This window comes from Pseudoalteromonas sp. NCCP-2140 (assembly GCF_023708065.1).
Taxonomy (GTDB): domain Bacteria; phylum Pseudomonadota; class Gammaproteobacteria; order Enterobacterales; family Alteromonadaceae; genus Pseudoalteromonas.
In genome coordinates this window covers 173,015-230,685 of record NZ_BRCZ01000002.1, presented here as the reverse complement: position 1 = coordinate 230,685, position 57,671 = coordinate 173,015, and the positions used below count along the sequence as shown (strand labels likewise).

The following is a 57,671-nucleotide window of genomic DNA, read 5'->3' as shown; positions in this document are numbered from 1 at the left end:
AGCCACAAGGCGGGCATTTCGGTGAACAGAGCGTGGCGCCCAGTCACCTCTACGAATTTCGTCTAACATCGCACCACGAATACGAATTCCAGCGAAGGTTTCGAAACTAGCACCTTTGCTAGCATCAAAGTTTTTTGACGCTTCAATTAGGCCTATCATGCCTGATTGAATTAAATCATCGAGTTGCACACTGGCAGGTAAACGAGCAATTAGATGGCATGCCACTTTTTTGACTAAAGAGGCATGTTTTTCGACAATCGCATTTAAATTCTGTGCTGATTGATATCCCATCGCTTTATTCACCGATGTTGTCATAGTTAGCCGTTTACTAGTTTTTCAATAAAAAATTCTAAATGGCCAGACGGTTGATTAGGGATCGGCCACTTAACTGCTTTTGTTGCTAATGTTTTAAACGCCACCGCTGCCGGAGAGTTCGGGAATAATTCAACAATCACCTTTTGACGTCGCGTAGATTTACGCATGTTCTCGTCATAAGGAATGGTTGCTACCAACTCCATTGAAACATCTAAAAAACGATCCGTTACTTTTGAAAGTTTAGCAAATAATTCTTGCCCTTCACGCAAACTGCGCACCATATTGGCAACAATTTTAAATTTATATACGCCATGCTCACGGCTAAGCACTTTAATTAGTGCGTAAGCATCAGTAATTGAGGTAGGTTCATCGCATACAACCACAACAACGTCTTGGGCTGCACGAGAAAAGCTTAATACCATGTCAGAAATACCTGCGGCGGTATCAACAATTAATATATCAAACTCGGTGTTTAACTCGCTAAAAGCGCGAATAAGCCCTGCATGCTCAGATGGCGTTAATTCAACCATACTTTGTGAACCAGACGTCGCTGGTACAATTTTGATGCCCGCAGGGCCTTCAACAAGAATTTCGTCAAGCTCACACTCGCCTGACAAAACATGAGATAAATTACGTTCAACACGAAGGCCAAGCATTACGTCACAGTTTGCCAAACCTAAATCGGCATCTAATACTAATACACGATTTCCTTGCTGACCTAATGCGATTGCGGTATTGAGTGAAACGTTGGTTTTACCCACTCCACCTTTACCGCCAGTAACAGCGATAACTTTAACGCCACTATTATTATTTTGATTCATTTTGCGCAGGCCGCTTGCTTGATCTAATACTGTGTTAATCATACATCCCTACTGTGTTCGACGCTACTGCTTGACGTCTTGAATGTTGTGCTTTTGCTCGTTTTAAATACAATTGTTCAGCTTTTTTCACTAGTTTTTCAGCATTCGCTACGCGAATATCCTCAGGAACGCGCTGACCGTTAGTAAGATACCCTATTGGCAGGCGATTTTGAATCGCTATGCTAATAATCTCACCTAAACTTAAAGATTCATCCAATTTAGTGAAGATACAGCCACTTAGGTGAACCTTTTTAAAGTGTCTTACGGTTTCTTGCAACACATTTATCTGTGCTGTAGCACTTAATACTAAATAACTACGAATATCAACACGCTGATTACGCATTAGGGTATTTAACTGCTCAGTTAAACGTAAATCACGTTGGCTCATACCCGCTGTGTCTATTAATACTAGACGCTTATTACGTAAATGGTATAACACTTCAGCTAATTCATTCGCATCTTTTACCTGCTTAACACCACAGCCAATAATACGACCATAAGTAGCCAATTGTTCGTAGGCACCAATTCTGTAGGTATCAGTGGTGATCAACGCCACTTTATCAGCACCATATTTTTGTGCACCCAGTGCAGCTAATTTTGCAACTGTGGTTGTTTTACCAACGCCTGTTGGACCCACTAATGCGAATACACCACCTTGACGCAGGATTTCGTTATTCGTTGTATGCATTTGGTTTTCAACCATTTGCAGAAGTGCTTGCCACGCTTGTTGACGTGATACATCGTCAGGAATGAAACACGCCATTTGCTCAGCAACATCACGTTCAATGCCCATACCTGCTAAGCGGTCAATCATACATGCACGAGTCGGATCGCGGCGCGCCATATCTTGTTGCATTAGGCCAGATACTTGGTGTTCAAGTAATTGACGAATCGCATTCATTTCTTCGCGCATGGTCGTCATTTCTGATTGATTCGCAGGTGCTGAGTTTTTGTGCTCGGCTAGTGAATCTAAATCATCAAAACCAGAATCTAAGTCGTCATCAAAACCTAAGCTATGTGCTTGAGTTTGTACACGAGGTGCTGCTTGCTGTTGATAACGAGGAGCTTGCTTATATTCAGGCTGTTGCTGCTCAAAGCTTGGCTCTTTTGGTTGATAGTGTTCACTCGTATCAATACCAGATTGACTAAACATTGACGCAAGCTCTGGCGAACGAGGGCGTGGGGCTTGACGCTCAAGTAACGCTTGTAGGCTATCAGCAACTTTCGCTTGCGGCTCAGGTTTAGCACGCATTGGCTCAGGTTTAACAAAGTTATGCTGTGGAGCAGGTGCTGATTGTGCCACGGCTGGTTTAGCTTCGGCTTTCGGGGCTGCTTTGTCGTAATCAACAGCTGCAACGATTTCAACGCCGTTAGCAAGCTTTTTGTTCGACATAATAACCGCATCAACACCTAGTTCATCTTTCACTTCTTTCAGTGCTGTGCGCATATCTTTAGCAAAAAAACGTTTAATTTTCATGGTTCAACCCCTTTACTATCCTATTGTTGGCCTACTGAGCTGACAATCTTAATCTGTCTTTCGTCTGGTACCTCTTGGTAAGACATCACCCTTAAACCTGGGATGGTGTACTTAACGAAGCGAGATAACACAGTTCTTAACATTCCTGACGTTAACAGTATCGAAGGTTCACCGGCCATTTCTTGGTTTTGATGCGCTTCATTCAATGATTGTTGAAGTCGCTCTGCAAGGCTTGGCTCTATTCCGGCACCTTCGTCACCTGCATTCTGAAGTGACTGATGCAACATCTGTTCCAACTCAGGCGCCAAGGTTATGACAGGGATCTCAGAAGACATACCAACAGCGTCTTGAACGATTAGTCTGCGCAGTGAAATTCGCACTGCAGCCGTTAGTACATCTGGGTCTTGGCTACGTGGGCCATACTCAACAAGGGTTTGAACAATCGAGCGCATATCGCGAATTGCCACCCCTTCATTGAGTAAGTTTTGTAGCACTTTTACGATAGTAGTAAGTGGTAATACGTCAGGAACCAGCCCTTCAACAAGACGTGGATGACTCTTCGCTAACATATCTAGTAAGTTTTGTACTTCTTCATGACCAAGTAGTAAAGCAGCACTGTTAGTGAGTAACTGGCTGATATGAGTTGCAACCACAGTTGCAGAATCAACCACGGTATAGCCAAGTGATTGTGCTTCATCTTTTTGATCTGGTTTGATCCAAACCGCATCTAATCCAAATGCTGGGTCTTTTGTGGCAACCCCTTTGATTGGGCCAAATACTTGGCCTGGGTTAATCGCTAACTCATCACCATGCTTAAGCTCACCCTCACCGCTTGAAACACCCATCATAGTAATTCTGTAAGCGTTAGGGTCGAGCTCTAAGTTATCGCGAATGTGCACAGGAGGCACCAAGAAGCCAAGTTCTTGAGAAAGTTTCTTACGCACACCTTTAATACGATTTAACAGTTCACCACCTTGAGATTGGTCAACAAGTGGAATTAAGCGATAACCCACTTCTAAACCAATAACATCAACTTGCTGAACATCATCCCAACCCAGTTCTTTTTGTTCTTGTTTGTTGGCAACACCTGTACCTGGTGCACCACCATTTGCTTCTTGCTCTGCTTTTTCGGCTTCTGCTTTGGCTTTTTGTTGTTGTGTGAAATAAGCAAGGTAACCCAGTAATGCACCTAAGCTTAAAAATGCAATATGCGGCATACCCGGCACAAGACCCATGATGATCAAAATACCCGATGCGATATAAAGTGATTTTTCGTTACCTAGCTGTGTCTTAACTTGATCGCCCATGTTGTGCGATTCATTTTGACGGGTAACAACGATTGCGGTACCGATTGACAGTAATAGTGAAGGTAGCTGTGCAACTAGACCATCACCAATTGTTAGCAAAGTGTACACTTCCATCGCACGGCTGAACGATAAATCATGTTGGATCATACCAACAAATAAACCACCAACGATATTAATCACTAGAATAACGATACCCGCTATCGCATCGCCTTTTACGAACTTACTTGCACCATCCATTGAACCATAGAAATCGGCTTCACGAGTAACTTCTTCACGACGTTCACGGGCTTGTTCTGCACTGATGAAACCGGCGTTTAAGTCAGCATCAATCGCCATTTGTTTACCTGGCATTGCATCAAGAGTAAAGCGAGCTGATACTTCAGAAATACGGCCAGCACCTTTGGTGATAACCACAAAGTTAATAATGATTAAAATTAAGAAGACCACTAAACCAACTGCATAGTTACCGCCGATAACCACCGAGCCAAAGGCCTCGATAACTTTACCGGCTGCATCTCCACCGTTATGACCTTCTAGCAATACCACACGGGTACTGGCGACATTCAGTGCTAAGCGCATGATGGTTGCAATTAGTAGAACCGCAGGGAACATACCAAATTCAAGTGGTTTCATGGTGTAAACAGTAACTAGTAACACCACCAGTGCTAACGCGATATTAAACGAAAATAGAATATCTAAAAGAAATGGTGGCAGGGGTAAAATCACCATGCCCAGCGCAGCAAGTACCATTAACGGCGTGCCGATACCCTTCGCATACTCTTTTTTATCTCTGTTAAGTTGTTGTAATACCGCTTTAAATTCCATAATTCAACAATTTCAAAAAATTGACACTACACGGAATTTGCAATAACTATTCCAAGTTACAAATTTACTGTTTAGTATTTGTAGGCATCGGGTATTGGGAGCTTTTTATTGAGTGGTACAGGACGTTTACCGCGCCCTTTTTGGAAGCGTTTTAACTGGAAGACATAAGCCAGAACTTGCGCAACGGCAGTGAATAGCTGATCGGGTATTTGATTGCCCACATCGGTGGTGTGATACAGCGCACGTGTAAGCATTGGTGATTCAACAATTGGCACGTCATTACCCTTGCCCACTTTACGAATTTGCATAGCAAGCTCGTCTACGCCTTTGGCAAGAACAATAGGCGCACCCGCTTTAGCTGTATCGTATTTAAGCGCGACTGAGTAGTGCGTCGGGTTGGTTACGATCACATCGGCATCGGGTACATCTTGCATCATCCGCCTTTGCGACATTTCACGCTGTGTACGGCGAATACGCGCTTTTATTTGCGGATCACCCTCAGAGTTTTTGTATTCGTCTTTCACCTCTTGTAGGGTCATTTTTAACTGTTTATGGTGCTTATGACTCTGATAAGGGGCATCAATTGCAGCAATGAGTATTAAAGTACAGGTTAAGCCTAAGAACATCCAAGAGAGGATTTCGAGTGCATGGATAAAATTTCCGGGCGCGCTTTCAATGCTTAGATGCAGTATTTCATCAAAGAAAGTATTAATTAAGAACACCGCAAAACCTGCAACCACTACAAATTTTAAAATAGACTTAACTAGCTCTACTCCTGCTTGAGGGCCAAGCATACGCTTAATACCTTTAGCCGGCGACATCTTACTAGCCTTTGGTGCTGCCGCTTGCCAACTAAAGTTATAGCCCCCCAGTAAAGTGTTTCCAACAAAAGCGGCTATCACGATGATCAACACAAACATAGCCATAGGGAATAACAACGCATCCGCAACAATTCCCCACACTGAAAACATTTTAGTGGTGTCGTAGGTTTCATTACGATTAAGGCTTAATAAGCGCCCCATCACATTATAAAGCCCTTTGCCAATTTCAGGTCCATAAAGTAATAGTGACACTGCCGAGAAGATAAGTACAAACATGGTGCCTAGCTCTTTAGAACGGGCAACCTGGCCTTTTTTCTTGGCGTCGTCTATTTTCTTCCCGGTGGGTTCTTCGGTTTTTTCTTGACCAGAATCTTCAGCCATGGCGTGCTCCTAAGGTGTACAACCAACAAGGCTGCACATTAACTCAACCATTTTTAACCACTGAAACTCAAATTGAGTCATGAAGTTACCTAGCGTTGCCCAAATAATCACGAGCCCAGCTACTAAGGTAAACGGAAAACCAATCGAAAAAATATTTAACTGTGGTGCCGCACGGGTCATTACACCAAACGACATATTAATAACCAACATAGCTGTCAGTGGCGCTAAAGCAAGCACCAAGGCTGTAGTAAACATCCAGCCGCCCCAAGTAACGATATCCCAGTAATGATCAACCGCCCACCAATTGCCATCAATTGGCAGTACTTCAAAGCTATGAATGACCATTTGAATCATCATTAAATGACCATTAAAAACGAAAAATAGTAAGGTAGCCAGAATCAAATAAAACTGACCTACTGCGGGAACGTTTAAGCCATTTGACGGATCAACAACGGACGCAAAACCAAGACCTGTTTGCATCGCGAGTATTTGCCCTGCAAGGACAAATGTATTAAGTAGTAAGGTTGATGCAAAGCCTATGGCCACACCAATAAGCATTTGTTGAATGACTACGAGAATCATTTCAAACGAAAATAAGTTGTTGAATGTTGCTTGTGGAAGCATAGGTACAGCAACAAAGGTTACAACCACAGCTAAACCAAGCTTAATTCGGGTTGGTACGTTTCTCGCGCCAAGGCCTGCCATGATCATAATCATTGAGCTAATACGCACTAATGGCAGCAAAAAGTCGCTGAGCCATTGAATAATGACCGCAAATGGAAATTCCATTTAGCCTGCTATCTCCGGTATAGACATCACTAAACGGGTAAAATAGTCCATAAGCTCTTGCGTGAACCAATGGCCACCGACAATAAGTGCGCTTATGGTAATTAGCAAACGAGGTAAAAAGCTTAAGGTTTGCTCATTGATTGATGTTGCCGCTTGGAAAACAGCCACTACAAGACCGACTAATAAGCCAGGTACTACGATTGCAGACACTAACTTTATAACTAAAAATAGCGCGTCACTGAGTATATCGACAAAAATTTCTGGTTCCATTTTGTCTCTCCTACCTAATTATGTGTCTTGAATTGCATTGTTACACCCCGAGCCCAAAGCTCTTCGCCAGCGTGCCCATCACAAGGCTCCAACCATCTACTAATACAAACAGCATAATCTTAAACGGCAAAGATACAATCATCGGCGAAAGCATCATCATACCCATGGCCATTAATACGGAGGCCACTACTAAATCAACTATCAGAAAGGGAATGAAAAACATAAAACCAATGATAAAGGCCGTTTGCAATTCGCTGGTAACAAACGCTGGGATCAATACAATCAACGGTGTGTCTTCTGGCGAATCTAATTGCTCATAACCCGCTATTTTCGCAAAGGTCTCTAAATCTTTTATACGAACTTGCGATAGCATAAACGCTTTCATTGGCTCTTTGGCAAGTTCTAATGCTTGCACTGAGGTAACTTGTTCATTCAAGTACGGCTCAATGGCACGCTCATTCACCTGCTGATAAATTGGCGCCATAATAAAAATACTCAAAAACAGTGACATGCCTAACAAAATTTGATTCGATGGTGTTTGTTGTAAGCCTATTGCTTGGCGTAATATCGCCAGAACCACAATAATCCGTGTAAATGAGGTCATCATAATGACCGCCGCTGGAATAAAGCTCAGCGCCGTCATGATCGCTAATACTTGTAGCGTCACTGAGTAATCTTGAGAGCCATCAGGGTTGGTGGTAATGGTCAGTGCTTCTATGCCTTCAGCGTTAACCGACGGCAAAAACAACACACTTGCTAAAATAAGTATCCACTTGATCATAGCGTTAATTCTTTTTATTTGAAGGTGATTGTGGGTTCAGTAACTTTCCAAATTTCTTGGCAAGTTCTGGCAGTTCTTTTTCTTGTAATGGTGTTTCTAGTTTATGCAGGTAGTTAATACTGTGCGGAGTCACACCAATTAAGTGCTGTGCGTTATCAATTTCAATGACCATCAAACGCTCGCGAGAACCTAAAGGCAAACTGCGCACTACTTTAAATTCATCACTATTAGCAAGATTTGGATTTAGTTTTTTAACCAAAAAAGCCAAAGCAATAATAACCACCAGCACTAAAAGCAAAGACATCACCATAGACAGTAAATCTGCCGTCGGTGATGCCGAAGGAAATGCAGTGCTCGACGCACTTGTTAAAGCGACTAAAGCATTCATCGTAACTTTTTAATACGCTCAACTTGGCTGATAACGTCCGTTAAACGAATACCGAACTTATCGTTTACGACAACCACCTCACCATGCGCAATCAGGGTGCCATTAACCAATACATCAAGTGGCTCACCAGCGACTCGGTCTAGTTCTACCACCGAACCTTGGTTAAGCTGTAATAAGTTACGAATGTTGATTTTTGAACGACCCACTTCCATCGAAATAGTAACTGGAATGTCCAAGATGGTATCAAGTTTACGTTTTTCGTCGCCAGACAGCTCATGTCTTTCATCTTTTAACTCATCAAGCTCCGCTACAGCAGCATCACCTGAGCCACCCTCAGCTTCTTCAGCTTCGGCTAGTGCCGCAGCCCATTCGTCCATTGTATCTTGATCATCACTCATTATGTTTAACCTTATAAATCGACTACCAGTCTAAATCTACACCTTCAGATAGATGTAGATCTTCTTCTAGTTCTGCTAATTCTGCATCTGAATCCAGTTTTTTGCCACCTTTTGTGAACACATGTAGTTCTGACTTAACTGATTCAGGGCGTTTAATTTTTTCGCTAATTTGTAGTGCCACATTGTCACGAGAACGACCCATTTTCGCTCTAAAGGTCGGCAGCTCTTCAATAAATACGGTGATATGTTCTGGCATTTCAACAGGGATAATATCACCAGCTTTAAGCTCCATAATCTGTTGTAGCGTTAGATCAACCTCAAGCAATTGAGTCGATAAATCGACCTCAACATCCATGATCTCATCACGTAATGCTTTACTCCAACGTAAGTCAGTGTCTTCGGTGTCTGATTGCACACCGGCATCGAGTAATTCACGGATTGGCTCAAGCATCGAATAAGGTAATGCGATATGGAAATCACCGCCACCACCATCTAGCTCAATATGGAAAGAGCTAATAACAACCACTTCAGTTGGACTTACGATGTTAGCCATCGCTGGGTTAACTTCTGAGTCAAGGTACTCAAAAGACACATCCATTACCGGCGCCCATGCTTCTTTATAATCTTCGAAGATAATTTTAAGCAGCATTTGAACAATACGGCGTTCTGTTGGGGTAAATTCACGGCCTTCTATTTTTGCATGATAGCGGCCATCACCACCAAAAAAGTTATCCACTAAAATGAATACTAATCGGGCTTCCATGGTAATTAGGCCGGTGCCCTTCAACGGACGAAAACGTACCATGTTCAAACTAGTTGGCACGAATAAGGTATGAATATATTCGCCAAATTTAATCATTTGTACGCCGTTAATCGACACCTCAGCGGTGCGGCGCATCATGTTAAATAGGCTAATTCGCATATGACGGGCAAAACGTTCATTCACGATCTCCAAGGTCGGCATACGACCCCGAACAATACGATCTTGTGATGAGAAGTCATACTGTAAGGTATTACTGTCTAAGTCATCACCTTCGTGAATATCTTCCTCTTCGACTTCATCAACGCCATGTAAGAGCGCATCAATTTCGTCTTGAGATAATAAATCGCTCACGCTGACCCCTTATTGCATCACAAAGCCGGTAAATAATACCCGCTCTATCACTTTGCTACCTTCAACATCACTTAATGCTGATTGTACTTTTTCAAGTGCAGCAACACGTACTGACTCTTTACCTTCACTAGTACCTAATTCATCTGCGGTCGTTGTTGAAAGAACGCCAAGTAAGGTACTTTCGATAAGTGGAATATGCTTTTTGGCAGTTTCTTCGTTCACTTCACCGCGAACAAGTAGCTGAACTTTTATTTGTACAATTCGGTCGCGACTAGCACCGGGTACATTAAATACAAATGGGCGTGGCATTGCGACATACAGAGCCGAACCAATCTGTGCAGAGCTAGATGGTGCAGCAGCCTCTGTCACTGTGGTTTCATCTGCTAGGCTTTCTTCAGGGGCATCATCACCCATAAATAAAAAGTAACCCGCAGCAGCACCAGCAATCAACACTACAGCTGCAATGATGATAATCAGCTTCTTTTTGCCTTTACCCGTATCTTCTATTTCTAAATTTGCTTCTTCGGCCATTGTCACTTCCCTCAAAGTTACAGCAAGCTGTTTATCGCGCTGTAACTATTTTATTTCTTATAATAGCAGGACTTATGCATAGTAATCTATTGATGATGAAGATTGTTGTCGAGAAGTTTCTGCGCTTTGTGCTGTTACTTCTGGCTGCTGCTCTTCAGCTTGTTGATTTCCAGCAAGCTGACCTTGCCCAGACTGCTCTTGTTGTTGCTCAGGGTTACCCTGCTGAATACTACTTTCACCAAGTTCAATACCTTGCTGTGCAAGCATTTCTCGTAAACGTGGCATTGATTGCTCTAAAGCTTCTTTAGCCTGCTGATTTTGAACAACAAAATTAATTTGAGCTTGCTCCGCATCGCTACGTATACGAATTTGCATACTGCCCATTTCTGGCGGATCTAAGCGAATTTCAGCTTCTTTATTATTAATATTTAGTAACGCGCTAACTCGCTCTTGAAGCATCTTTGCAGCATCACTTTTTATGATATTAATCGCTTGCATTACACCAGGGTCAACACTTATCGATTTAGATTGAGCCTGTGTTTGCGCAGTTGTTTGTGTATGCATTGTTTGTACGTCTAGTGCTTGCTCATATTGCTGATGAGCCATCTCATAGGCACCTGGTTGTGTTGTTGCATTTGCTTGAGTCGTTAGCTGAGTAAATAATTGAGTTACCCGCGAGCTAACAGTTTCTTGTGTACGTTCTGTATTAATTTTTGTATCAAGCTCTGTGGTAACTTCTTCACTAGCAACTACTTTTGTCACATCGGCTGTAACTTGCGCGGTATTATTTTGTTTCGCTTTATTATTTTCAACATTAACTGTTGCTGCGGTTACTGGCATCGCAGTACTGGCTGTTGCAGGGGCATTAATAGCCTCTGTCAGCACAGTTTGAGCTGCAGCTAACTTTTCGTACTGAGCAGTGCCCGGCGTTAACGTTTGCAGCTGAGTGTTCACTTTGTTTAACAGTGCTTGCTGCTCATCCTTAGTCAGCGCCATGATTTGCTTTTCGACGCCTGTAGGTAATTTGTTATCGAGAGCCTTATTGTCAGCTAATTTAGTATCTTGTTTTGCCTGGCTTTCTTCAGCAATGTCTTGCTCTACAGCAAGTTGTGATACAGGACTCTGTGCAGTTTGCGTTGAAGGCTTACTACGCATCACATCAGTCAATAGCGACTTGATTGTTGCCACCTCATCAGCACCAAGCTTATTATCAGCTTTAAGTTGATTTATTTGTTGCTCAAGTTGCTTTTGTTGCTCAGAGGTTAGCGATAAACCTTTAGCGAACTCACTTACAGCCTGCCCATCGCCACTTTGTACTTTGGCCAGCAAGCTAACGATTGACTTATCTGTTACTGGTTTATCTAAAACTGGTTTTTCTGTTACGGCTTGATCAATTTTGGCAGCTGCGTCAGCTGGTTTATCTGCCATTTTTGCCGTGCCAGCTTCAATGTTTTTAGCAATGCTTTGCTCAGCACTGAAATTTGCTGCCGTTTTGTCAGTGTAGCTTTGTGTTTGTTTTGAATTAACTTCAGCTGTTTTTGTATCTACTTGAGCATCGCTATTTAAATCTGCAACCACCTTATTTAAAACAGTTTTACTTGTCTCATTTGCCCCAAGTTCTTTGCCTTCAGATGTTTTTGTAGCGTCTGAATTCACAGCCTGTTTCTGAGCGCTATTTAACAGAGCGTCTACATCAACTGTGGCTTCTTTGTTGTCAGTTGCTTGTGTTGAACTGGCAAAGTTAGCTACTTGAGGCTTTGTATCAGGTGTATTAACAGCTGAAACACCCTGCTTTTCTTTGTCTGTTAATGGACCATCAACAATCGGAGTCACGCTATCTTTTGGTGGTAAATCGCCAATCGCTTTTAGCTGGCTATCTACCGCTGTCGCAACTTTAGACTTATGTAATAAGCTTGCTATTGAACTGTCGCCTTCAGCGTCGGCTTTTGAATCATCGGTTTGTGCAACGTCTGTCATCGGTGAAGGTATAACAGGTGTAATGGTATCGATTGGGGTTGGTTTTTTATCAACAACTACTGGGCTAAAGTCATTATTTTCAATCAATTTATTAACACGTGTACTCATAGCTTGAGCTGCATTAATTTGCGAAAGCAGTGAGTTTTCTTCATCTTCTACAAGTGCAAGTTCATCGCTTGGCTCTTTAGTTACAGCTTCATTACGAATATCTGGGCTTGTTTTAGATTGCTGCTGTGTAGACGTGGTAGCAGTTGCAACTTTAGCATCAGCAGTTGTGTTTTCATCACCTAATTTGGCATCTGATTTAGGCTCTTCAGAAATACTGATAGCTTTAGTTTCATCAACAGAATGAGTATCTGCATCACTTTTTGTTTGAGGGGTGGTATTTGCTTGCGCGTTTGCCGCTTCACTTGCTTCTGTAAGTGAAGTTAAAAAACTTAAGCCCGATGCTTTGTCGCTAGACTCTGAGTCTTTGCCTGAAAAACCAGTACCTTGCTCAGTTTTAACCTGCAAATTGATATCACTGATCGCCATAATTCACCTAAAACTAAAGAGGCAATTTGCCGCCGCAAGTGCCAAAATTAATGCTACTGGTTAGGTAAATGCAATTAACATGCCTAAAAAAGATAGTATTTTAGAGAAGTGCGTTTTTAAGTTGACGTTGATAAAACTGATTTGAAGCGAACTCATCCAGCATTTTTTGCTCCGCTTTAGCTACTTGCATCGCTTGTTTTTCAGCTTGCTTTTCGATTAATTTCGCCACTGCTTTTGCTTTCACTTGCTGTTTTAACCACAATGCTTTGCGCTGCGTAACAACTTGTTTTGCAGTATTCACTGTGCTTGCTTGCTGGCGTATCGCTTCTTCAATTTTTGCGATAAAGGCATGATATTGACTAAACCCAGCACTAGACAAACCAGAGCGACCTTTCAAATGCAACTGCTGAGAATACTCCATGCGAAAGTTATTCAGCCCTTGCAGTTTTTGTTGATTACTTTGTAAGTGCTGCTGGGCTTTTAAATAATCCATGCGTAAAGATTCTTCTTTATCGCTCTCAAGCTTTAACAATAAATCAAGTTTACTTTGAGCCATTAACCTTGTCCTAATAACTGCGCAAGACCTTGTAGACCATCATCATAACTGATCACATCTTTCATGCCTTGCTGAAGGAATTGATTCACACGTGGCATCATATTAATTGCTTGGTCAAGCATAGGGTCGGTGCCTTTTTGGTACGCACCTAGTGTGATCATATCTTTGTTCTGTTGATACATTGAATACACTTGTTTTAGCACACGAGCTTGTTGCATATGTGCTTCAGATACAACCTGTGGCATAACACGAGAAATCGATTTTTCAATATCAATAGCCGGATAATGACCACTGTCAGCTAAATCTCGAGATAAAACAATGTGGCCATCTAATATAGCACGAGCAGAGTCAGCAATTGGATCTTGCATATCATCCCCTTCACTAAGCACAGTGAAAAACGCGGTGATTGAACCTTGCCCTTCACCACCATTACCGGCACGTTCCACCAGCGCAGGCAGTTTAGCAAATACTGAAGGCGGATACCCCTTAGTCGCAGGAGGCTCGCCAACTGCTAAGGCAATTTCACGTTGCGCCATGGCATAACGGGTAACGGAGTCAAGTAATAACAATACGTTAAGACCTTGATCGCGAAAGTATTCCGCAATGGTCACTGCACTTTCACAGCCTTTTAAACGCATTAATGGTGAAGCATCCGCAGGAGCTGCGACCACCACTGAGCGCTTACGCCCTTCAACACCTAAAATTTCTTCAATGAACTCTTTTACCTCACGACCACGTTCACCCACAAGACCTACCACAATTACATCTGCTTCAGAGCCGCGAGTCATCATACCCAGTAATACTGATTTACCGACACCAGAGCCTGCAAACAGACCCATACGCTGGCCTTGACCTACGGTAATAACGGAGTTGATGGCTCGTACACCTACATCCATAGGCTGACTAATTGGTCGTCTTGCAAGAGGGTTAATTGAGTTTTGCGCAAACTTTAAGTGATGCTCAGCATTAATGGCACCTAAGCCATCAAGTGGCCGACCAAGGCCATCCACTACACGGCCAAGTAAACTCATGCCGACAGGCAACCCAGTTTCATTTAGCTTTGGGATAACTCGGGCACCAGGCAGTACGCCAGAGATGTGATCATTTGGCATCAAGTAAAGTGTTTGGTCATTAAAACCAACGACTTCAGCATCAACAAAGCCGTTAATGGTTTCAATTTTACATTGACTGCCAACAGGTGCTCTAAGCCCTTTTGCTTCTAGCGTTAAACCAACGACACGCGTCAGAATACCGGCAACAGCTGGTTTTGGGGCCTTGATATTTTTTTCATAGCGCTGTAAGCGTTCGCTTAGAGTCATTGATTGAACACTCATAATGAGCCTAAAAAGTATTAGATACCACTGCTATGCAAAAAGTTTTCCAACGTTTCTTTGACGCGGGTTTTTATTGTCATGTCGAGGGATGATTGCGGGGTTTTAATTTCGCAGCCACCACGTTCTAAAGTCGGTTCTGCAACTAACTGCCAATGGTTATCTGCGATAGCTTGTTCGCCATAACTTTCGGTAATTAAAGTAATATCATCAGGATGTAAGTGAATACGTACTTTAGCTTGCTCTTCACCTAACGCATCAATAGCTTGCTTCAAAGCATGTAAAATGACTTCAGGTGAGGTTTTAATTTCTTGGTAAACTAAAACTTCAGTTAACATCACAGCTAACTGCACTAACTGCTTTTCGGCACTTTCATCGACTTTAGATAATGGTTGAGAAAGGCTATCAAGTAAGCTTCTTAAGTTGGTCAGCTGCTCTTCTAAAATTGGCTTTATTTCTTCTTGGCCTTGCTCCTTACCAAGCTCAACACCTTCTTTAAAGCCAGCTTCTTTTCCCTCATGTGCGCCTTTTTCAAAACCATCTATATAGCCTTGCTCATGGCCTTGCTTTAGTCCTTCTTCGTAGGCATCTTGACGGATCTTTTCAAGCTCAGCCATTGTTAGCGACGGAATTTCAGGCTCTTCTGGCTGCTCTTCGGCCTGCTGCTTTTGCTGCTCTTTACGATATAAGTCAGCTAAAGGCGTGCCATACGCCGTTGAGCGTCCAGCGAGTTTTGTTGTATCTTGCGTCACTTCAGGAATTGGCCAGTTTTCCAATAATTCATCAGCAGCTTCACTGGCATGTACTGGGCGTCCTGTATGAAATGAAGACTTACTCATGGCTTACAGGAACTCCTCACCACCACCGCCACCAAGCATAATTTCACCTGAGTCAGCTAAACGACGTGCCGTAGAAAGAATCTCTTTCTGTGCCGCTTCTACTTCACTAATACGAACAGGGCCCATTGCCTCAAGATCATCAGCGAGTAATTCAGCAGCACGTTTTGACATATTGCCCAAAATCTTCTCTTTTAATGCTTCGTCAGTACCTTTAATAGCTTTCATTAATACATCTTGCTGTACTTCACGTAGAATCGCTTGAATACCACGGTCTTCAACATCCATTAAGTTCTCAAAGACAAACATAAGGTCTTGGATTTGCTGTGACATCTCTTCATCGTGTTCACGGATTGAATCCATTAACTGACCTTCAACATTGGTATCTAGGTAGTTCATGATATCAGCAGCCGCTTTCAAGCCACCCATTTTCGCAGCTTGCGCACCAGCTTGACCTGCGAACTGTTTCTCCATAATTTCATTCAACTCTTGCAATGCTGCTGGTTGAACTTCTTCAAGGTTAGCAATACGCATGGTTAAATCTAAGCGCACTTTTTCTGGGAATTGCGACAAGATTTCCGCTGATTGCTCTGGCTCTAAATACGATAAAACAATGGTTTGAATTTGCGGATGCTCGTTGCGAATAATATTCGCCACTTGCTTTGAGTCCATCCACTTCAATGAATCAAGACCTTTCGCCCCTGAGCCCATAACAATTTGGTCAATAAGGCTGGCTGCCTTGTCTTCACCAAGCGCTGCTGTAAGGGCTTTTTTGATAAAGTCTTCAGACTGGAAGCCAATGGTACTGAAGCTTTGAATTTGCTCAATAAACAAATTATGGACTGCGCTAATTTTCGCTTGCGATAAATCATCTAGCGCAGCCATTGCCATACCCACTTTTTGCACTTGCTTTGGCTCTAAGTGCTTAAGGATTTGCGCAGCATCTTCTTCTGATAAGCTCAGCAATAAGATTGCCGCCTTATCAACACCGTCTAATTTATCAACATCAAACGCCGGTGGTAGTTGTTTTTGTTCTTGATCAGTCATCTTCTGTTAACCACGCTTTCACTACTTGAGAAGACAGTTCTGGTTCATTTGCAACCAATGCACGAACTGCTTTGAGTAAATCTTCATCGCCATGTAAGTCTGGCAGCTGTAGTGTACCATCACTTGAGAATCCTACAGCAGCAGAGTCAAAGTCTTTATTTAGCATATCTAGCGTGCTATCACCAATATCTACACCTGCACTTAATGCATCTTCATCGTATTCTTCTAGTGTATCGTCTGGGTAAATTAGACGTTTCAGCATAGGTCTTACTACAAAGACAATCAGTACGATGATAACCAGTGCACCTAATGCTAAGCGTAGCATCTTCATGAACCAATCTTGCTCCCAAAGTGGAACTTCAATCGCTTCACCAGCATCTTCACGAACAAATGGCACTGTAACAACCTCAAGCGCATCACCACGCTGCATATCAAAACCAACACCGCCTTGTAATAAACGACGAATATTTGACAATGCTTCTACAGAGCGAGGAACCATGGTTGTTTCACCATTTTCACCCACCTGCGGTACATAATCAACGGCAACTGAAACACTGATACGACGAATAACACCGGTTTGCTGACGCTTATGCGAAATTGTTGTATCAAGCTCATAGTTACGTGTTGCTTCTTTATGCGAACGACTTGGGTTCGTTGCTGAGCCTGCTCCACCTTGGCCTGCAATTTCTGGAATATTAGAGTTAACTGGCGGCTGATTCGTTAGCGCACCAGGAATGCCCACTGCAAGACCACCGATGTTGTTTTCTTCGAACGTGGTTTCACTGCGCACAGCAGGTAAGTCTGGGTTATAACGTTTTTGTGTTTCTTCGACTGCACTAAAGTCCATGTTTAAATCGACTTGCGCGGTATAGTTACCTAATCCTACAACTGGAATAAGGATGCTATCGATTTTATTTAAGTACTCTTCTTCACGCTTACGTTCAATCTCATACTCTTTACGAGAGCGAGCAGCAAGTGAGTTTTGTGAACCTGAATTAAGTAAGCGACCATTTTGATCGGTAACAGTAACACGCTCTGGCGATAACCCTTGGACTGCTGAGGCAACAATATCAACTACTGAGTCAACTTCTTCACCGTCAAGTGTACGACCGCGTTTTAAGGTAAGCACTACCGTCGCTGAAGGTTGTTTTTCACGACGGGCAAATACGTTTTCTTTTGGAATAGCTAAAAGTACTTTGGCGCGAGTAACATTTTTTAGCTCTTCGATGGTACGTGCAAGCTGTTGCTCACGACCATGTTTTAAACGTTCACGTTCAAGGCGCTGGCTAACACCAAACCCCATGTCTTGCATGATGATGTCAGTACCTGAGCTTGGCGCTTGCTCTAGGCCTTCACGAGCCATCAATAATTTAATGTTTTGGTATTCACCTTCTTCAACAGAGATGACGTTACCATCAAGTTCGTAATCAATCTTTTGAGCGTCTAAAAAGTCCAGCGTTTGAATAAGCTCTTCCGTTGGCATTTTGCCAAGCGGACGCATATCTGGTTGACGAGCCCAAATAATAATAAAAATTGCGATAGCCAAACAGATTGCCAAAGCGATCACTAAAGTAACCTGGCGTAAAACATCTACACCGTTTAAGGCACTTAGGTAGCCTGACTTTTGCTCTTGTTGATCATCAGTATCGGTTGAGTCGATACCGCCGCCTGCTAAGGCTAGATCAGTTGATTGATTAGATTGCGCCACAATAATTCTCCACTACCTAGTTACACAGGCATGTTCATGATTTCTTTATAAGCTTCAACAAGTTTATTTCGAACTTGCACCGTAGCTTCAAAAGCGACTGATGATTTTTGCGAAGCAATCATTACGTCTGCTAAAGAAACACTGCGGTCGCCCATTTCCATTGCTGTTACTTTTTGCTTAGCGTCTTGTTGTAAGCCATTCACTGTATCAAGTGCATTGGTAAGTAAATCACCAAACTGTGCCGACGATGTTGGCTGAGTTTGTGTTGGTAAATTATTAATTGAGTTACTACGGCCTACTTCTGAAGCCATAGCTTGCATTTCTTGAAATAATGCGCTGTTTTGAACTTTCATAATACTCTCTGACAATGCAGTTTACTTATGCACTGATAAAGCACAAACCGTGCCACAAAATAAAACCAACAAATTCAATAGTTTGAATCATTAATTTTGCATGTCAGAGTTTTGACAGCAAACAAGCTCACAAAAATGTGAGCTTGTTTGAGTAACTTTTTGGAAGGAGTTTATGCAGGTAAGGCTATACCCAAGTCTCGCATTTGCGCCAGTTTATAACGTAACGTGCGCGGACTAATACCTAAGGTTTCTGCAACCTCTTTGCGCTTACCATTACAGCGCGCTAAGGTTTCTAAAATAATACGATGCTCTTTGTCTTTCAGCTCGTCTTTGTAATTACCTTGCTCACTCACTTGTGGCACGGTATCTAAAATAACTTCAACAGGCTGTTCTTGATATACCGGTGCGTTGTGTGGCGGCGTAGCGACTGGCTTGATATCAACCGTAAGCAACTCTTCAATAAAGATATCATCTTGATGAATACTATTCCCATCGCATAATATCAACGCCCGTTGCATAACGTTATCAAGCTCTCGTACATTACCTGGCCAAGCATGCGATAGCAGCTTTTGTTTCGCACCCTCACTTAATTGAGCTATAGGCTCTTTACTTTTCAGGCAATGACGCTCTATTAAATGCTCAGCCAATACAATAATGTCGCCAGGACGCTCGGCTAATGGTTTCCACATTAACGGGAATACATTTAAGCGATAATATAAATCTTCTCTAAATAGATTTTCGCTCACCGCTTCTTTCAAATCTCGGTTACTTGTAGCTAGAACGCGAACATCAAGCTCTATGGTTTTACGACCGCCTAAGCGCTCTACTTCGCGCTCTTGAAGTACACGCAGTAATTTAGCTTGTAAGCCTAAATCCATCTCAGTAATTTCATCAAGTAAGATGGTACCACCTTGAGCTTGCTCAAATTTACCCGGACAGGCTTGAATCGCGCCGGTAAACGCCCCTTTTTCGTAACCGAATAAGGTTGCTTCAAGCATGTTTTCAGGAATAGCAGCGCAGTTAATAGCCACAAAGGGGGCATCGCTACGATTTGATTTATCGTGGATAAAACGAGCCAACACTTCTTTACCCGAGCCACTTGGGCCGAGTACCATGACACTGGCATCTGAACGGGCAACTTTGCTCGCAAGCTCCAATAGCTTAATACTTGATGGATCGGCAACGATTGGGCCATCGGTTTCTTTTTCCTTTTCAGGCAAATAACGACTCACCATGTTAAGAAGAACTTCTGGAGCAAACGGCTTTGCCATGTAATCAATCGCGCCTAAACGCATTGCTTCTACAGCATCATCAATAGTGGCATAGGCCGTCATCATTAATACCGGCAGCTCAGGATAATTAAGTTTAATGCTACGTAGTAGGTCAAGGCCGCTCATAGCGCCCATTTGCACATCACTAACAACCAATGAATAGCTATTTTGCTTAAGCAAGATCATCGCTTGTTCAGCGCTATCTGCAGCAACGCAATCAATACCCGACATTTCAAGGGTATCAATCAGTGCTTCTCGTAAGCCTGCGTCGTCTTCAACGACTAAAATAGAGTTAGTATTCATTTTGCCTCCGCTGACATTGGTTCTGCACTAATTGGCAAGATCAAACTAAAACATGCTCCCCCATGAGCATTATTAGTCACTTCAACCCGTCCTTGGTGCGCATTGGCGACTGAACTTACAACAGCAAGTCCAAGCCCCGTGCCTTGGCTTTTGGTAGTGTAAAAAGGTTCGAATAATTTGTTGGCATGACGTAAATCAACACCTGGGCCATTATCACTGACACTGATACGAACACAGTTTTCGCTAGTTTCGTCACGTTCGGCACTCAGGGTTACCACAGCCTCAGAGCCAATAATTTGAATACTATTGTGGATCAGGTTTTGAATAGCACTCGCCAGAGCCGTTTTATTACCCATAATTTCAATATCAGGTTCTGGTAAGTTCACGCTAAGTTCACTGTTATTTTGTGCAACCATAGCATCAGCACCGGCTTTTACTTCATTAAGTAACTGTTGCATTGAAACGCTTTCGACCACTTGTTGCTCACCACTTTTGGCAAATAACAGCATATCGTTCACTTGGGTTTCTAAATCTTTTAAACGCGACATTAGCTTCGTATGAAAGTTGCCACGCGAGCTTTCTGGCAATCGCTTTGAACCTAAATTTGCGGCATACAGCATGGCCGCTGATAACGGTGTTCTGACCTGATGAGCAAGCGAAGCAACCATTTTGCCAAGCGCACTTAAGCGCTGCATATGTGCAACTCGCTTTTGTAATCGTCTGGTTTCAGTTAAATCTGTCATTAAAATTAACTGTCCTGGCTCTGGAGCAAGCGCAGTAATATCAAGCTTAATTAAACGGCCATCCTTAAGTGATACTTCATGTCCATCGTCTTGCTGTGGTCGAAATGAGCGTTGAATTACGCTAAACCACTTTTCACCTTCAAGGGGCTCACCTAGCATATCAATGGCAATTTGATTGGCTTTTGCGATCATGCCTCGGCCATCTAAAACCACCACACCCGCAGGCATGGTATCAACCAAATGACCTAACCAACTGGCTTGTTGGCGCAGCTCACTCAATTCACCAACATACTCTTCTTGTTGTAAGCATGGGTTATATTGTTTGGCTGTGATAAATTGTGGTTTTAGGACATTTGCTAAGGCCATAATCGATACTCAAAAAATCGTGTCTACCTAGCTAAATGCACAATCCGTACCAAATTTATTTTTGTTTTATTTCAATAAATTAAAGACCAAATAACACTGACAAAAAAATGACAAACGCGAGGGAATAATGCAAAAAAAACACCATTGCCGTTGCCCATGGCTCGATACCAGCAAAGAAGATTATGTGGCCTATCACGACCAAGAATGGGGGGTGCCATTGTATGATGATCACCGCTTATTTGAGTTTATAACCTTAGAGTCAGCACAAGCGGGACTGAGCTGGTATACCATACTTAAAAAGCGTGATGGCTATCGCAGTGCCTTCAAAAACTTTGTTGTCGAAGAGGTTGCCAAAATGACCGAAGACGACGTCGAAAGGTTAATGCAGTTTGAAGGTATTATTCGTAATCGCGCTAAAATCGCCGCCACTATCAATAACGCGCAACGGTTTATTGAGATTCAAAAAGAGTTTGGCAGTTTCTCAAATTACCAATGGCAGTTTGTTGGTGGCAAACCATTGGTAAACGATCTTGATAAATTAGAGGATTACCCGGCTATTACTGAAGCCTCTACAGCATTCGCCAAAGATTTAAAAAAGCGCGGTTTTAAGTTTTTAGGCCCTACTACGGTGTATGCCCACATGCAGGCCTGTGGCATGGTAAATGACCATAGCAATGATTGCTTTAGAAAAGCTGAGATTATTGATAGTTATTAGGTGATAAGGGCTAAGCTTGGCTTTTATCTTCTCGGTGCATCACGCAACGACCGGTGGTAAAAAGCTAATTAAGTAACTTATTCACAAAGAGGCTAAGAGACGCTGCGCTTATGAGGTAAAAATAAAGGTGTTAAATTTTAGGCTCTAGGCTACTAGATGTAGCGCGCAGCACCTCGATTACCTTGATGGTAAATGTATTAAGAGCCTGATTCACAAATAGGTTAAAGGAATATTGCGCTTGAAATATTAAAAGAAAGGGCTTGGTTTCTCATTTGTTCCTCATTGTTTTCTCTTTGTGTAAAAAGCTTTTAGTGATTTATTACCACAGCACACCCCGAATAAAAGACAGTGAGCGTGCCTACAAGCTTAGCGCCTATAAATAATGACAAAGCCCACTCTATAGGTTTAATAACCATAGTACTTAGTTAATTTTTGCCTAAAACCTACTACCTGCCGACTAAAACCTGCTCTTAGTCGCGCGTTAGGTTGTATTTCTTCATTTTTTCGACCAGTGTGGTGCGCCTAACACCTAAAATTTCTGCTGCACGTGCAACAACGTAATCATAGCGCTCTAATGCTTGGCTGATTAAGCTGATTTCTAGCTCAGCAAGATACTCTTTGAGCTCAATGCCTTCATCTGGTAGTAAACCTGAGTCAACCGTTGTTGCTGGTACATCAGGTTCTTCATCATCATAATCACTAAAGCCAGTACTGAAAATATCGTTGAAAGCATCTCGCTCCATCAACTCTTCTGGGTACTCAGGCTCGTAAGCCTCAACTTCAATATAACGATATTTAGCTGGAAGGTCTGGCACATCAACCACTTTATCTGGAAACATGATCACCATGCGCTCAACTAAGTTAGCAAGCTCACGAATATTCCCCGGCCACGCATGTTCTTTTAAGCTTTGAATCGCACGCTCAGTGAATTTGGCAGTTGTGCCACTTTGCTCGTTCACACGACGCATTAACTCTTTTAAAAGCAGAGGAATGTCGTCAGCACGCTCACTAAGCGAAGGATTTTCAATTGGAAACACGTTTAAACGATAAAAAAGGTCTTCTCGGAAGTCGCCCTTTTCAATCATTTCTTCAAGGTTGCGGTGAGTCGCTGCAATAATGCGTACATCAGCTTGAATAGGCTTAGTACCCCCTACTCGCTCATAGCTACGCTCTTGCAACACACGCAGTAGTTTAACCTGCATTTGCAAAGGCATATCACCTATTTCATCTAGAAACAGCGTGCCGCCTTGCGCTAATTCAAAGCGCCCTTTGCGTGCAGAAATAGCGCCCGTAAAGGCCCCCTTTTCATGGCCAAATAGCTCACTTTCAAGTAGTTCACCAGGAATAGCACCACAGTTTACTGGCACAAATGGCCCGGTATTGCGTTTAGAAAGTAAATGAACGTTACGTGCAACAACTTCTTTACCTGTGCCTGACTCACCTAAGATCAGCACATTGGCATCGGTTTTTGCTACTTGCTCAATTAAAAAGCGCACATCTTTTACAGCTTCGGTTTCACCTACTAAACCATCAAATGATTTGTTAGATTTAGCTTGTTTATGGTCACCCGGTAGCATGCGCTGATATTGCTGACAATCATGCAATAGCTGAGTAGTTACGTCATGGTTAAACGGCTCACAAATTAAACCAACTACATTAGCAATGCTTAGCAGCGGTTTGAGTGTTTCACCAATTAATAAAAACGGAATGGCAGGAAACTGTTTGATCACAGCCTCGTGATTTAGCTGCTGTAAAGCACCAAGAATGACCATGCATTCTTGCTGTTGATGTTTTTCACAAAAAGACTGTAATGAAGTCTCATCAACTAATTGTGCAGTTTCACCAATGAAGGTAAGTGCTGCATGTAAACCTATCGCACGATTATTATTATTGTCTAAAATTAAGATCATTATTTGCGAACCACAGTTACCACGAGGTTAGTTAATTTCTAAATTGTAAGCGAGTTTAGGAGGGATGCAAGCGCTAAGCGGCAATTTATTGACATCAACGCCAAAAAATAGTCACTTAGCACTAAAATTTAATACTAAAGAATTAAAGTAAACCTAATATAGATTCGGCTGAACGATTTGCCTGACCACGTAAGGCAATCGATGCTTGCGATAAAATATCATTAGCTACTTGATCAGACACAGCTTTTGCATAGTCAGTATCTTCTATTCGGCTTTGGCTCGCAGCAATGTTCTCTCGCTGGTTGCCTAAACCTTTTATCGTACTCGCCAAGGTGTTTTGAAAAGCGCCTAGCTCAGCTCTTTGCGTGTTAATTTCCTCAGCTGCTTGGTCGCTAATATCAATGGCAGCTTGCGCCCCTGCTTGGGTTGAAATATCGATTCCTGCAATAACTGAAGCAATACTACCATCAGATGGCGTAACTGATTGAGTGGTGTTGGCATCAGGACCAACTTGAAACGACACTTGCTCACCATCAAATAAAGGTTTACCACCGAATGTCGCATTTTCGAATGTTTCTGAAATTTGCGTTTGCAATTGCGACACTTCTTCTTGTAATGCTGCTCTGTCATTATCTGTGAGCGCACCATTACCCGCTTGAATAGATAGCTCTCGAATGCGAGAAACAGCATCATTCACGCCAGATAGATTTGACTCTGTTACTTGCGAGTAAGAAATACCATCGTACGCATTGTTAATTGCTTGACTGTAGCCATCTTGTTGCGATGTTAGTCTATCGATAATTTGCAATGCAGCGGCATCATCTGCTGCTGAATTTACTTTTTTACCTGATGCTAGTTGCTCAGCAAGCTTATTACTCGTTTGCTGAATTTGGTTAAGGTAGGAATTTGAGTTATCAATTTTCATGTCTAACTCCAAAAATTATAGTCATTTTGAAGTATAGACTATTTATACAGCAGTCCAACCACCATCTAAAAATAAACTTTGCCCTGTCATATAATTTGAAAGCTCAGAGCTTAGATATGCAATAGCACCTTTAATATCTTCTTCTTTTGCCATCCTTCCCATTGGAACATTAGCATTGTATTTCTCTAAAAAGCTCTCAGGCTGACCTCTTTCAATACCACCTAAAACAATATTGTTAACTCTAACTGCAGGTGCTACATTCGCTGACATCCAGCGCGTCAATTGCATTAAACCAGCTTTACTTGCAGCATATGCTGCAGGATTCCCCATTTCTGTACCTTCGTAAAGTTCCATTTTCGGTCCTACCACCCCATAGATAGAGGAAATATTTATAATACTCTTTGGGCCATGAGTTTGATTCTTCATCAACTCATAAGCTTGTTGACTTAACAAAAATGGAGCAGATAAATTAACGCCTAAACAATCATTAAATGTAGTGATAGATTGTTCCTCAAAAGGTACACACCAACCATCCAATCTATCGGTACCAACGAAGGCTGCATTATTTATTAAACCATTAAGTATACCACCAGTGATTTTCGACACCTCATCCATCATATGACGGATTTGATTTTGGTCAGCTAGATCAACTTGTAATATAAATAAGCGACCTGTAGCAAAAGTTTTGTTAAACTCATGTTCAACTAATTCATTTAAGGAAGTTATATCGCGATCTGCTAAAATAACATTTCCACCTAACTCCAAAATAGTTTCTGCCGAAGCTCTACCTACATGCCCCGCACCACCAGTAATTAGTGTCCAAGTTTTATGCAAATCTAACAACTGTGAAATAGCTCTCATATTTGTTCCTGCTTTTTTAGCAATAATTCTGCAAAATCAAAGTCCAATTGTTCATCTATGTCAATACTGCTCGCTCGAGGAACAACGACACCCAGCGTTTTACCTGAAAGGACTCCATTTGCTGATGATATAAACCTAGCTGTCGTCAAATAACCCACGGTTGTAATATCATAGACTTTCGGTACATCTTGCCTGCGGTGAAACTTTCCTGCATCACAAACCAAGTTAACAATTCCACTATTATCAGCATTTACCATGTTAAAATAAGGGTTTCTTGCAGATTCTGTGATGCACAACGCAAGATCACTAGAAGAATCTTTGAACTCTTCTATTAATTTATTAATATCTGGTAAACTTCTTAGAGGAGACGTACATGGTAAACTTAACAATAGATCATCATCATGCATGCCAAAGTTTGCCTTCAAATATTTAATGGCATGTTGCCATGCATCCCATTCGTTAGCACAATCACTTGCTAATTCAGCAGGCCTGATTATAACTTCAGCACCATATTCACGTGCAATTTCAGCAATTTCCGTACCATCTGTAGAAACAAAAATATCGTGTACTGTTGGTATCTTTTTTGCCAAGTCAATACTATATGCAAGTAATGGTTTACCATTCATGTGCTTGATATTTTTTCCCTTTATGCCTTTTGATCCCTCTCTAGCAAATGTTATTGCAAAGATTCTAGCCACCGATCTGTATTCCCTCTTTTTCAACCTGTTCAATCAATTCCATAACTCTTATACCTTGTTTTAAGGTACCTGAATCACATTTTGAGTTAACAACTCTGTCAATAAAATCTTTTAGCATACGCAAATATGGCTGATCAGTGGAATCAAAAGTAGATATTGTCTCCTCAACTCCTGCCTGAAAAACAATGATCTGCTGGGCTATCAAATCCCATACTAACTCCCCCTCAGTTCCACTTACTTTCAAAACACGAAAAGGTTTTCTGGAAAGCATATCCATTTTGAGGTTTAAGCTAACCTTAGGGAATTGGCTTTCGATTGATGCCAAACTCAAAATTATTACTTCATTCTCACAATCCATCTCAAGATTAGAATGATTACGTTTAAGAACGCTCAAATCATCTAGCTTTAATCCAAATAAACCTACTAAATAATCTAGTTCATGACTAAGCTCTCTTAAGACACCACCGCCTAATTTTTTTTGTGCAGATACGCAAGTTTGGTACGGTTTATTGGGTCGCCAATCAGGTAAGTATTGCCCCACATCTACTGATAAGCGCCAAATAGTTCCTAGCCGCAATTCAGACAAAATTTTGCTAACCTTTAGATAACCTTCAGTGTATCTCAAATCATAGCCAATCAATGCTGGAACGGGGTTCAATTTATATGACTTCAATAGCTCTTTTGCTTCTTTTGAATTTAAACACACAGGTTTTTCAATAAAACAAGGAACACCTAGCTGAAAAAGCATACAGGCTTGTTTAAAGTGCTCTGAAGCTGGCGAACAAATTAGTGCCAGGTCAAATATGTGTTCTTCCAATGCCTGTTCAAAGCTTTGATAAACAAAAATAGGGACGCCGTATTCTTGTTCCAAATCCATTTCACTTTGACGAACTACTACCATGAGTTCAACATTAACTAGAGACATTAAATTTTTGATATGACGTTTTGCTATACCACCATATCCAGAGACTAAAACTTTCAAAATAATCCCTAGAAGTTATGTAAAAAATCAATTTGAGCTCGCTCAAAATCAGCCATTCGACCAATATCAAGCCAGTATTCATGTATAGGGAATAGTGCTACCTTTTCTCCCTTTTCTAAGTATTCATTAATAAGATCTGGCATATCCTTATAAGATCCTTTTTCTAACGAATTGACAACCTCTGGAGAGAGCACATATATCCCCGCGTTTACGAAGTACTTCTCAATAGGCTTTTCAATTATCTCTTTTACCTGATTATTTTCTACGTTAATAACACCATAAGGCACTTGATATTCATATTCTCGAACACACATAGTGATTTGAGCTTGTTCATTTAGGTGATAAGTTAGCAGTTCTTTGAAATCAACTTTAGTCAACAAATCACCATTCATTAGAATTAATGGATCCGTTTGTGTTGGCAACAAACTTAATGCACCTGCAGTACCTAATGGTTTAGATTCCTCAACGTAACCAATATCCACGCCAAACTTAAGACCATCCTGAAAATAATCTTTTATCTGGTCAGCTAAGTAGTGGACCGATACTTTAAATTCTTGGAAACCATAATTCACAAAACTTTCGATTATCGTTTCCAAAATAGGTTTTGAGCCAACTTTGAGCAGCGGCTTAGGACATTCTTCTGTTAGCGGCCGTAATCTAGTACCATAACCCCCTGCCATCAAAAACACTGTATTGCTTTGTGTTAAAGTGGTAATTGACTGAGAAATTTCAATATCGATCACCTTATTTTGTGAACTGATTATTGGAATATATAGTAACTTGTGGTGTTCGAATGCCTTTTTCCTAGACATTCTGCTGTCTTGTGGACTTATTGTGATAGGTGTTTCGCACATAAACTCAATAACTGGTGTACTTAACCCTTTACCGGAAACAATTGCACGACGGATATCACCATCAGTAATTACTCCCTTCAACTCTCCATGAGCATTCGTCAAGCAAACTAACTTAATAGACGATTCATTTAATGTTTTTATAGCATCTTGCATTGTTGCTGGAAGTGGTAAAATAGACTTGGTCCAACCATCATTCATAATTGATACCCCTTACTTTATTGCTGTAATACACCATTCTTTAGTGATTAATACTCCCTCCTCTTCGCGACTTATTGCACCATAACTCACATTAGAAAAAGGACTTAATAACACTTTTATATCATCTTCATGGGTAAATCGAGTTGGCCCTTTCCCTGCCATCGGACCTTCCTCGGGTAAATAACAATCTTTACTAATTAATTCACCAGAACCATCACCTATCGTTCCCTTAGCAAATGTACGAGAATATAACTTTCCGCCGGCTTTAAGTACTCGGTGCACTTCTTTGTATATTTGCTTAGACTCGATAAATGGGTTGTGTGTTACAGCTTCAATATCAATTACTGCATCAAAAAAATCAGATTCATACGGTAGGGATGAGAAATCACCAACTGTTATCTCTCCGGCCCACCCAGGAACCTCATTGTTGAGACGATTTTTAGATTGCTTTACAGCAGTTTCAGAGCCTTCTATTGCATATACGTAAAACCCTTCTCGGGCCAAAAACCATAAATTGGCACCAGGTCCGCTGCCAATTTCAAGTATTTTAACACTTCGCCTATCTTTTAAATTATAAAAATTGCGCGCTACAAAACGTATAACATCTTCTCCTGGATATTTACCCCACTCTTGAGAAGAAAACACTTGCTCCCAAACATTATTCCAAGCCATATATCACCTGTAAAAAATTACCCTGTTAACAGTTTTTACTTGCGCTTCATACTTCTCTTTTAGAACTCGATAGCTTTCACCATCAAATATCCAACTACTCACAAAAAAGTCCAAATGCTTATCTGTAAACCCAGATTTAAAAAAATAGAGAGAATCATTTTCGTTATCACTTAACCCGCCACCTAAATGCATGAATTTAGCTCCATTCTCCCGGCTCATTTGTGCCGAATAGTGCAAACACGCCTGAGTTGAAGCATATTTCATTCCACATTTACTGGATGCAGATAAATAATATTCTGAATAATTTCCACACTTGAGTATTACGCAGCCGCTTATCAGTTTACCGTCAAGGTACGCTAATATTAAAGATGCACTGCTAAGCTTTTCTAATTCCAAGAAATAATCTATGTCATAGCAGTATTCGCTGCTAGCATTTAGCTCTGCCATACGATTTGCATAAAGAGAAGCAAATTCTTGCCATTGCGCTGTGCTGTTAGCTTCATGAATAACAACACCTGACTTTTGCGCTTTCTTTACTGCGGTTCTGGCTCTAACTTTATAGCTTTGCAATAAATCAGGGTTCTCAAGGTCAATAAGAAGTGTAGACCTATCGCGCCAACTCCTGAGTGACGTTTTTGTATGGTTGTTTAAGATAGGAATATTTCTAATAAAACCACATAACACTCCTCGCTCTTTAAAGCTTAACCCACACTTACTTTGCAACTTTTCAAGCTCAGTCATCTCTTTAATGTTTGTTACTACCCCCCCATATCCTCTAGGGGTCTCAAAATCAATAATTCCATTATCACTGTAAGTCAAGTATCCAGCGACGTAGTAAAACTTACCTCCGCTTTCAACTAAATAATAAATTGCTTCTCGTTTGGGATTAAATAGTGTTTCTAGCTGGATATATTCAGGATCAATAGTTGGATACCTATATTCACCTGAAAGCCCCTCAAACCACTTTTTAGCGACATAAAAATTAACAAACATGCTCTGAGACGACCTCTAATAATTGATTAAACAAGCCAATATCATGCTCCGGCGCGAGAGGAATAAACAATAAATCATTAAATTGTTTCATCCCAACCCCTAAATAACTATCATTTAATGGCCAAAAGTGCGGTAGATATATACGTTGAGAGGCTAATTTCATGCGGACTGACGCTGCATTAAGAATTTTCACAGGATAAAAGCTAGGAAAAATGGAGCTTTGTTTAGTTTGCTCTAGAATAGTTTGAACCTTTGTAAATCTATGCTGCCTATCATTTAAACCTTTTAGACTTAAGCCCATACAATTGGAGATATTTGCAACATAACTTTTTGAAACAGTCTCAATTTCTCTTCCCCCATTAATCAGACTCTCACCTTCTGCTAGTAGACTTAAATATAGCTCCTCACTCTCAGAATTTTTTTGTTTTGAAGCTTGATAATGTGCCTTATGCTTTGCTCCCTCAAACTTGGGTTTACTAAACTCATTTACTGAGAATCGCGTATCACTATCAAAAGCCGGTAAAGCTCTTGTCGAAACTAATAAGCTCCCTTCTACAATTGGGAGAATTTTGCGAAAGCTAGTAAATCCTATCTGGTGGTTTGGTAATGAAGAAAATACAGGATCAATCCAAGGTAAAAAAACACAGTCATGAATAATAACTAAGTCTTCTGGTAAATCACTGGGAAGTTCTGTAACGAACCCAAAATAGTGCACCACATACAAAATATCGAAATTCTCCAAGGGCAAGTTTTGCCAATCGACTTTATATTCAGGTAAGATTGAATAAAACTCAATTGAAGCAGCAAACCGATTGCACTCATCAAAAACGATAGGGCACAAAAAATCTGGTAGTAAAATTTTTCTACCTTGTTCAAAACAGCTCAAAATACGCCTCAAAGAACTCCGTCCTGAAGCGAAAATCTCTGTATGCTGCTCAGGAATGCCTATTTCTCCCCCAAATATTTTCACTTTGAATCGTTCTCAGAGTGTTGGATAACATCATCAATTTTATAGTTATGTTTTGCTATCTTACCCACTAGATTTTTTACCAACATAGGGGATATACCACCAACTCCAGTACGCTTAGCGCTAAAATCTTCTAAGCTAAACTCTTGTCCAGCTATAATGGACCTAGACGCTACAAGGAATTTGCGTGCGATGTTTATGTTATTCACTTCGCTAGATGTAATTACTTTTTCAGGCTTTCCAATTGCCTTCTCGATATTTCGAATTTCCTTTACCATACTCCTTAACTCGCACGGTTCAATTGATGCAGAATGATCTGGCCCAGGTAACAAGCGTGATAATGTAAAATGCTTTTCTATAACACAAGCCCCAAGAGCGACAGCTGCTACTGACACTTCCGTGCCCAAAGTATGGTCAGAATAACCCACTTTACAACCAAGCTTATCTGCCATAGTTTTCATTGCTGCTAGATTAACATCATGATAAGGAGTTGGGTATTGAGTGTTACAATGCAACACTGTAATTTCTTTTATTTTATTATTAAATTTCAGAATCTTAACAGCATGACATATCTCATCCATTGTTGACATCCCAGTAGATAAAATAATATTAATTTCATGCTTAGCAGCTTCCGTCAATAAAAAATAATTCGTGATTTCCCCTGAAGGAATCTTTATTGTTTTAAGGCCAAGATCCAGTAAAAACCTCAAGCTTTCCAGATCAAAAGGTGTACTTAGGTATTGGCTTCCTTTAGATTCGGCATACTTTTTGAGCTCTCTATGCTGTTCAAAAGTTAACTCTAACTTCTTCACCATGTCTAACTGACTATCTCTACACCCAGTATTATTTTTCTGGTATTCAGCTTTTTCTGCATTTTTACAGATAACGGCTTCTGATTTAAAAGTTTGAAACTTAACAAAGTCAACTTTTGCTTCAACTGCAAGGTCAATCAATTGTTTAGCTAGCTCCAAGCTACCATTGTGATTTACACCTATCTCTGCAATTATTTTGACACTATTCATAAATCCTCAAGATCATAAAAACTTTTAATTTTCGGTAATGGGAACTTAAGTTTATTAATTATTTCAATTACTTTACCAACCGTTTTACCATCACCATATGGGTTACTGCCATTTCTTGCGATTAATTGATGCTGTGGAGTCAAAGCTTTAGCAACTGCGTCAACAATTTCTCTATAATATACATCACAATCTATAACGTTTACCCCTCTCAGCCTTCCATCCTGTCTTGAACCTATATTGACTGTAGCTTTTCCATAACATGGGGCTTCAACAAGTCCACTGGATGAATTACCAATAACAAGCTGACAATGCTTTAGAGCCGAAAGGTATCGCCTAAAGCCAAGCGATGGGACAAGCTTAACCCTATTAGCATTTTTTGATTCAAAATCTCTAAGTAGAGGTAATAAGCAATCACTTCCCTCATCCGTATTAGGATATGTCATCAAAACTTGATAATTATCATGATGTGTTAGTGCTTTTAGAACTTCTCGAAGTTGCTCAGCAGGATTTAAAGAACAATCTGAAGAAACAGGATGAAAAGTAAAGAGCATAAACTTTTCAGTTAATGAGTAACCTATACTTTTCGATAATTCTTCTCTATTGAGTAATGGTGTTTTAAAGAGGTGCTCTAACCCCGGTTCACCAACGTTAAAGACTCTTTCTGGACTCTCCCCTAGTTGAATGACTCTTTTCCGATGCCTTTCATGAGTCACAAAGTGGAGGTACGAAAGCTTTGTTAGTGCGTGCCTAACAATATCATCAACAACACCTGCTGTAATTTCACCACCAGAAAAGTGCGCTACAGGAATTGACATCAATGCCGCAGCAGATACTATTCCTAATAGCTCATATCTATCACCCATTACGATTACCAAATCTGGCTGCCTACGAGAAAATACATCAGTAAAGCTCATCATCCCTAAAGCTGATGATTTAGCTTTAGCAGCAGCACTGCTCCCAGCAATAATGATGTCAATTTTTTCTGCGATTGGTAAACCTTCAGACTCAATTTCATCGACTGTATAACCTTGTTCCGGTACCAGATGATTACCTGTAACGACAAGTTGAAATTCTACTGAATCACTTGATTCTAGCTCTTTTATGAGCCAATAAAACAGACCAAACTCAGCTCGTGAAGTCGTCACTAGCATAACTTTGGGTAGCGCCTGGATTTGTTTGTTCTCCATAAGGCTCATTTTAACCTTCAAGATTTGATTTTCTTAGCCTGTCTGCGATTTTCGCAGCTTCCAGCACTAAATCTAAAGAAGAATAATCAACATCCGTAACTGTCCATAAAACGTCATTTTCAACTTTTTCTATGGCGCTTAATGCTCGAGAAAATAATTCTAAATCATGCGAGCAGAGTAAATTCAATCGCTGTAATTCATTAAGTTTTGCTTTAACTCCAAATGAACGGCAAAGTTCATGTCCACATTGGAGTAGGTAAACCGCATAAACTGCTTCAAGCCTATCACGAAATGCAAGTGCAGCGACAAAGAATGCCGCTGACTTATTATTATCAGCGAGAAAGCGCTCACATCGTTCAAATGAACGTTTCATACCAGGACATTTTTTATTATCTTGTTGCATTTTCATATACATCAACAATTACATCGTTCATAAAGAAAATGTCACCCCTAGCTTTACCAAACAACTCTATATTTTTGATGTACTTTTTAGCTATATAAAGCTGATCACTTTGCATTTTTCTAAAGTTAATCGTCGGTATAGGGAAACTATTTTTAAGTAGCTCAGCTTTTTCATACACTACTTTACTATTAGAAGGGAAAACACCGCAATCAATGAGCTCTTTTAATATGCTATCCCCAGTTGGTTTTGAAGAGTCAGAATCATTAGGTCGAAACACTTCCACAGTTGCACGATAACCTAATTCATCTCCTTTACTCTGCATATTCGAATACAAAGTTGTTCTGAAGTGACTAAAAGCGGGATCATAATTACAGTAATAGTGTAAATCTGTAATGGGTGCTCTATCAACAATCAGGTGTACAAGATAAGAGTCCAAGAACTTTAGTGGCTCAATGGGTTTTGCAAGCTCAATTGGGAGTAAGCGCAGCAAACCAAACAAAGGAACAGTCCAAGTCAAAGAGTTACATTGAACTTGTTCACCATTTGAAAGTGTTAATTCGTTAACGATGCCATTTTCTACGCCTAGACTTTCAATTTGAGTACCAAGTAAAACCTGTGCTCCAAAACCACTAAGTTTTTCAAGGAGAATGTTCACCCATTGTCCAATGCCACCTGTGCTTGGATAGAAACGAGTTTGCCCGGTTTTTCCCTCATGATGCGATCGAAACGCTAAAGCCTCATTTAATGGCTCAAATTGTTTAAGTATTCGAACTGATTCAGCGCTAAACCCCTGCACTCTAGCCAATCCAAAGAGTAGGTGCGAGTCGGGGGCTAAGTTAGATGCAGGTTCATAAAATAGCTTTTCTACTGCAGGTGCTATGAGCTGATTTGTTATGGTCGAACCAAATGTGCAGTTAAGCTGCTCGATAAGATTTCCGTAACTGGATGAGCGTTGAGAAACAGTCTCTACTAATTCATAAAGCCCCTTATAATAGTTGGCTAAATCCATAGTACCTGCATCAACTACTGGGGATTTTTCTCCGAGCACTCCCTTAATGTAATGCCCAGATTTTAAATAATCGAACTGCAGCCAGTCACCTTTTCTAACTTCACTAAACAATAAATCATCAAGTTCTTCTATCGCAAGCTCGCTAAGAAGGTGAGTCCCGTAGTCAAACACATACCCCTCTTCAGTATGCATCGACTTCATCAGACCACCAGCAACATGTGCACTATCAACCAATAAAACTCTTCGCCCCTGTTTAGCTTTCACTAAACCTGCAACAATACCTGCAATGCCAGCACCGACGATTACATCATCAAAACTATTATTCATACACTCACCTAAAACTTTATTATGTTATTAATCAAACTCTTGATTATTTAACATTAATTGATAGTAACCATGCACTTTTTGGGCCAAATTGAATTGAAGTTCTTGTTCAATTCCATCCCAAAAAAGCATTTTTACTGCACGAATTCCCCAAGTTGAAGAGACCATCCAAATCTCTTCGCAATCTTTAAGATCATCTAGTTTTACTTCATGTGAAACATAATTAAGTTGATTTCTATCAAATACTTGGCAAAGATTTTTGAGACTTACACTTGGTAAAATAGGATGTGTGCTAGATACCACAACAATTTTATCTTTGAATACTACACAAATTGCAGATGACAAACCTTCTGTAATACAATCTCCCCGGTAAGCAATTGCTTCATCAAAGCCTGATTTCAATAAGTCATTTCTTGTAAGCAGGGTAGAAGCACAACTAGTGAGTTTCATATCCGAATGAGCACTTCGAAATTCAGGTAACACTTTCGCTTTTACAAGCCTCAATTCACTTTTTGGCAGCGTAAATGCTTTAGCAAGTATTACAACACTCCCCCCTTCACCATCGACACCAGCTGTAGCCACAATTAAAATTTGTCCATCAACCAAGTCATTATGTTCGATACATGCTCTAACATAATCACTAATAGGTAGGTTTAACAATTTTTGAAAATTGCATTTAGCTAATGCTTTTGTAAATCTTTCTAAATGCTTAACAATTGACACTGGTTGTCGATTAGAAACATGTATTGATTCAAAGACACCAAAGCCAAACAATACAGCCATATCGGTAACATTTATCTTTGCATCTTCATTTCTGACAACATGACCGTCTATCAGGACGTATTTACAAAACATTAAATACAACTCTTTTCTAATGGTGTGCTAGGCAAGTTAACTACTCGATCTATCAACCATTCACTATTAGGTAGAGCTCCACGTAATGCCCCTTCGAACATAGGTAATGTATTTGCCAATTGCCATAATGGCCTTGTCATTACACCATTAGCGTTTGTTTCTTTTAATAAATGTTCTTTTTCTATCTTAGATGGGCATATAATTGCATTCAACCAGTAATTTGAACGCGCATACTCTGGCTCTGTAACAAACGAAAATTTGGAACCATCAAAAAAGCATTGATACTCTCTAGCAAGTTCTCTTTTCGATAATACAAACTGGTTGAGTTTACCAACTTGAGCACATCCAAGCGCAGCGTTTAGATTAGGCATTCTATAGTTAAAACCCACTTCATCATGAAAGTATTCAAAAGGATGTGGCACTTTAGCTGTTGTGGATAAATGCTTTACATGTTTGCCTAAGTTCTCGTCCATGCATAACGTAGCCCCACCTCCGCCAGTCGTAATAATTTTGTTGCCATTAAAGCTTAAAGCTGCAAGTTTACCAAATGTACCTGTATGTTTACCTTTATACAATGAACCTAGACTCTCTGCAGCATCCTCTACTAATACTATATTCCATTTTTGACAAACATTGTTTAACTCAAAAAGTTGAACAGGATGGCCAAATGTATGCATGGGCACAATTGCACGAATAATTTGACTCGTTTTTCTGTGCCTGCATTGTCCATCACTGTCAATTAAAGCATTCTCTTCAAGGTACAGAGAAAGAGCATCTGGACATAACCCTAAGCTATACTTGTTCACATCAATAAATAAAGGAGTAGCATGCAAGTAATGAATAACATTACATGTAGCTACAAAAGTAACAGCTTGAGTAATTACAATATCACCTGGCTCTACTCCTGCGGAATACAGAGCACAGTGTAAAGCAGCGGTTCCATTAACCATAGCAACCGCCTTTGTAGCTCCCGTATAAGACTCTAGAAGCTTTTCGAACTCATTAACATAGCCTCCAACGCTTGAAACAAAGCTGCTTTCAATTGTGTCCAATACATTTTCTTTCTCGTGGTGATCAAATGTAGGTCTATGTAAAGGAATAAACGAATCATCATTATAGTAACTACGAATAAATGAAATTAGATCATTGCTGGAAAACACTACATTTTTTCCTCTAGTGACTTACCTAGATTCAAATGCTGAAACTCAGGCAATAAACTCTCAAACAAATACACTATATCTTGAGATGTCCATTTTCCAGAGTGCCTTAGATCGGAAATACCTTCAGAAAAAATGCGCAACTGCTCCTCATCATAAACAGGGCTCTGCTTAATAACTCCCACATTTGAAAAGCGGTGCCAATCAATTATCTCTTGCTCTGTGTAAAACTCCTCTTGAGGCTTTTCTCCAGAAGTATCTGAGCTTGAAAATAAGCAAGGCCACTTACCTTTTTTTGGAAGGGTTTTTGATAGTTGCCTAGCCTGTTCTTCAGATTCACATAAGTAAGGCTCAAAGCCCCTTAGTTTTAAATAACGGCTTGCTAAGTTTGAAAAGCTTTGTAAATGTAACGCATCGTTTAGTTTTGGAAAAAATATTTCTAAATTATTACCCAATAGACACGATAGCAAACATAACTGTCCTGATTCTTCTGGAGTAACAAAGTAACGAAGCACGTCAGTTGGGGCAACTAGCGGCTGTTCTTTCAATATACGCATATCAAAACTATGCATTAAAGAACCATCACTAAATGCAACATTTGCAAACCGGGCCATGGAAACTGGCAATCTCCTGCTTTCCTGCATTAAGAATAATTCCATAATACGCTTACTGGCCCCCATCATATTGACCGGGTTTGCTGCTTTATCTGTTGATACACTGAAATACTTCTTAGCGCTTTTATTTATCGCTTGGAAGAGAGATTTTTGCGTATTAAAAATATTGGTCTCAACCATACGCATGAGCGTAAATGGGTCTTTTTCACTGCGAACATGTTTAAGTGCTGAGAGATTCAAAACATAATCATAGCCAGATTGATAAGCCATAAATGACTCAAACTCAAGCGAACCAATATCGAGTGAAAATGTTTTAAACTCTCCTCCTATATATCCATATGAAGAACGAATATCTCGCACCAACTCAACTAAGTTGTTTTCACTTATATCTACAACGTGTAGAACTTGTGGTCGTCTTTTGAATAGTTCTTTAGTGACAGATTGACCAATAGTTCCTGCACCTCCTAAAACTAAAAAACGAGACTGTGAAACTAAGTCACTTAGATAGTCGTCAAAACTAGCCAGGTCATCATCAAACAAATTTTCGTTGCGATTAAGCAGATGTAGTAACTTCATTATTTTCACATTGTTCTTCTAGGAATTCAGGTCTTGACCAATTACATTTCGTTTTAAAATTAAGTCTAAAATCTACTTTTACTGTTTCTAAAAAATCTAACCAAACATCAAAAGCTTTTCTAAATACTTTTAAAGTTTCTTTCTCATCCTTGTAATAATAGAGCAAAGTAACTAAAGGACAATGAATATACAGTAGAGATCCTTTAAGCATATGGAAAAGGTGTTCATATTTAGTTTTGCGATACGAATAAATAACGCGTTGCTGTGCCTTCATAAGTTCATGAGCTTCATTTCGAGAATTAAATTCGCGTTTACCAATAGAAATGAGGTGATCGCATAGCTCATCAAACGTATCAAAAGCTAAATCTGCTTCTAAGTCATTCTTCGGTATTGCTTTAAAAAAGTTCTTTTTGATATCTGCAATTACCTTTGTCTTATCTAAATCTGGTAAATTGGACAACAACAACTCATCTTCTCTCGTTGGATAAGCATTTTCAATTTCGGCACCTTCTCCAACATTGTATATATTTACGTCTTTTAAATTAGACAATAAAATATCCATATTTCTTTTTGCTGCACTCATAAAAGTAGTGGCATAAACATCAGAATCTAAATTACCTTTAAGTTTAATAGATGCACCTTCTAACGGTTTAAACTTATCTGAAAAGTTCTTATCTTTGTATATGCTTAACTTTGAGTGGCTTTGCTTAACGTCAACAGCTCCGTTATCGACACCAAATAAATAAATATCCTTTGAGCCAAGACTTAACGCATAAGATAATGCTGTATTACAAACAAGGGGTCCAGCTCCAGGCAATGGGCGAACATTCACATTAAAGTTCTTTAATATTTGTAAGCGAACAAAAGAAGATGCAGCTTCGGGTCCCTTCATGCCCATTCCTCCCCAGTTATATAAATCATAAACATCGGGGTACATAACATCTACAGCCAATAAGTTCTTTTGTTGATACCCTGACTCTGGTTTTATCGCCTTTTGAATATCAAGCGTTAGCTTTGTTCTTTCAACTAATATATGAAAGTCGCAATCAATACCCGCTTTTTCCAAAGTTTGTAATGCCGTACCACCAGCCAAAATTATCGCTTTGCCTTGGTAATTCTTTAAAATAGTAAGACTTTCATCAAGTGAAGGACCATTCCCAATTACAAAGATAGGTACGTTTTTCATTGATTGTACACCTTCTCTATTAGGAATAAAGCAGGGTATATTATTTTCTATATTATGAATCGCGTGAGACAACCCAGTGATCGCATCGTTATAAAACCCATAGCCATGATGAAGGTGGTAGTAATTATCGAAATACTCTTTAATTGCTTTATTGATTTCATCAGATGGATAATGCTGATAACAGAAACTATTTATGAATGAAAAGGCACCTATATCTTCACTAATTGCGGAGACACTATTAAAAAACTCATTATAACCAATACCTATATTTAAAAATAAACAACCGCCTTGCTCATCAATATCTTTTACTATTTTAGACCAATCAATACAAAACAAACTAGCATAAAACAGCTCTTCATCTGGTTCACAAATAAATAAATAATCAAACGTATGTTTTTCTAAAAGCGCTGGTAGATGGTATCCAAGACCAATTCCAAAAACTAAACAAGTAGGATAATGTTCAGGAAGCTCCTTAAGTACTTCCAACCCCGAACACTCTAAAAAACTATTATATAACTTGGCAATGTATTGAATATGAATCCGTTCGTCTTTAGTTTTAACTTCATTTCCCAAGAAGTAATTTCTTCGGCTATAGTTTGCATTTTTAGTGTAATAATCAACCTGTTCTTGTGCTTGCTCTAAAGGTGCGTCTCCATATAATGGTATTGAACTTCCTGATGGTACAAAGTTAGCTGCACCGTCAGCTGTTGCGTGCAGACAAAAATCTTCTCTAGGATGGTACCCCGAAATAAATTTTCCAATATCAGGGTAATACTCTTCGAACATAGATTTGTTATTTGAAAATAAAATATTGGCTTTGTCAGCTAATATCCTCTCTCTTTTTAATAACAGTTCTTTTTCTACCAAGAGCTCTTCGAGCTCTTTAATTTCACTACTATAGTTTTTCATCTTATTACCTAGTATTTTCTCTATCAGCATTTAAGAGCAAGTTTTATGCCTAGGTACTCAAACTTAGTCAGATGTTAAGTTCTATTTAGGGGTTTTGTATGCTCTTAATTTATTATTATTTCTCATAAACTCACCTAATTCAATTTTAACGGTTTCTTTATTGCTTTCTAACAAGTTAATAAGTTCTATCATTTCATTTAGCGAACTTTCGATTTGAAGCTTATTTTCAATTAACTCTTTATCTGAGAATTCTCTCACTAAACCATCTAATTGTTTAAACTTAAGAGTTAGTAGCTCAAAATCTAAATTACTTTTATCTGCGAGTTTAGCCTTGATACCCACAAGAGCAGTGTTGAGCTCTAAAACTTTATCCAACTTGACTTTCTCTTTGCTCATCAAGGGCTTGCATTCTTACATCAACAGGAATTGCATCCCAAGCCGATTTAATCTCTTTTATCAGATTACCAACTTCTTCTAAAATTGATGCATCATTATTCATAGTTGCGTCAACTAAGCGATCAATCATATAGCTATATAATGCATATAAATTTTCAGTTACTTCTCCACCTTGTTTAAAATCCAAACAACCACGAAGGGCTTCAATTATTGCGGTAGCTTTTGATATGTGCTCAGCTTTTGCTTCATAATTTTTAGATTCTATTGATACTTTAGCATGCACCAACTTTTCGAGTACCCCAGCAAATAACATTTGAATCACTTCATATCGATCAGCACCAGCCAATCGAGTTTTAAGTGCTTCCTTTTGATAATTTTTCACTTTAGCGTTATACATAAATCACCTTATTAATTTGTTAAGAACTTGATTTCGTGAAACCAGGTAAACTTGAAAGTTGTGAACTTAAATAAGTTTGAGTAGATTGCATTTGCGCTAGCAATACATCTAGCCCTGCATACTGCTGTCTTAATCTAGCCTCTAAAGACTCCATCCTATATTCGTGGTTTGCAACATCATCCTCTAGATCTTCTAGTTGAGAGTTTAAGCTATTTTCTCGTTGCTTCATAATACCATCATTCTCAACATAATTTTCTAGAAGTGACTCTAACTGCTTAGCTATTCCGCCCTCACCCGCAAATGCTTTACCAATATCATCATAATTCTCATCCATTGCCTCATTCAAACTACGAACTAGGCTAGATTTCTCAATATAGCCTTCCTTATTAACACCCAAACCAATATCAAATATACTCGTGAAGGGTCCCGCATCGGTTATCTCTGTAGATAAAGCATTAACTAATTGAGAATCAAATGAACGTAAGGTCGCATCACTATTCAAAGGCTTCCCGATCCTAGTTTGTAAGCCTATCTGACCAATTAAATTGTTATAATTAGAGATAAACTCATCGACCAATTTAGTCACACTTGCAGTATCTACTTTAACTGAAAGTTTAGCTGTCTCACCGTCAACACTTTGTCGCTTTGCAACAATTGTCATATCTTGTACAGCATCTTTAAACGTATTGGTATCGTTAACAATTGAAATACCATCCACTTTAATTTCTGCACTTTTGGCTTCATCACCAGCAGCAATTGCAATACCGCCAGCAGTAACACCATCGTTGGCAAGTGTTGAAACATTATCAAGTTCAGCAGTATCGTTAGTAATAACTAAATCATTGCCGGTACCAGATACATTTGATGTGAGAACTAATTTTGATTCTGTCCCCGTGTTAATGATATTCGCTGTAACACCAAAGTTATCGTCAGAATCATTGATTGCATCACGTAAGTCAGCAAGCGTTGCTCCCGCATCGAGTGTTAAGTCAAAACTTTTATCGCCAGCAGAAAAGGACAACGTACCACCAGAAGCTGTGACAACATCATCTGTTGAAGTAAACAGGCCAGCATTAGATGTCGCTCGACTACCTTGAGCAAGCTCAACCACTTCAATGTTGAAATCCCCAGGTGAAATATCAGATGTTGGTGTTACTGATATGAGGTCGCCATCATCACTGGTCGGTTGCTTAATGTTCGCAATTCGCTTGTTAAAGTTATCTATATCAGCTAACTTTTCAATAGTATCCTGCAGCTTAGACATTGCAGACTTAACTTCGCCTAACGAAGATAGTTCCACTTGTAGCGATTCTTGTTTTTCAGCAAACGCTTGTATTTTAGGGGTATTCTCAGCTGAAAGTGTTGCACTGATTATGCTCTCTAGATCAAGTCCAGAGCCAACCCCTGCAGATGTAATTAATGCCATTGTAATACTCCTAAATACTAAACTTTATGCAGTTCTATCGAACAACAAACCTTTGTTGCTTAATTTATCGGCAAACTCTTCCAAAGCTTTAGCTACTTCACGAAACTCTTCAGTTGGGATCTCCCTAATAACTTCATCGTTTTCTCTATCTAAAACTTTAATTATTGGCGGATCACCTTCTTCATCAAATTCAAAAATTAAATTTGTTGATGTAACAGGGATATAACTATTGAGTTTTTCAAGGTTTTGTTTTACTTCAGCAATCAGATCTTTTTTGTCTTTTTGCTCATTTAGTTTAGAAACCAGTTCAATATCCACTGCCTCTCTTCCAGCAAGTTCTGTGCCTTTATTTGATTTAATATCATTTATTTCAGCTTTTAAATTTGCAGAATTTCCACCGGCAGTAAGGTTATCATTAGACCTTTGCGTCGAATTAAGATCTATCATAGTAACACCTCTTAATAACTTACTCGTTAAGTATAAGCCACTTCAGAACAAATTTCCTGAGCTCTGAAGTAACTTATAAAACAAATACTAGCCTAGTAGTGAAAGCGCTACTTGAGGGCGTTGATTTGCTTGACTTAAAATGGACTGGCTAGCTTGTTGTAAGATTTGCATCTTAGTTAAGTTTGCAGTTTCTGTTGCAAAGTCAGTATCTTGAATACGAGATCGAGCAGCTGATAAATTTTCAGCAATATTTGATTGGTTACGAATTGTTGATTGGAAACGGTTTTGCACAGCACCAAGCTCAGCACGCTTTTTATCAACTACTGCGATTAGTGAATCCATACCAGCCATCACAAGTTGTGCACCTACTTGGCTTGATACCGAAATACCTGTTTCAGTAAAAACTGCAGCAAAAGTAGCATCTGCTGTAGAGAAGTCACTATCTAACTCTGATAAAGATGCTAAGTCGTCTTGGTTAAGTACGCCAGGCGTAGCGGCTGTCACAGCAGGAACTGCTGTAATACCGTTAGCTGTATCAGCTGTAATTGCAGCTGCTGTCTCAACCCCAGCTAAAACTTTACCTGTCACGGCAGAGGCTATATTAGCTAAACCCGATAAAGTAAATCCACCATTAGCCGCTAAACTGTTTGAACCATTAGCTGTATCGCCTACCTCTTTCATACTAAAACCAATAGTTTGAACAGCATCTGCACCTACTTGGAAACTGGCCGAATAAGTACCATCAAGAAGGTTTTGTCCACCGAATGAAGTATCCTCTGCAACACGATTTGCTTCACTCATCAAAGAGCGTATTTCTTCTTGAATCGCTAAACGATCTTCATCAGTATTTGAGCCATTTGATGCTTGTTGAGCTAATGTACGTACACGCTGAAACATTGATGTAACTTCGTCTAGTGCACCTTCAGCGGTTTGCGCCAGTGAAATTGCATCGTTAGCATTTCGGTTCCCCTGGTTCAAGCCATTAACTTGACCTGTTAGGCGATTCGAAATTTGCATACCTGCAGCATCGTCTTTTGCACTATTAATGCGTAAACCTGATGATAATCGTTGGAATGAAGTATCCAGTGAGTTGCCAGATTTCATTAACTGGCGCTGTGCGTTCAAAGAACTCACATTTGTGTTTACATATAAAGCCATATTAGCCTCCGCTTTATCATTTTATAGTTAAACAGCGGGATACCCCTACCCTGCTATTTAACCGACTTAGAGCCCTAAATTTATAGTCCTCTAAATCAGTTATCGTCTGATAAAGCGAAAGCTTTAGCTTTATTTGTAACTTTTTTAACTATTTTTAAAATTTTAGCCTTGTAATAAGCTTAGAGCCGCTTGAGGTCGTTGATTTGCTTGACCTAATATAGTTTGACTTGCTTGTTGTAAAATTTGATTTTTAGTTAATATTGCTGTTTCAGCTGCAAAGTCAGCATCTTTAATACGTGACTTTGCCGCACTTAAGTTTTCAGATACATTTGCTTGGTTTCGTATTGTAGATTGAAAGCGGTTTTGCACAGCACCTAATTCAGCACGCTTTTTATCAACTACTGCGATTAGTGAATCCATTCCAGCCATTACAAGTTGTGCACCTACTTGACTTGATACCGAAATACCTGTTTCAGTGAAAACTGCAGCAAAAGTAGCATCTGCTGTAGAGAAGTCACTATCTAACTCTGATAAAGATGCTAAGTCGTCTTGATTAAGTACGCCAGGCGTAGCGGCTGTCACAGCAGGAACTGCTGTAATACCGTTAGCTGTATCAGCTGTAATTGCAGCTGCTGTCTCAACCCCAGCTAAAACTTTACCTGTCACGGCAGAGGCTATATTAGCTAAACCCGATAAAGTAAATCCACCATTAGCCGCTAAACTGTTTGAACCATTAGCTGTATCGCCTACCTCTTTCATACTAAAACCAATAGTTTGAACAGCATCTGCACCTACTTGAAAACTTGCAGCATAGGAACCATCTAATAAGTTTTGCCCCCCAAAAGTAGTGTCAGAAGCAATTCTATTTGCTTCTGACATTAGCTGTCTGATTTCTTCTTGAATTGCAAGCCGATCTTCATCTGTATTAGATCCATTCGCAGCTTGTTGAGCTAATGTTCTTACACGTTGAAAGTTGCTCGTTAACTCATCCATCGCACCTTCGGCAGTTTGTGCAAGTGAGATAGCATCATTAGCATTTCTATTACCTTGGTTTAAACCTAGTATTTGCGATTGTAAGCGATCAGAAATTTGAAGACCTGCCGCATCATCAGCTGCACTATTAATACGCAAGCCTGATGAAAGACGTTTAAAAGAAGTATCTAAATCCGTACCAGTTCTATCCAACTGTCTTTGTGCATTTAATGCACTAACATTAGTATTTACATATAAAGCCATAATAAACTCTCTTCTTATCTGTCAAAGTAAAGCCACTTGTTAAAAGTGAACTTGACAAAGTGACCCTTACAGCGGCAATTCTAAGTCGCCTAGGGCAAAAAACTGCCACTTTGCTGATTAGTTGATTAACTTAAAAGAACTAGAGCAATTAATAGGCCAACTATTAACTAAACACTAAAGAATGAGAAAAGGCTCCTAATAGGAGCCTTGAAAGAGATAAGTTTAAGAGTGGGTTCTTTTTCACAAACTATGGCATAATTTGTGCTTTATATTTTATGTTCTTACAAATGTTAGAACACTACTGTCAGGATTTTGAGCGCCTCCGCTTTACAATCCTATCTTAGCGCCTTTGTTAATACCCCATTAGACAAAGGCGCTTTTCTTTTAAGTCAAAGTTTTGACTTCACTTTAACTAAATCCCCAACTATTAACCTAATAAGCTTAATGCAGCTTGAGGACGTTGGTTAGCTTGACTCAAGATTGTTTGGCTAGCTTGTTGTAAGATTTGCATCTTAGTTAAGTTCGCTGTCTCTTGAGCAAAGTCAGTATCTTTAATACGTGATTTCGCAGCACTAAGGTTTTCAGCAATATTCGATTGGTTACGAATTGTTGATTGGAAACGGTTTTGTACAGCACCTAACTCAGCTCGTTTTTTATCAACTACTGCGATTAGTGAGTCCATACCAGCCATTACTAACTGAGCTCCAGCTTGACTCGAAACTGAAATACCTGTTTCAGTAAATACTGCTGCGAATGTAGCGTCAGCAGTTGAAAAGTCACTATCTAACTCTGATAAAGATGCTAAGTCATCTTGATTAAGTACGCCAGGCGTAGCGGCTGTCACAGCAGGAACTGCTGTTATACCGTTTGCCGTGTCAGCTGTAATTGCTGCTGCAGTCTCAACCCCAGCTAAAACTTTTCCAGTAACGGCTGAGGCAATGTTAGCTAGACCTGATAAGGTAAAACCTCCATTTGCCTCTAAACTATTAGAACCATTAGCAGTATCACCTACTGTTTGCATACTAAAACCAATTGTTTGCACCGCATCAGCACCAACCTGAAAACTAGCCGAATAAGAGCCATCTAAAAGGTTTTGCCCACCAAAGGTAGTATCTTGAGCCACGCGATTCGCTTCACTCATCAATGAACGAATTTCTTCTTGAATCGCTAAACGGTCTTCATCTGTATTCGAACCATTTGCCGCTTGTTGAGAAAGTGTACGTACACGCTGAAACATTGATGTAACTTCGTCTAGTGCGCCTTCAGCTGTTTGTGCAAGTGAGATTGCATCGTTTGCGTTGCGGTTACCTTGGTTAAGACCGTTGATTTGCGATGTTAAACGGTCTGAAATTTGAAGACCTGCCGCATCATCTTTTGCGCTATTGATACGCAGACCTGATGATAAACGTTGAAATGAAGTATCTAGTGAATTACCAGAATTCATTAATTGTCTTTGTGCGTTTAATGAACTAACATTTGTATTTACATAAAGTGCCATGATATTTCTCCCGAAGTAAACTTATCATTTACTCTCAAACTTACTCTAATTAAGCGGTAACTGTTATTTGTTACTCTGCTTGGTTAATTAAGTTATCGGTCCGCTCAAAAAATCCTTTAGTGAATTTTTAAACAATTTTTATTTTTTTATTTAATGCACTGTATTTAAAAGAAAAATAATTTAAAATTTTAGCTAAACATGGCTACTGGTTACCTTGAAAGCCGCTATCACGATGCTTTACTAAAGATATAAATACTAAAAAGAGTGCCCTAAAAGGGTTTTTAAAGTGTGAAGATTAAGGAAGGTTTTGTAGGTTAAGCTTATTAAATAAGCTTAACCTACATAAATTATAAGTAATCAAATAATGAGAGGTTAGCCAAACGGCCAAATGTTGCCTGTGCAGCTTGCAGTGATGTTTCCTGTTTGGTGAGTTCAGTAATCGCTTCAGCCATATCAAGCTCAACAAGCTCAGCTTTTGCAGCTTTATTGCTAGTATCTAAGTCACCGTTTGATTGTTCAATTTTCTTGGCTGTATTTAAGCGACCACCTAAGCCAGCCTGAACAAGTGAAACCTGATTTTTGGCATTATCGAGTTGTACAATGGCATCCGCTAAAACTTGATCAAACTCTTCTTGAGTTAAATCAGGATTGGTTAGTCCTGCTATCAGGTCATCCAAAGTATTTAACGCATTCTCTTTTTGTGGTGCTTCAAGGTCAACATCAACTTGGCCGTTAGCGACAGGATCAATGTTCACCTCCATGCCTTTATAAACGATTTTTCCGTTTTCAAAGCTGCCACTATCAATCGTTACACCTGCTTGCTGTACAACAAATGTATCTGGTGTGCCTGTAGTAGTAATAAAGCTTAGTGTATTAGCATTTGCCGCTGCGGCAGGATCAGCGTTGTAATTTGCCTGATGAAATTTATCAAAATCAGCTTGCTCAGTAACATAAATTTTTGAGCTTGTAATCCCGCCGGAAACTGTGCCATCGTTTGAGGCAACATTTAAGCGCGCATCAACTTTTTCGAATGTATCAAAACCATTGTCACTTGACTTGATTTCTACACCTTCAGCCACTTTGATTTTGTGTTGCCCCTGATCGCCACCATATTCGTAACGACCAGACGAACTATTAAAGGTGTAAGACGGAGTATTATCTTGATAACCCGAAAAGATAAACTTTCCGTCTTCGGTCTTTGCATTCATTAGATCAAGTACCGTACTTTGCAGTGCCTTAACTTCTTCAGCGATCCCTTCACGGTCGATATCACTATAGGCACCGTTACCAGCTTGAATAGATAAAGTATAAGCAGACTCAAGCGCACCTTTAATATTTTGCAGCACACTTTCTTCTGTCGTCAGGCGGCTATTCAGCATAGTAATGTTTTTTGTGAACTGTTCATTACCCTGAATGCGATCGTTATAAAGTAATGCGCGAGCCGTGGCTGAAGGATCGTCAGCAGCAGTCAATACACGCTTTTGGGTATTAACCTGCTCTTGTGCTTTGTTTACGTTTTGCTGTGAGTTAAGAATAGAGTTAAGGTTATTCTTATACATCATGTTATTTGAAATACGCATAATTACCTCGCCGCACTTAATAAGGTGTCAAAAATAGTACGTGCTGTTGAAAGTACCTGTGCCGATGCAGCATATGATTGTTGAAAGCGCAGTAAGTTTGCCGCTTCTTCATCAAGGTTTACACCTGATAGTGATTCATACCAAGCTTCTGATTGATCAGCTAGTGCTGTAAAGGCCGCACCATTCGTTTGGGCTTGGCTGGTGACAACACCAATATCAGTCACAATACCTGAATAGGCTTGATTAAACGTTTTATGATTATCAGCAGTACTACTTGCTTCAACATTTTGACGCACTAGCTCACCATTTTGTAAATCGGCCAATAGCAAACCATTACGGTTATCGTCAAAACCACCAGTGTTAAACTCTAATGTAAAGGTGTCACCTGTTGCAGGTGAGCCTTCAATATTGAAGTCAAAGCCGTAGGTATCGTAAGGCGCCCCTGCTTGAGCAAGAATATTCTCAGCAGGTGGTGTAATGGTAAACGTCGATGTACCGTTACCATCTGTGATTTGATATTCGTTAGCATTCGCCGTTTTAACTAACGTGATATCGCCATTCGCCAAACTCGGTGGTGGCCCTAAGGTAATACCTGTTGAGTTGTCAATATCCGATACTGTGCCAGCAGAAATACTTGCATCACTGGTGTTATTTATATCGTTCGCAGTTCGAATAGGTGATGCTAACGCTAAATCTTCAGGGCGTTCAGTTGCAAGTTCTAAGCTCGTTGCAGCTTGAGAGTTCAACTTAACCATAAATTGGTCACCAGCATTGGCAGCACCCGATACATTGAGCTGTAAACCAAAAGCTTCACCACCCGTAATAGTTGAAGAGTCAATCACACCTGCTGTCACATTCGCTGTAGATGCGGTGCCAATGGGCTCCCCTTTATTATCGATTACCTGAATTTCAACGGTGGTTGCGCTTGTATATGTAACGATAAAATCACTTGCTGGCAATTCGCTGCCTTTACCTGGTTCAACCGTTGCCGTCATTGTTGATGTGCCCGTATTAGCTTGATAACCAAACGCATCTACCGTTGGAATAGCAAAAATATCGCCGCCAATTTCACCATTAGCGTCCATACCTAAGCTATTTTGTTGGTTAAAGGCATCGGCTAATGCTAAGCCCATTTGACCGAGCTGGTTTTGCGCTGGCACTAATATATCGTCTCGAAATGCCAGTAAGCCACCAATTTTGCCTTTCAATTTACTTACATCAACATCAAGCGGCACGGCTTTGCCACCGTTTACATCAAGTTTTAATTCTTTAAAGTTCGGATCAGGATCGCCACTGAATGAAAACAGGTTAAATGTGCCACTTTGCATAACAAGAGCTTGACCAGAGCCTAAGTACACTTGTTTTTCGCCGTTATTACCATCGAGTGTTTCAATATCAATCAGCTCAGATAAATCACGAATCGCTTTATCACGTTCATTATATAAACCACTTGATACTGACTCACGATCAGTACCATGAACCGACGCAATCTTGGTATTTAAATCACTGATATTTTGGATCAGGTTATTAGCTTCATCTGAAAAGATTTCTAGCTGCTCATTTACCACTGCTTTTTGGTCAACAACAATGCTCGACAACCTGTCCATTTGATCAATCAAATTTTGTGCATCCGTCATGACCAGTGAACGAGCTACTGTTGATGACGGTTGATTTAAGCTTTCTTGTACATTATTAAAAAACGAATTTACGCTCGTTGATAAGCTGTTTGACTCTTCTGAAAACAAGCTATCTACACGGCTTGCTTCAGTTACAAACTGATCAAAGAATGCTTTATTAGAGGTATCTCTATTTAATTGCTTTTGCGCAAATTCATTCAATAAGCGATAAGTCTCACCACGACCGACTTGGTTGTCGATCATGGTTGTGAACTCGGTACGCTCACGCACATAGCCCTCGGTATTAACGTTGGCGATGTTTTTACTGGTGGTTTGTAAAAGCTCAGAGTTAGCTCTTACACCGGCATTTGCTATGTCATATAAGCTAAATGACATGAGGGTCTACTCCTTAACGTACCAATGAAGCAGCGACGCTTTGAAGCTCAACACGCTTCAATACCTGCTTAATTTTATCGGCATAATTTGGATCTGTTGCATAGCCTGCTTTTTGTAACGAATCTAAAAAGGCAGCAGGTTCTGCGGTATTATTAAGTGCTTCTTGATAACGTGGGTTTTCATTTAAAAAATCCACAAAGTCGTTCACACTATCTTTAATCGATTGATAAGAGCGAAAACTTGCTTGCTTTTTAACTGGCACACCTTGTTCAAACTCAAGCGTGACTTTGCTTGCTTTATCACCTTGCCAGCTCCTATCCGATTTAATATTGAATAAGTTGTTACTACTTGTGCCATCAGCTTTACTGATGATGTGTTTACCCCAGCCCGTTTCAAGTGCTGCTTGAGCAACCATCACAGCTGGGTTTAAGCCAATTTTCTCAGCCGCATTTTTAGCGTGCTCCCAAACAGAGCTAATGAAAGACTCAGCATCTTCAAAGCGGTTTTCTGTTTGCTCGTTCGCTGATGTATCCTCGACAGCTTGTGGTTTAGCCTTAGCCTCACTAGTGCTATCAAGGACACCGCTTGCGCGTTTATCACTAGCAAAGTCAGTCGTCGTTCTTAGTACAGAACCCGGGGTAAACTGTTTACCGTCTGGCGAGAGCTGCTGAACAATCAAGTCAGCTAGACCCAACGAGCCATTTGATGAAAGCTCAACCGACATTTGTTGGTCATGCATCTCTTCAAAAAATTTAACGCCGCTTGAATTGAATGGGCTGTCTTTATCTTCAAACGCTTCATTTGCTTTACGCATACTCTTAAGCAGCATCTGAGTGAAGATAGATTCAAATTGTGCCGCCGCTTTTTTCAGCGCCTCTTTTGACGCATCGCTAGAGGCATCACTTTTTAAGGCATTTTGACGTAATGAGTCTAAGTTGCCTAAATCAAAAAAGTTTTGCTTGTCGAGATGATTAGTATCCATCAGCTTTTTGACACAATAGTTAATAATGAAAATTAAAATGCAAAAATTGCGCCAACAAAAAATTTTATAAATGAATGGCTAATAACGGATAGTGGAATGGTGTAACTTCAGAGCCAAGATTTTGGCTGATGTTTATATGCTGAACGATTAAGGTATAGAAACAAAAAACGCGCTCGAAAGCGCGTTTTAATTTAAATGATAACCAGTTGCCCGTTTATCGCCCCCGCTTCTTTTAAAGCTTCAAGGATTGCCATTAAATCACCCGGTGCGGCCCCAACTTCATTGATTGCACGCACGAGATCATCAAGATTAACACCTGGATTAAATACAAAAGCACGTGAATCATCTTCGTTCACATCAATAATACTTTGATTGGTAACCGTGGTTTCACCATCACTTAAAGCATTTGGCTGTGACACATTTTGCTGCTCAGCAATGGTGACCGTTAAACCACCATGTGTAATCGCCGCAGGCTGTAGCTTCACGTTTTTGCCAATCACTATTGTGCCTGTGCGCGAGTTCACAATAATTTTTGCTGCTGTGTCTGCTGGCTTAAACTCTAAGTTTTCAAGTGTCGACAAATAAGCAACACGTTGAGATGCATCACGCGGTGCTAATACACGCACAGAAGCTGCATCAATTGCCTGAGCGCTATCAGGGCCCACTAAATCATTAATAGTTTGCTCTAAGCGTTTTGCCGTTGTGAAGTCTGGGCGATTTAAATTAAAGGTAATGTAGTCACCTTGCATAAACGGGCTCTTAATAGCACGCTCTACAATGGCACCGTTTGGAATACGGCCCACTGTGGGTGTGTTAATAATTACACGGCTACCGTCTGCCCCTTCAGCGCCTAGACCTCCTACAACTAAGCTGCCTTGTGCAATTGCATAGGTATTACCATCAACCCCTTTTAGGAAGGTTTGTAATAAAGTACCGCCACGTAAACTACCCGCACTACCGATAGACGAAACCGTGATATCAATGGTTTGACCTGGTTTTCTAAATGCTGGTAATTCTGCATGCACAGCCACAGCTGCAACATTTTTAATTTTAGGTTTTAAGCTATCAGGTAAGGTAATACCAAAACCATTCAGCATGGCTTTAAAGCTTTGTTGAGTAAATCGGCTTTGTTCACCTGTGCCAGGCAAACCGACAACCAAACCATAACCCACTAATTGGTTTGCGCGCACGCCCTCAACCATAGATACATCTTTGACTCGCTCAGCCTGTGCAGAAAACTGCAGGCTAATTAAGCAAAGAGCGATGATGTATTTAAACCCATTCATGACTTTATTCCTCTAAAATGGGAAAAGCGAACTACTAAAGAAACGAGACAGCCAACCAGCACTTTGCGTTTCTTGAATTTGCCCTTTACCTGAGTATTGAATTCGCGCATTAGCAATACGGTTTGATGTAACCGTGTTATCTGCTTGAACATCTTCAGGACGAACTAAGCCTTCAAGGCGAATAAATTCTTCACCGGTATTCAAAGTAAGCCATTTTTCACCGCGAATAACCAAGTTTCCATTAGGTAAAACACGCATCACATTGACAGAAATATCACCAAATAAACTATTTGATTGGTTAGACTTTGAATCACCTTTAAACGATGCCCCTGAACCAATACCAAACTGTATGCTATCACCACCAATATTCACCGGATTACCGCCAAGGCCAATAACAGGGTCTAAACTAGCGTCCGTTTCTTTATCGGTTTCGGTTTTTGCCGCTTTGGTGGCTTGCGTTGATTCTTGCAATTTAACCGTGATGATATCGCCAGCGCGCAATGCCTTTTTATCTGAGTACAAGTCATCTGCTGAATAACTATCAAACAACGAACCCGTTGGAACCATTGGCTCAGTTGTTGGCTCCGGATACATAGGTGCATAGTAAGGGTCATCCTGAACCACATGATGATTTTGCGTTGTCATACAACCACCCAGCATTAATGCTGCCGATGTGACTAAGATAATATTACGCATGCTGCCTCCTACCCATTAAAGCTGTTGATTGATGTAACTAAGCATTTCATCAACCGCTGAAATCACTTTTGAATTCATTTCATAAATTCGTTGTGTTTCGATCAAGTTAACCAGCTCTTCTGTTACATTCACGTTAGAGGTTTCAAGAGAGCCTTGAACCACAGTACCTAAACCATCGATACCTGGGTTACCTTGCACAGGCGCGCCACTCACCGCGGTTTCTGTGTATAAGTTTTGCCCCATTGGCTCAAGACCTGATGGATTAATAAAGTCACTAATTGTTAGCTGACCGATTACTACGTTCTCTGCTTGCCCTGAAATACGTACCGACACTTCACCGTCTTGCGAAACAGTAATTGATTGTGCATCGTCTGGTACGTTCATTTCCGGCTGTAATGGAAAACCTGCACCCGAGGTCACAATACGACCATCTTCGTCAGTTGTGAATTGACCATTACGTGAATAGGCAATGTTGCCATCTGGCAATTGCACTTCAAAAAAACCAGGACCTGAGATCATCCAATCCAATGAATTTTCTGTGGTAAGCATGTTACCTTGTGAAAAGTTCTTTTGGTTAGCAACCACTTTGGCACCGGCACCAAGCATTAAGCCTGATGGCATTTCAGTGTCTTGAGATGAACGACCACCTGGTTGGTTGATGTTTTGATATAGTAAATCTTCAAATACGGCGCGGCTTTTTTTGTAACCGACCGTGCTGGCATTTGCGAGATTATTTGAGATCACCGAAATATCGGTTTGCTGGGCGTCAAGCCCGGTTTTACTGATCCATAATGCAGGATTCATAACTCTACCCTCTCAGTCATCTTAAACAATGCGTAACAGCTGATCTTGACGCTCATCAAGCTCTTCGGCTGTTTTCATCAATTTAACTTGTAATTCAAATTGGCGTTGATTGCTGATCATGTCGACCATTTCATGTACTGGGTTCACGTTTGACATTTCAAGCGTTCCCGACATTACTTTTACGTTTGGTGAAATATCACAAAAACCACAAAGATCATTGACCAACATGTCTTCTTTTGGCCGAAATAAGCCGTCGTTACCCTTTTCAAGCTGAGTATTATCAGCCTCAATCACTTTTAAGCGATCAACCACTTCTAAAAAGTTAGCAGGCGCACCTTGCGGGCGAACCTGAATAGCACCGTCTTCACTAAACTCAACTTTCTCGATAGGTAACGGCAAAATGATTGGGCCACCTTCGCCAATTACTTGACGGCCGTGGCTAGTGATCAATGCGCCATCTGGAGTAATGTTTAATGTGCCAGTTTTGGTGTATGCCTCATTGCCTGAAGCATCTTGTACACTCAACCAACCACGGTCACTCATCGCGATATCAAGCTCGCGGCCAGTTTCAACAAAACCACCCGATTCCATATTAGATCCAGGGCGTTCTTGCATTGCAAACACCCTAGATGGCAGACCTTCACCGAAGGCTTGCATAGAGCGCGCTTGTGCAAAATCAGCTTTAAAGCCAGTGGTGTTAGCATTAGCAAGATTGTTGGCCTTGAGCTCAAGACCTCGCAAACTTTGCTTAGCACCCGACATGGCAATGTAGACCATTTTGTCCATAACATTGACTCACTAAAAATACGATAACTAAGAAATGCAATAAAAGTGCCAAAGTAAAATTGACGCTAAAATAGGAAAGAAAAATAGGCTGCTAGCATGAAAAAAGGCTGCCAATAGAGGGAGCAGCCTTCGTGTCGGATTAGGCTTAAAGCCGTTAAAATTAACGGATCTGTAGGATGTTTTGTTGTAGTGTTGAGTTAACCTCAAGCGCACGTGAATTTGCTTGGAAATTACGCTGAGCGCTAATTAAGTCTACAAGTTCGCTTGTTAAGTTAACGTTTGACTGCTCAAGCGCTGACGAGTTAATTGAACCTAAAGTACCTGAACCTGGTTCACCAGCAATTGGCTCACCTGAGGTTAAACTTTTCTTCCAAGCAGTATTACCCACTTGCTGTAACCCTTGCGAGTTCGAAAAACGAACCATCGCAACTTGCCCTAGGAATGAGGTATCACCATTACTGTATGAAGCAACAATTTTACCATCAGTACCAATGTCGATACCTGAAAGGCGACCAACAGTCGCACCATCTTGCTCAAGTGCTTTCACTTCAAAGTTACTTGCATACTGAGTCGGTATTTTATTAGTTGTACCAGCTTCATCGCGCCAATTAATGTTTACATCATCTGGGAAACTCGCACCATTAGACAGTAAACCAGATAAACCACCAGACGGTAATGTTAATGGATTAAATGTAGCATCCGTATTAGGGTTCCCATCCGTGCTTTGTGGTAAACCACTTGAGTCAAATTGAAAAGTCGAGATAGCCGTATATGGCGTTGTAGTTTGCTCAGTACCATCCGCTGCAAACGGCTTTTCATCAAGTGTGGCATATACTTCCCATTCATTGTCATTACCAGTCACCGCAGAGTCTGTTTTCACAAAAAAGAACTGTAGAATATGTGGCTCACCTAATGAATCATAAACAGTTGTTGATGTTGAGCTGTTATATGAGGCGCTGGTTTCTGGATCAAATGGTGTCACTGCAGGGTTTAATGCACGCGAATCTAGGTTGAATGACGAATAAACATTCGTCGTAGCACGTGGTGAACCTGATGCATCTGGAATTTGTAGCGCAGAAGAAGTACTCAAGCTTACAGAAGTTGTATCACCGGTTGCTTCATCAACAGGGAAACCTTGTAAGTAATTGCCGCTTGCATCAACAATAAAGTTATCTTTATTTAATTTAAACGCGCCTGCACGAGTGTATGTGAAATCTTGCGCGCCTAAGTCATTCGCCATTGCGAAGTAACCTTCACCGGTAATCGCTAAATCGAGCGAGTTATTTGTGAAAGATAACGAACCTTGGTGGAATTGTTGTGCCACCATTGTTGTTCTTACACCATCACCATTTTTTGTTTTACCAGAACTAAATACTGATGATGCGTACACATCAGCAAACTCTGCACGAGACTCTTTAAAGCCCGTAGTATTCACGTTAGCAATGTTATTTGCTGTAACGTCTAAATCTTTTTGCGCGGCTGCTAAGCCTGTTAATGCAATATTGAAGCTCATAACTCACCTCTAACCTATCTCTTAGCCTAAGCTAACCCAAACCTTTTTTACTTATGCGATTTCAGCTATATCAGTTAGCCTAACCGCACCCTCTTTTGTATTTACGATAATGCCGCTTGCACCATTAATATTGACACTTTCAATATTCTTAAAGGTCGCCATTGGCATACTGCTGTAGTCTCCATTTACAAAGCCTTCAGCGCTGATGTCATACTCACCTTCAGGGAGCACATTGCCATCATTGTCTTTACCATCCCACTCAAAACGAAGTGCACCCGCTGACTGAGAACCTAATTCAATGGTACGCACTAACTGGCCTGATGAATCCGTTATTCTTAGCGTTAAAGATTCAACAGCGGTTTCTGCAACCACCGACCCTTTAGCTAGATTTTCGCCATCAAAGTCAATGGTGTCAGACTCAAGTAACGCTTGCTTACCAACGAGCGTTGAAGCCTGTAACGCAGAATTTGATGTCATTGATGCAGTGAGTGATTCAAACTTCTCATTTAAGTTTGAAATACCCTCAGCCATAGTGAAATTCGTCATCTGCGCAATCATTTGATCGTTGTCTGCAGGCTTGCTTGGGTCTTGAAACGACAACTGTTGTGTTAAAAGTGAGAAGAAGTCTTCTTGCGTTAAAGTATCATCTTTCTCTTCTGTTTTATTTTGATTGTCTTGCCAACGTAAATTATCTAAATACGTTGATGACGCACTGCTGATGTCGTTACTCATAACTTATCCTCGGTTACCGCTGCCCAAGCAACAGTGTTTTACTTAACATTTGCTTAGCTGCATCAGCAACTTGCACATTTGTTTGGTAAGAGCGAGAGGCTGAAATCATATTTGCCATTTCTTCTACAACATTAACGTTAGGTTTGTAGATATAACCATTTTCATCCGCACTTGGGTGGTTCGGGTTATATTCAATTTGCAGAGGTTTATCACTCTCTACAACACCTAATACTTTAACGCCAACAGAAGAGCCCTGAGGATTGCTTTGTGATGATGACGCTTTAGTCAGCTCTGCAGCAAAAACAGGATGGCGCGCTCGGTATGTCTGATCTTGGCTGGAGCTAATCGTATTCGCATTCGAGATATTACTGGCTGTGGTATTTAAGCGAACATTTTGCGCACTCATACCGGTTGCTGAAATAT

56 protein-coding genes (2 of these 56 running past the window's edge) are annotated in these 57,671 nt (G+C 40.3%); 1 reads left to right on the top strand and 55 read right to left on the bottom strand.

Annotated elements, in window-relative coordinates; genetic code table 11:
- The 21 genes from NFU46_RS04990 to NFU46_RS04890 form a co-directional block, all read right to left on the bottom strand.
- Positions 1-291: the 5' end (the start) of an RNA polymerase sigma factor FliA gene (locus NFU46_RS04990; protein WP_175080836.1), read on the bottom strand. 420 nt of this gene lie to the left of the window's left edge; 291 of the gene's 711 nt are visible here — the first part of the coding sequence; the start codon lies at positions 289-291; the stop codon falls past the left edge of the window.
- A 26-nt stretch (positions 292-317) separates the two neighbouring features.
- Positions 318-1,178 carry a MinD/ParA family protein gene (locus NFU46_RS04985; protein ID WP_054553259.1) on the bottom strand — a complete coding sequence of 287 codons (861 nt, stop codon included), beginning with the start codon at positions 1,176-1,178 and terminating at the stop codon, positions 318-320.
- Positions 1,171-2,652, bottom strand: a complete 1,482-nt coding sequence (flhF, locus tag NFU46_RS04980; RefSeq protein ID WP_251600256.1) for a flagellar biosynthesis protein FlhF — start codon at positions 2,650-2,652, stop codon at positions 1,171-1,173. Before flhF ends, NFU46_RS04985 begins: the two co-directional genes overlap by 8 nt.
- Positions 2,653-2,672: 20 nt before the next feature.
- Complete coding sequence (gene flhA / locus NFU46_RS04975) at positions 2,673-4,784, bottom strand: flagellar biosynthesis protein FlhA (protein ID WP_130052063.1); 2,112 nt, start codon at positions 4,782-4,784, stop codon at positions 2,673-2,675.
- A 71-nt stretch (positions 4,785-4,855) separates the two neighbouring features.
- Positions 4,856-5,986: a flagellar biosynthesis protein FlhB gene (flhB, locus tag NFU46_RS04970; protein WP_058586386.1), complete on the bottom strand. Its 1,131-nt coding sequence runs from the start codon at positions 5,984-5,986 to the stop codon at positions 4,856-4,858.
- 9 nt (positions 5,987-5,995) lie between these two features.
- Positions 5,996-6,775: a flagellar biosynthetic protein FliR gene (gene fliR / locus NFU46_RS04965; protein WP_251600253.1), complete on the bottom strand. Its 780-nt coding sequence runs from the start codon at positions 6,773-6,775 to the stop codon at positions 5,996-5,998.
- Complete coding sequence (gene fliQ, locus NFU46_RS04960) at positions 6,776-7,045, bottom strand: flagellar biosynthesis protein FliQ (protein WP_058586388.1); 270 nt, start codon at positions 7,043-7,045, stop codon at positions 6,776-6,778.
- 40 nt (positions 7,046-7,085) lie between these two features.
- Positions 7,086-7,826: a flagellar type III secretion system pore protein FliP gene (gene fliP, locus NFU46_RS04955; RefSeq protein WP_054553265.1), complete on the bottom strand. Its 741-nt coding sequence runs from the start codon at positions 7,824-7,826 to the stop codon at positions 7,086-7,088.
- Between the two features lie 4 nt (positions 7,827-7,830).
- Complete coding sequence (gene fliO / locus NFU46_RS04950) at positions 7,831-8,214, bottom strand: flagellar biosynthetic protein FliO (RefSeq protein ID WP_062566808.1); 384 nt, start codon at positions 8,212-8,214, stop codon at positions 7,831-7,833.
- A complete protein-coding gene (fliN, locus tag NFU46_RS04945) occupies positions 8,211-8,612 on the bottom strand; it encodes a flagellar motor switch protein FliN (RefSeq protein ID WP_054553267.1) in 402 nt (133 codons plus the stop codon). Before fliN ends, fliO begins: the two co-directional genes overlap by 4 nt.
- Positions 8,613-8,634: 22 nt before the next feature.
- Positions 8,635-9,726 (bottom strand): flagellar motor switch protein FliM, encoded by a 1,092-nt coding sequence (gene fliM, locus NFU46_RS04940; protein WP_251600250.1) that lies wholly within the window; start codon positions 9,724-9,726, stop codon positions 8,635-8,637.
- A gap of 9 nt (positions 9,727-9,735) precedes the next feature.
- The gene (gene fliL / locus NFU46_RS04935) at positions 9,736-10,257 is read right to left on the bottom strand and encodes a flagellar basal body-associated protein FliL (RefSeq protein ID WP_054562177.1); all 522 of its coding nucleotides are present in this window, start codon (positions 10,255-10,257) and stop codon (positions 9,736-9,738) included.
- A gap of 72 nt (positions 10,258-10,329) precedes the next feature.
- Positions 10,330-12,768 (bottom strand): flagellar hook-length control protein FliK, encoded by a 2,439-nt coding sequence (locus tag NFU46_RS04930; protein ID WP_251600246.1) that lies wholly within the window; start codon positions 12,766-12,768, stop codon positions 10,330-10,332.
- A 100-nt stretch (positions 12,769-12,868) separates the two neighbouring features.
- Positions 12,869-13,324, bottom strand: a complete 456-nt coding sequence (gene fliJ / locus NFU46_RS04925; RefSeq protein WP_062566806.1) for a flagellar export protein FliJ — start codon at positions 13,322-13,324, stop codon at positions 12,869-12,871.
- Positions 13,324-14,658 carry a flagellar protein export ATPase FliI gene (fliI, locus tag NFU46_RS04920; protein ID WP_062566805.1) on the bottom strand — a complete coding sequence of 445 codons (1,335 nt, stop codon included), beginning with the start codon at positions 14,656-14,658 and terminating at the stop codon, positions 13,324-13,326. Before fliI ends, fliJ begins: the two co-directional genes overlap by 1 nt.
- A gap of 17 nt (positions 14,659-14,675) precedes the next feature.
- On the bottom strand, positions 14,676-15,494 hold the full coding sequence (fliH, locus tag NFU46_RS04915) for a flagellar assembly protein FliH (RefSeq protein WP_130166639.1): 819 nt from the start codon (positions 15,492-15,494) through the stop codon (positions 14,676-14,678).
- A 3-nt stretch (positions 15,495-15,497) separates the two neighbouring features.
- The gene (fliG, locus tag NFU46_RS04910; protein ID WP_054553274.1) at positions 15,498-16,538 is read right to left on the bottom strand and encodes a flagellar motor switch protein FliG; all 1,041 of its coding nucleotides are present in this window, start codon (positions 16,536-16,538) and stop codon (positions 15,498-15,500) included.
- On the bottom strand, positions 16,531-18,246 hold the full coding sequence (fliF, locus tag NFU46_RS04905) for a flagellar basal-body MS-ring/collar protein FliF (protein ID WP_054562182.1): 1,716 nt from the start codon (positions 18,244-18,246) through the stop codon (positions 16,531-16,533). Before fliF ends, fliG begins: the two co-directional genes overlap by 8 nt.
- Positions 18,247-18,266: 20 nt before the next feature.
- A complete protein-coding gene (gene fliE, locus NFU46_RS04900; RefSeq protein ID WP_054562183.1) occupies positions 18,267-18,599 on the bottom strand; it encodes a flagellar hook-basal body complex protein FliE in 333 nt (110 codons plus the stop codon).
- 170 nt (positions 18,600-18,769) lie between these two features.
- The gene (locus NFU46_RS04895) at positions 18,770-20,173 is read right to left on the bottom strand and encodes a sigma-54 dependent transcriptional regulator (RefSeq protein ID WP_251600229.1); all 1,404 of its coding nucleotides are present in this window, start codon (positions 20,171-20,173) and stop codon (positions 18,770-18,772) included.
- Positions 20,170-21,282 (bottom strand): PAS domain-containing sensor histidine kinase, encoded by a 1,113-nt coding sequence (locus tag NFU46_RS04890; protein WP_054562185.1) that lies wholly within the window; start codon positions 21,280-21,282, stop codon positions 20,170-20,172. The genes NFU46_RS04895 and NFU46_RS04890 overlap by 4 nt, the downstream gene beginning before the upstream one ends.
- Positions 21,283-21,409: 127 nt before the next feature.
- Here NFU46_RS04890 and NFU46_RS04885 point away from each other — a divergent pair, with 127 nt between their 5' ends.
- Complete coding sequence (locus tag NFU46_RS04885; RefSeq protein WP_251600225.1) at positions 21,410-21,997, top strand: DNA-3-methyladenine glycosylase I; 588 nt, start codon at positions 21,410-21,412, stop codon at positions 21,995-21,997.
- A gap of 470 nt (positions 21,998-22,467) precedes the next feature.
- Here NFU46_RS04885 and NFU46_RS04880 read toward each other — a convergent pair whose 3' ends face one another.
- The 34 genes from NFU46_RS04880 to flgC form a co-directional block, all read right to left on the bottom strand.
- On the bottom strand, positions 22,468-23,907 hold the full coding sequence (locus NFU46_RS04880; RefSeq protein ID WP_055197959.1) for a sigma-54 dependent transcriptional regulator: 1,440 nt from the start codon (positions 23,905-23,907) through the stop codon (positions 22,468-22,470).
- Between the two features lie 142 nt (positions 23,908-24,049).
- On the bottom strand, positions 24,050-24,832 hold the full coding sequence (locus tag NFU46_RS04875; RefSeq protein ID WP_251600222.1) for a flagellin: 783 nt from the start codon (positions 24,830-24,832) through the stop codon (positions 24,050-24,052).
- 42 nt (positions 24,833-24,874) lie between these two features.
- A complete protein-coding gene (locus NFU46_RS04870; RefSeq protein WP_251600220.1) occupies positions 24,875-25,693 on the bottom strand; it encodes an SDR family oxidoreductase in 819 nt (272 codons plus the stop codon).
- Positions 25,690-26,391 carry a cytidylyltransferase domain-containing protein gene (locus tag NFU46_RS04865; protein ID WP_251600217.1) on the bottom strand — a complete coding sequence of 234 codons (702 nt, stop codon included), beginning with the start codon at positions 26,389-26,391 and terminating at the stop codon, positions 25,690-25,692. Before NFU46_RS04865 ends, NFU46_RS04870 begins: the two co-directional genes overlap by 4 nt.
- Positions 26,384-27,373: a Gfo/Idh/MocA family protein gene (locus NFU46_RS04860; RefSeq protein WP_251600214.1), complete on the bottom strand. Its 990-nt coding sequence runs from the start codon at positions 27,371-27,373 to the stop codon at positions 26,384-26,386. Before NFU46_RS04860 ends, NFU46_RS04865 begins: the two co-directional genes overlap by 8 nt.
- Positions 27,374-27,381: 8 nt before the next feature.
- Positions 27,382-28,425 (bottom strand): nucleotidyltransferase family protein, encoded by a 1,044-nt coding sequence (locus tag NFU46_RS04855; RefSeq protein ID WP_251600211.1) that lies wholly within the window; start codon positions 28,423-28,425, stop codon positions 27,382-27,384.
- A gap of 12 nt (positions 28,426-28,437) precedes the next feature.
- Positions 28,438-29,097: a class I SAM-dependent methyltransferase gene (locus tag NFU46_RS04850; RefSeq protein ID WP_251600208.1), complete on the bottom strand. Its 660-nt coding sequence runs from the start codon at positions 29,095-29,097 to the stop codon at positions 28,438-28,440.
- A 3-nt stretch (positions 29,098-29,100) separates the two neighbouring features.
- Positions 29,101-30,090: a GNAT family N-acetyltransferase gene (locus tag NFU46_RS04845; protein ID WP_251600205.1), complete on the bottom strand. Its 990-nt coding sequence runs from the start codon at positions 30,088-30,090 to the stop codon at positions 29,101-29,103.
- Positions 30,080-31,060 (bottom strand): hypothetical protein, encoded by a 981-nt coding sequence (locus NFU46_RS04840; protein WP_251600202.1) that lies wholly within the window; start codon positions 31,058-31,060, stop codon positions 30,080-30,082. The genes NFU46_RS04845 and NFU46_RS04840 overlap by 11 nt, the downstream gene beginning before the upstream one ends.
- Entirely contained in the window at positions 31,057-32,079 is a 1,023-nt protein-coding gene (neuB, locus tag NFU46_RS04835; RefSeq protein ID WP_251600199.1) for an N-acetylneuraminate synthase, read from the bottom strand. The genes NFU46_RS04840 and neuB overlap by 4 nt, the downstream gene beginning before the upstream one ends.
- Complete coding sequence (gene neuC / locus NFU46_RS04830) at positions 32,076-33,266, bottom strand: UDP-N-acetylglucosamine 2-epimerase (protein WP_251600196.1); 1,191 nt, start codon at positions 33,264-33,266, stop codon at positions 32,076-32,078. The genes neuB and neuC overlap by 4 nt, the downstream gene beginning before the upstream one ends.
- A 10-nt stretch (positions 33,267-33,276) precedes the next feature.
- Positions 33,277-33,669 (bottom strand): hypothetical protein, encoded by a 393-nt coding sequence (locus NFU46_RS04825; RefSeq protein ID WP_251600193.1) that lies wholly within the window; start codon positions 33,667-33,669, stop codon positions 33,277-33,279.
- A complete protein-coding gene (locus NFU46_RS04820) occupies positions 33,656-35,005 on the bottom strand; it encodes an NAD(P)/FAD-dependent oxidoreductase (RefSeq protein WP_251600190.1) in 1,350 nt (449 codons plus the stop codon). The genes NFU46_RS04825 and NFU46_RS04820 overlap by 14 nt, the downstream gene beginning before the upstream one ends.
- A 27-nt stretch (positions 35,006-35,032) precedes the next feature.
- Positions 35,033-35,857 carry an aminotransferase class IV gene (locus tag NFU46_RS04815; protein WP_251600186.1) on the bottom strand — a complete coding sequence of 275 codons (825 nt, stop codon included), beginning with the start codon at positions 35,855-35,857 and terminating at the stop codon, positions 35,033-35,035.
- Positions 35,857-37,017: a LegC family aminotransferase gene (locus NFU46_RS04810; RefSeq protein WP_251600183.1), complete on the bottom strand. Its 1,161-nt coding sequence runs from the start codon at positions 37,015-37,017 to the stop codon at positions 35,857-35,859. The genes NFU46_RS04815 and NFU46_RS04810 overlap by 1 nt, the downstream gene beginning before the upstream one ends.
- Complete coding sequence (locus NFU46_RS04805; RefSeq protein WP_251600718.1) at positions 37,017-38,207, bottom strand: UDP-N-acetylglucosamine 4,6-dehydratase; 1,191 nt, start codon at positions 38,205-38,207, stop codon at positions 37,017-37,019. Before NFU46_RS04805 ends, NFU46_RS04810 begins: the two co-directional genes overlap by 1 nt.
- Entirely contained in the window at positions 38,182-40,299 is a 2,118-nt protein-coding gene (locus NFU46_RS04800) for a 6-hydroxymethylpterin diphosphokinase MptE-like protein (RefSeq protein ID WP_251600180.1), read from the bottom strand. Before NFU46_RS04800 ends, NFU46_RS04805 begins: the two co-directional genes overlap by 26 nt.
- An 81-nt stretch (positions 40,300-40,380) precedes the next feature.
- The gene (locus NFU46_RS04795) at positions 40,381-40,674 is read right to left on the bottom strand and encodes a hypothetical protein (protein WP_251600177.1); all 294 of its coding nucleotides are present in this window, start codon (positions 40,672-40,674) and stop codon (positions 40,381-40,383) included.
- Positions 40,667-41,092 (bottom strand): flagellar export chaperone FliS, encoded by a 426-nt coding sequence (gene fliS / locus NFU46_RS04790; protein WP_178926701.1) that lies wholly within the window; start codon positions 41,090-41,092, stop codon positions 40,667-40,669. Before fliS ends, NFU46_RS04795 begins: the two co-directional genes overlap by 8 nt.
- Before the next feature lie 19 nt (positions 41,093-41,111).
- Positions 41,112-42,518 (bottom strand): flagellar filament capping protein FliD, encoded by a 1,407-nt coding sequence (gene fliD / locus NFU46_RS04785; RefSeq protein ID WP_251600165.1) that lies wholly within the window; start codon positions 42,516-42,518, stop codon positions 41,112-41,114.
- 24 nt (positions 42,519-42,542) lie between these two features.
- Positions 42,543-42,965 (bottom strand): flagellar protein FlaG, encoded by a 423-nt coding sequence (locus NFU46_RS04780; protein WP_251600162.1) that lies wholly within the window; start codon positions 42,963-42,965, stop codon positions 42,543-42,545.
- Between the two features lie 87 nt (positions 42,966-43,052).
- Complete coding sequence (locus NFU46_RS04775) at positions 43,053-44,123, bottom strand: flagellin (protein ID WP_251600159.1); 1,071 nt, start codon at positions 44,121-44,123, stop codon at positions 43,053-43,055.
- 162 nt (positions 44,124-44,285) lie between these two features.
- A complete protein-coding gene (locus NFU46_RS04770) occupies positions 44,286-45,359 on the bottom strand; it encodes a flagellin (protein WP_251600156.1) in 1,074 nt (357 codons plus the stop codon).
- 427 nt (positions 45,360-45,786) lie between these two features.
- Positions 45,787-46,857 (bottom strand): flagellin, encoded by a 1,071-nt coding sequence (locus NFU46_RS04765; RefSeq protein WP_251600153.1) that lies wholly within the window; start codon positions 46,855-46,857, stop codon positions 45,787-45,789.
- 347 nt (positions 46,858-47,204) lie between these two features.
- A complete protein-coding gene (gene flgL / locus NFU46_RS04760; RefSeq protein WP_251600150.1) occupies positions 47,205-48,437 on the bottom strand; it encodes a flagellar hook-associated protein FlgL in 1,233 nt (410 codons plus the stop codon).
- 2 nt (positions 48,438-48,439) lie between these two features.
- A complete protein-coding gene (flgK, locus tag NFU46_RS04755) occupies positions 48,440-50,449 on the bottom strand; it encodes a flagellar hook-associated protein FlgK (protein ID WP_251600147.1) in 2,010 nt (669 codons plus the stop codon).
- Between the two features lie 13 nt (positions 50,450-50,462).
- Positions 50,463-51,431 (bottom strand): flagellar assembly peptidoglycan hydrolase FlgJ, encoded by a 969-nt coding sequence (gene flgJ / locus NFU46_RS04750; protein WP_251600145.1) that lies wholly within the window; start codon positions 51,429-51,431, stop codon positions 50,463-50,465.
- Between the two features lie 191 nt (positions 51,432-51,622).
- Positions 51,623-52,717 carry a flagellar basal body P-ring protein FlgI gene (locus NFU46_RS04745; RefSeq protein WP_054562215.1) on the bottom strand — a complete coding sequence of 365 codons (1,095 nt, stop codon included), beginning with the start codon at positions 52,715-52,717 and terminating at the stop codon, positions 51,623-51,625.
- A gap of 12 nt (positions 52,718-52,729) precedes the next feature.
- Positions 52,730-53,413, bottom strand: coding sequence for a flagellar basal body L-ring protein FlgH (gene flgH / locus NFU46_RS04740; RefSeq protein ID WP_054562216.1), 684 nt, complete (start codon positions 53,411-53,413; stop codon positions 52,730-52,732).
- A gap of 15 nt (positions 53,414-53,428) precedes the next feature.
- Positions 53,429-54,217 carry a flagellar basal-body rod protein FlgG gene (gene flgG / locus NFU46_RS04735; protein WP_054553306.1) on the bottom strand — a complete coding sequence of 263 codons (789 nt, stop codon included), beginning with the start codon at positions 54,215-54,217 and terminating at the stop codon, positions 53,429-53,431.
- A gap of 21 nt (positions 54,218-54,238) precedes the next feature.
- On the bottom strand, positions 54,239-55,003 hold the full coding sequence (locus NFU46_RS04730) for a flagellar basal body rod protein FlgF (protein ID WP_251600142.1): 765 nt from the start codon (positions 55,001-55,003) through the stop codon (positions 54,239-54,241).
- A 160-nt stretch (positions 55,004-55,163) separates the two neighbouring features.
- Complete coding sequence (gene flgE, locus NFU46_RS04725; RefSeq protein WP_251600139.1) at positions 55,164-56,516, bottom strand: flagellar hook protein FlgE; 1,353 nt, start codon at positions 56,514-56,516, stop codon at positions 55,164-55,166.
- A gap of 51 nt (positions 56,517-56,567) precedes the next feature.
- Positions 56,568-57,248: a flagellar hook assembly protein FlgD gene (locus NFU46_RS04720; RefSeq protein WP_062566777.1), complete on the bottom strand. Its 681-nt coding sequence runs from the start codon at positions 57,246-57,248 to the stop codon at positions 56,568-56,570.
- Positions 57,249-57,261: 13 nt separating this feature from the next.
- Positions 57,262-57,671, bottom strand: partial view of a flagellar basal body rod protein FlgC gene (gene flgC, locus NFU46_RS04715; protein ID WP_058586423.1) — the 3' portion only. The gene runs 22 nt beyond the window's last position; 410 of the gene's 432 nt are visible here — the last part of the coding sequence; its start codon lies off the right edge, out of view — the gene reads right to left on this strand; its stop codon occupies positions 57,262-57,264.

Bases quoted from the DNA above. Each gene is read 5' to 3' on its own strand.
- NFU46_RS04985 (WP_054553259.1), bottom strand. From the start codon at position 1,178: ATGATTAACACAGTATTAGATCAAGCAAGCGGCCTGCGCAAAATGAAT.
- flhF (WP_251600256.1), bottom strand. From the start codon at position 2,652: ATGAAAATTAAACGTTTTTTTGCTAAAGATATGCGCACAGCACTGAAA.
- flhA (WP_130052063.1), bottom strand. From the start codon at position 4,784: ATGGAATTTAAAGCGGTATTACAACAACTTAACAGAGATAAAAAAGAG.
- flhB (WP_058586386.1), bottom strand. From the start codon at position 5,986: ATGGCTGAAGATTCTGGTCAAGAAAAAACCGAAGAACCCACCGGGAAG.
- fliR (WP_251600253.1), bottom strand. From the start codon at position 6,775: ATGGAATTTCCATTTGCGGTCATTATTCAATGGCTCAGCGACTTTTTG.
- fliQ (WP_058586388.1), bottom strand. From the start codon at position 7,045: ATGGAACCAGAAATTTTTGTCGATATACTCAGTGACGCGCTATTTTTA.
- fliP (WP_054553265.1), bottom strand. From the start codon at position 7,826: ATGATCAAGTGGATACTTATTTTAGCAAGTGTGTTGTTTTTGCCGTCG.
- fliO (WP_062566808.1), bottom strand. From the start codon at position 8,214: ATGAATGCTTTAGTCGCTTTAACAAGTGCGTCGAGCACTGCATTTCCT.
- fliN (WP_054553267.1), bottom strand. From the start codon at position 8,612: ATGAGTGATGATCAAGATACAATGGACGAATGGGCTGCGGCACTAGCC.
- fliL (WP_054562177.1), bottom strand. From the start codon at position 10,257: ATGGCCGAAGAAGCAAATTTAGAAATAGAAGATACGGGTAAAGGCAAA.
- NFU46_RS04930 (WP_251600246.1), bottom strand. From the start codon at position 12,768: ATGGCGATCAGTGATATCAATTTGCAGGTTAAAACTGAGCAAGGTACT.
- fliJ (WP_062566806.1), bottom strand. From the start codon at position 13,324: ATGGCTCAAAGTAAACTTGATTTATTGTTAAAGCTTGAGAGCGATAAA.
- fliI (WP_062566805.1), bottom strand. From the start codon at position 14,658: ATGAGTGTTCAATCAATGACTCTAAGCGAACGCTTACAGCGCTATGAA.
- fliH (WP_130166639.1), bottom strand. From the start codon at position 15,494: ATGAGTAAGTCTTCATTTCATACAGGACGCCCAGTACATGCCAGTGAA.
- fliG (WP_054553274.1), bottom strand. From the start codon at position 16,538: ATGACTGATCAAGAACAAAAACAACTACCACCGGCGTTTGATGTTGAT.
- fliE (WP_054562183.1), bottom strand. From the start codon at position 18,599: ATGAAAGTTCAAAACAGCGCATTATTTCAAGAAATGCAAGCTATGGCT.
- NFU46_RS04895 (WP_251600229.1), bottom strand. From the start codon at position 20,173: ATGAATACTAACTCTATTTTAGTCGTTGAAGACGACGCAGGCTTACGA.
- NFU46_RS04890 (WP_054562185.1), bottom strand. From the start codon at position 21,282: ATGGCCTTAGCAAATGTCCTAAAACCACAATTTATCACAGCCAAACAA.
- NFU46_RS04885 (WP_251600225.1), top strand. From the start codon at position 21,410: ATGCAAAAAAAACACCATTGCCGTTGCCCATGGCTCGATACCAGCAAA.
- NFU46_RS04880 (WP_055197959.1), bottom strand. From the start codon at position 23,907: ATGATCTTAATTTTAGACAATAATAATAATCGTGCGATAGGTTTACAT.
- NFU46_RS04875 (WP_251600222.1), bottom strand. From the start codon at position 24,832: ATGAAAATTGATAACTCAAATTCCTACCTTAACCAAATTCAGCAAACG.
- NFU46_RS04870 (WP_251600220.1), bottom strand. From the start codon at position 25,693: ATGAGAGCTATTTCACAGTTGTTAGATTTGCATAAAACTTGGACACTA.
- NFU46_RS04855 (WP_251600211.1), bottom strand. From the start codon at position 28,425: ATGAATGATGGTTGGACCAAGTCTATTTTACCACTTCCAGCAACAATG.
- NFU46_RS04850 (WP_251600208.1), bottom strand. From the start codon at position 29,097: ATGGCTTGGAATAATGTTTGGGAGCAAGTGTTTTCTTCTCAAGAGTGG.
- NFU46_RS04845 (WP_251600205.1), bottom strand. From the start codon at position 30,090: ATGTTTGTTAATTTTTATGTCGCTAAAAAGTGGTTTGAGGGGCTTTCA.
- neuB (WP_251600199.1), bottom strand. From the start codon at position 32,079: ATGAATAGTGTCAAAATAATTGCAGAGATAGGTGTAAATCACAATGGT.
- neuC (WP_251600196.1), bottom strand. From the start codon at position 33,266: ATGGAGAACAAACAAATCCAGGCGCTACCCAAAGTTATGCTAGTGACG.
- NFU46_RS04825 (WP_251600193.1), bottom strand. From the start codon at position 33,669: ATGCAACAAGATAATAAAAAATGTCCTGGTATGAAACGTTCATTTGAA.
- NFU46_RS04820 (WP_251600190.1), bottom strand. From the start codon at position 35,005: ATGAATAATAGTTTTGATGATGTAATCGTCGGTGCTGGCATTGCAGGT.
- NFU46_RS04815 (WP_251600186.1), bottom strand. From the start codon at position 35,857: ATGTTTTGTAAATACGTCCTGATAGACGGTCATGTTGTCAGAAATGAA.
- NFU46_RS04800 (WP_251600180.1), bottom strand. From the start codon at position 40,299: ATGAAAAACTATAGTAGTGAAATTAAAGAGCTCGAAGAGCTCTTGGTA.
- fliS (WP_178926701.1), bottom strand. From the start codon at position 41,092: ATGTATAACGCTAAAGTGAAAAATTATCAAAAGGAAGCACTTAAAACT.
- fliD (WP_251600165.1), bottom strand. From the start codon at position 42,518: ATGGCATTAATTACATCTGCAGGGGTTGGCTCTGGACTTGATCTAGAG.
- NFU46_RS04780 (WP_251600162.1), bottom strand. From the start codon at position 42,965: ATGATAGATCTTAATTCGACGCAAAGGTCTAATGATAACCTTACTGCC.
- NFU46_RS04775 (WP_251600159.1), bottom strand. From the start codon at position 44,123: ATGGCTTTATATGTAAACACAAATGTGAGTTCTTTGAACGCACAGCGC.
- NFU46_RS04770 (WP_251600156.1), bottom strand. From the start codon at position 45,359: ATGGCTTTATATGTAAATACTAATGTTAGTGCATTAAATGCACAAAGA.
- NFU46_RS04765 (WP_251600153.1), bottom strand. From the start codon at position 46,857: ATGGCACTTTATGTAAATACAAATGTTAGTTCATTAAACGCACAAAGA.
- flgL (WP_251600150.1), bottom strand. From the start codon at position 48,437: ATGCGTATTTCAAATAACATGATGTATAAGAATAACCTTAACTCTATT.
- flgK (WP_251600147.1), bottom strand. From the start codon at position 50,449: ATGTCATTTAGCTTATATGACATAGCAAATGCCGGTGTAAGAGCTAAC.
- flgJ (WP_251600145.1), bottom strand. From the start codon at position 51,431: ATGGATACTAATCATCTCGACAAGCAAAACTTTTTTGATTTAGGCAAC.
- NFU46_RS04745 (WP_054562215.1), bottom strand. From the start codon at position 52,717: ATGAATGGGTTTAAATACATCATCGCTCTTTGCTTAATTAGCCTGCAG.
- flgH (WP_054562216.1), bottom strand. From the start codon at position 53,413: ATGCGTAATATTATCTTAGTCACATCGGCAGCATTAATGCTGGGTGGT.
- flgG (WP_054553306.1), bottom strand. From the start codon at position 54,217: ATGAATCCTGCATTATGGATCAGTAAAACCGGGCTTGACGCCCAGCAA.
- NFU46_RS04730 (WP_251600142.1), bottom strand. From the start codon at position 55,003: ATGGACAAAATGGTCTACATTGCCATGTCGGGTGCTAAGCAAAGTTTG.
- flgE (WP_251600139.1), bottom strand. From the start codon at position 56,516: ATGAGCTTCAATATTGCATTAACAGGCTTAGCAGCCGCGCAAAAAGAT.
- NFU46_RS04720 (WP_062566777.1), bottom strand. From the start codon at position 57,248: ATGAGTAACGACATCAGCAGTGCGTCATCAACGTATTTAGATAATTTA.